Source organism: Pseudescherichia vulneris NBRC 102420, assembly GCF_000759795.1.
Taxonomy (GTDB): domain Bacteria; phylum Pseudomonadota; class Gammaproteobacteria; order Enterobacterales; family Enterobacteriaceae; genus Pseudescherichia; species Pseudescherichia vulneris.
In genome coordinates this window covers 171792-212765 of record NZ_BBMZ01000010.1, presented here as the reverse complement: position 1 = coordinate 212765, position 40974 = coordinate 171792, and the positions used below count along the sequence as shown (strand labels likewise).

Annotated in this window: 50 protein-coding genes and 2 pseudogenes (1 of these 52 cut by a window edge); 23 read left to right on the top strand and 29 right to left on the bottom strand. The window is 55.0% G+C overall.

Features of this window, described 5'->3' with window-relative positions; all coding sequences use genetic code 11:
* The first annotated feature begins 84 nt into the window (after positions 1-84).
* The 3 genes from EV102420_RS21870 (at position 85) to EV102420_RS10225 (ending at position 1969) form a co-directional block, all read left to right on the top strand.
* A complete protein-coding gene (locus EV102420_RS21870; RefSeq protein WP_077776517.1) occupies positions 85-1329 on the top strand; it encodes a tail fiber domain-containing protein in 1245 nt (414 codons plus the stop codon).
* A 77-nt stretch (positions 1330-1406) separates the two neighbouring features.
* On the top strand, positions 1407-1646 hold the full coding sequence (locus EV102420_RS10230; protein WP_042391457.1) for a hypothetical protein: 240 nt from the start codon (positions 1407-1409) through the stop codon (positions 1644-1646).
* Positions 1646-1969, top strand: coding sequence for a S24/S26 family peptidase (locus EV102420_RS10225; protein WP_042391456.1), 324 nt, complete (start codon positions 1646-1648; stop codon positions 1967-1969). Before EV102420_RS10230 ends, EV102420_RS10225 begins: the two co-directional genes overlap by 1 nt.
* A gap of 151 nt (positions 1970-2120) precedes the next feature.
* On the opposite strand, the gene EV102420_RS22330 is transcribed toward EV102420_RS10225, so the two are convergent.
* Entirely contained in the window at positions 2121-2453 is a 333-nt protein-coding gene (locus tag EV102420_RS22330; RefSeq protein WP_042391455.1) for a hypothetical protein, read from the bottom strand.
* 392 nt (positions 2454-2845) lie between these two features.
* Here EV102420_RS22330 and EV102420_RS10210 point away from each other — a divergent pair, with 392 nt between their 5' ends.
* The gene (locus tag EV102420_RS10210) at positions 2846-3472 is read left to right on the top strand and encodes a hypothetical protein (protein ID WP_042391454.1); all 627 of its coding nucleotides are present in this window, start codon (positions 2846-2848) and stop codon (positions 3470-3472) included.
* Between the two features lie 42 nt (positions 3473-3514).
* Here EV102420_RS10210 and ompC read toward each other — a convergent pair whose 3' ends face one another.
* Positions 3515-4660 (bottom strand): porin OmpC, encoded by a 1146-nt coding sequence (gene ompC, locus EV102420_RS10205; protein WP_042391452.1) that lies wholly within the window; start codon positions 4658-4660, stop codon positions 3515-3517.
* A 455-nt stretch (positions 4661-5115) separates the two neighbouring features.
* Here ompC and EV102420_RS10200 point away from each other — a divergent pair, with 455 nt between their 5' ends.
* Positions 5116-5613 (top strand): very short patch repair endonuclease, encoded by a 498-nt coding sequence (locus EV102420_RS10200; protein ID WP_042391451.1) that lies wholly within the window; start codon positions 5116-5118, stop codon positions 5611-5613.
* On the opposite strand, the gene yedA is transcribed toward EV102420_RS10200, so the two are convergent.
* Positions 5588-6499: a drug/metabolite exporter YedA gene (gene yedA, locus EV102420_RS10195; RefSeq protein ID WP_042391450.1), complete on the bottom strand. Its 912-nt coding sequence runs from the start codon at positions 6497-6499 to the stop codon at positions 5588-5590. The genes EV102420_RS10200 and yedA overlap by 26 nt on opposite strands.
* 169 nt (positions 6500-6668) lie before the next feature.
* Here yedA and EV102420_RS10190 point away from each other — a divergent pair, with 169 nt between their 5' ends.
* Both EV102420_RS10190 and dgcQ read left to right on the top strand, forming a co-directional pair.
* Positions 6669-7589: a DUF808 domain-containing protein gene (locus EV102420_RS10190; protein ID WP_106403917.1), complete on the top strand. Its 921-nt coding sequence runs from the start codon at positions 6669-6671 to the stop codon at positions 7587-7589.
* 95 nt (positions 7590-7684) lie between these two features.
* Entirely contained in the window at positions 7685-9394 is a 1710-nt protein-coding gene (gene dgcQ, locus EV102420_RS10185; RefSeq protein WP_255211673.1) for a cellulose biosynthesis regulator diguanylate cyclase DgcQ, read from the top strand.
* On the opposite strand, the gene EV102420_RS10180 is transcribed toward dgcQ, so the two are convergent.
* Both EV102420_RS10180 and EV102420_RS10175 read right to left on the bottom strand, forming a co-directional pair.
* Complete coding sequence (locus EV102420_RS10180; protein WP_042391446.1) at positions 9373-10188, bottom strand: mannosyl-3-phosphoglycerate phosphatase-related protein; 816 nt, start codon at positions 10186-10188, stop codon at positions 9373-9375. The genes dgcQ and EV102420_RS10180 overlap by 22 nt on opposite strands.
* Positions 10189-10482: 294 nt before the next feature.
* Positions 10483-10665 (bottom strand): hypothetical protein, encoded by a 183-nt coding sequence (locus EV102420_RS10175; protein ID WP_042391445.1) that lies wholly within the window; start codon positions 10663-10665, stop codon positions 10483-10485.
* 124 nt (positions 10666-10789) lie between these two features.
* Here EV102420_RS10175 and dsrB point away from each other — a divergent pair, with 124 nt between their 5' ends.
* Entirely contained in the window at positions 10790-10978 is a 189-nt protein-coding gene (gene dsrB / locus EV102420_RS10170; protein WP_042391444.1) for a protein DsrB, read from the top strand.
* Between the two features lie 48 nt (positions 10979-11026).
* Here the strand turns inward: dsrB and rcsA are convergent, their stop codons facing one another.
* The 14 genes from rcsA to fliF form a co-directional block, all read right to left on the bottom strand.
* The gene (gene rcsA / locus EV102420_RS10165) at positions 11027-11650 is read right to left on the bottom strand and encodes a transcriptional regulator RcsA (protein ID WP_042391443.1); all 624 of its coding nucleotides are present in this window, start codon (positions 11648-11650) and stop codon (positions 11027-11029) included.
* A 283-nt stretch (positions 11651-11933) separates the two neighbouring features.
* On the bottom strand, positions 11934-12728 hold the full coding sequence (fliR, locus tag EV102420_RS10160; RefSeq protein ID WP_042391442.1) for a flagellar biosynthetic protein FliR: 795 nt from the start codon (positions 12726-12728) through the stop codon (positions 11934-11936).
* A gap of 9 nt (positions 12729-12737) precedes the next feature.
* Positions 12738-13007: a flagellar biosynthesis protein FliQ gene (gene fliQ / locus EV102420_RS10155; RefSeq protein WP_042391441.1), complete on the bottom strand. Its 270-nt coding sequence runs from the start codon at positions 13005-13007 to the stop codon at positions 12738-12740.
* Between the two features lie 11 nt (positions 13008-13018).
* Positions 13019-13756: a flagellar type III secretion system pore protein FliP gene (gene fliP / locus EV102420_RS10150; RefSeq protein ID WP_042391440.1), complete on the bottom strand. Its 738-nt coding sequence runs from the start codon at positions 13754-13756 to the stop codon at positions 13019-13021.
* Positions 13756-14130, bottom strand: a complete 375-nt coding sequence (gene fliO / locus EV102420_RS10145; protein WP_042391439.1) for a flagellar biosynthetic protein FliO — start codon at positions 14128-14130, stop codon at positions 13756-13758. Before fliO ends, fliP begins: the two co-directional genes overlap by 1 nt.
* A 2-nt stretch (positions 14131-14132) precedes the next feature.
* Positions 14133-14549, bottom strand: a complete 417-nt coding sequence (fliN, locus tag EV102420_RS10140; protein ID WP_042391438.1) for a flagellar motor switch protein FliN — start codon at positions 14547-14549, stop codon at positions 14133-14135.
* Positions 14546-15550, bottom strand: a complete 1005-nt coding sequence (gene fliM / locus EV102420_RS10135) for a flagellar motor switch protein FliM (protein WP_042391437.1) — start codon at positions 15548-15550, stop codon at positions 14546-14548. Before fliM ends, fliN begins: the two co-directional genes overlap by 4 nt.
* Before the next feature lie 4 nt (positions 15551-15554).
* Positions 15555-16022, bottom strand: a complete 468-nt coding sequence (gene fliL, locus EV102420_RS10130; protein ID WP_042391436.1) for a flagellar basal body-associated protein FliL — start codon at positions 16020-16022, stop codon at positions 15555-15557.
* A 105-nt stretch (positions 16023-16127) separates the two neighbouring features.
* Positions 16128-17417 (bottom strand): flagellar hook length control protein FliK, encoded by a 1290-nt coding sequence (gene fliK, locus EV102420_RS10125; protein WP_042391435.1) that lies wholly within the window; start codon positions 17415-17417, stop codon positions 16128-16130.
* Positions 17414-17857, bottom strand: coding sequence for a flagellar export protein FliJ (gene fliJ, locus EV102420_RS10120; protein WP_042391434.1), 444 nt, complete (start codon positions 17855-17857; stop codon positions 17414-17416). The genes fliK and fliJ overlap by 4 nt, the downstream gene beginning before the upstream one ends.
* 24 nt (positions 17858-17881) lie before the next feature.
* Entirely contained in the window at positions 17882-19252 is a 1371-nt protein-coding gene (fliI, locus tag EV102420_RS10115; RefSeq protein ID WP_042391469.1) for a flagellar protein export ATPase FliI, read from the bottom strand.
* Positions 19252-19968: a flagellar assembly protein FliH gene (fliH, locus tag EV102420_RS10110; protein WP_042391433.1), complete on the bottom strand. Its 717-nt coding sequence runs from the start codon at positions 19966-19968 to the stop codon at positions 19252-19254. Before fliH ends, fliI begins: the two co-directional genes overlap by 1 nt.
* Complete coding sequence (gene fliG / locus EV102420_RS10105; protein WP_042391432.1) at positions 19961-20956, bottom strand: flagellar motor switch protein FliG; 996 nt, start codon at positions 20954-20956, stop codon at positions 19961-19963. Before fliG ends, fliH begins: the two co-directional genes overlap by 8 nt.
* Positions 20949-22637, bottom strand: coding sequence for a flagellar basal-body MS-ring/collar protein FliF (fliF, locus tag EV102420_RS10100; protein ID WP_042391430.1), 1689 nt, complete (start codon positions 22635-22637; stop codon positions 20949-20951). The genes fliG and fliF overlap by 8 nt, the downstream gene beginning before the upstream one ends.
* A gap of 225 nt (positions 22638-22862) precedes the next feature.
* Here fliF and fliE point away from each other — a divergent pair, with 225 nt between their 5' ends.
* Positions 22863-23177, top strand: a complete 315-nt coding sequence (gene fliE, locus EV102420_RS10095; protein WP_106403916.1) for a flagellar hook-basal body complex protein FliE — start codon at positions 22863-22865, stop codon at positions 23175-23177.
* A gap of 91 nt (positions 23178-23268) precedes the next feature.
* The gene (gene lysM / locus EV102420_RS10090; RefSeq protein WP_042391428.1) at positions 23269-23727 is read left to right on the top strand and encodes a peptidoglycan-binding protein LysM; all 459 of its coding nucleotides are present in this window, start codon (positions 23269-23271) and stop codon (positions 23725-23727) included.
* 90 nt (positions 23728-23817) lie between these two features.
* On the opposite strand, the gene yedF is transcribed toward lysM, so the two are convergent.
* Positions 23818-24054, bottom strand: a complete 237-nt coding sequence (gene yedF / locus EV102420_RS10085) for a sulfurtransferase-like selenium metabolism protein YedF (RefSeq protein WP_042391468.1) — start codon at positions 24052-24054, stop codon at positions 23818-23820.
* 2 nt (positions 24055-24056) lie between these two features.
* Positions 24057-25262 (bottom strand): selenium metabolism membrane protein YedE/FdhT, encoded by a 1206-nt coding sequence (gene yedE / locus EV102420_RS10080; protein WP_042391427.1) that lies wholly within the window; start codon positions 25260-25262, stop codon positions 24057-24059.
* Positions 25263-25451: 189 nt separating this feature from the next.
* Between yedE and yedD the strand changes: the two genes are divergently transcribed.
* Positions 25452-25865 carry a lipoprotein YedD gene (gene yedD, locus EV102420_RS10075; protein WP_042391426.1) on the top strand — a complete coding sequence of 138 codons (414 nt, stop codon included), beginning with the start codon at positions 25452-25454 and terminating at the stop codon, positions 25863-25865.
* Between the two features lie 41 nt (positions 25866-25906).
* Here yedD and amyA read toward each other — a convergent pair whose 3' ends face one another.
* The 4 genes from amyA to fliD form a co-directional block, all read right to left on the bottom strand.
* A complete protein-coding gene (amyA, locus tag EV102420_RS10070; RefSeq protein ID WP_042391425.1) occupies positions 25907-27394 on the bottom strand; it encodes an alpha-amylase in 1488 nt (495 codons plus the stop codon).
* A 101-nt stretch (positions 27395-27495) separates the two neighbouring features.
* The gene (fliT, locus tag EV102420_RS10065; protein WP_042391424.1) at positions 27496-27855 is read right to left on the bottom strand and encodes a flagella biosynthesis regulatory protein FliT; all 360 of its coding nucleotides are present in this window, start codon (positions 27853-27855) and stop codon (positions 27496-27498) included.
* Complete coding sequence (fliS, locus tag EV102420_RS10060) at positions 27855-28265, bottom strand: flagellar export chaperone FliS (protein ID WP_042391423.1); 411 nt, start codon at positions 28263-28265, stop codon at positions 27855-27857. Before fliS ends, fliT begins: the two co-directional genes overlap by 1 nt.
* Positions 28266-28288: 23 nt before the next feature.
* Positions 28289-29701 carry a flagellar filament capping protein FliD gene (gene fliD, locus EV102420_RS10055; protein ID WP_042391422.1) on the bottom strand — a complete coding sequence of 471 codons (1413 nt, stop codon included), beginning with the start codon at positions 29699-29701 and terminating at the stop codon, positions 28289-28291.
* A 240-nt stretch (positions 29702-29941) separates the two neighbouring features.
* Between fliD and EV102420_RS10050 the strand changes: the two genes are divergently transcribed.
* Positions 29942-30928, top strand: a complete 987-nt coding sequence (locus EV102420_RS10050) for a flagellin N-terminal helical domain-containing protein (protein WP_042391421.1) — start codon at positions 29942-29944, stop codon at positions 30926-30928.
* 41 nt (positions 30929-30969) lie between these two features.
* Here EV102420_RS10050 and EV102420_RS21860 read toward each other — a convergent pair.
* Positions 30970-31658: pseudogene (locus EV102420_RS21860) on the bottom strand (transposase domain-containing protein); the annotation flags it as partial.
* A gap of 215 nt (positions 31659-31873) precedes the next feature.
* Between EV102420_RS21860 and EV102420_RS10040 the strand changes: the two are divergent.
* Both EV102420_RS10040 and EV102420_RS21330 read left to right on the top strand, forming a co-directional pair.
* Positions 31874-32323: a hypothetical protein gene (locus EV102420_RS10040; RefSeq protein WP_042391419.1), complete on the top strand. Its 450-nt coding sequence runs from the start codon at positions 31874-31876 to the stop codon at positions 32321-32323.
* Positions 32324-32605: 282 nt separating this feature from the next.
* On the top strand, positions 32606-32869 hold the full coding sequence (locus EV102420_RS21330) for a hypothetical protein (RefSeq protein ID WP_072015231.1): 264 nt from the start codon (positions 32606-32608) through the stop codon (positions 32867-32869).
* Positions 32870-33150: 281 nt separating this feature from the next.
* Here EV102420_RS21330 and EV102420_RS10035 read toward each other — a convergent pair.
* Positions 33151-33647: pseudogene (locus EV102420_RS10035) on the bottom strand (transposase); the annotation flags it as partial.
* 205 nt (positions 33648-33852) lie between these two features.
* Between EV102420_RS10035 and EV102420_RS10030 the strand changes: the two are divergent.
* The 7 genes from EV102420_RS10030 to sdiA all read left to right on the top strand — a co-directional run bounded on the left by EV102420_RS10030 (position 33853) and on the right by sdiA (position 39557).
* Positions 33853-34572 carry an RNA polymerase sigma factor FliA gene (locus EV102420_RS10030; protein ID WP_042391418.1) on the top strand — a complete coding sequence of 240 codons (720 nt, stop codon included), beginning with the start codon at positions 33853-33855 and terminating at the stop codon, positions 34570-34572.
* A gap of 58 nt (positions 34573-34630) precedes the next feature.
* A complete protein-coding gene (gene fliZ / locus EV102420_RS10025; RefSeq protein ID WP_042391417.1) occupies positions 34631-35182 on the top strand; it encodes a flagella biosynthesis regulatory protein FliZ in 552 nt (183 codons plus the stop codon).
* Positions 35183-35272: 90 nt separating this feature from the next.
* Entirely contained in the window at positions 35273-36073 is an 801-nt protein-coding gene (gene tcyJ / locus EV102420_RS10020) for a cystine ABC transporter substrate-binding protein (RefSeq protein WP_042391416.1), read from the top strand.
* Between the two features lie 107 nt (positions 36074-36180).
* The gene (dcyD, locus tag EV102420_RS10015; protein ID WP_042391415.1) at positions 36181-37167 is read left to right on the top strand and encodes a D-cysteine desulfhydrase; all 987 of its coding nucleotides are present in this window, start codon (positions 36181-36183) and stop codon (positions 37165-37167) included.
* Positions 37168-37188: 21 nt separating this feature from the next.
* Positions 37189-37857, top strand: coding sequence for a cystine ABC transporter permease (gene tcyL, locus EV102420_RS10010; protein WP_042391414.1), 669 nt, complete (start codon positions 37189-37191; stop codon positions 37855-37857).
* Positions 37854-38606, top strand: coding sequence for an L-cystine ABC transporter ATP-binding protein TcyN (gene tcyN, locus EV102420_RS10005; RefSeq protein WP_042391413.1), 753 nt, complete (start codon positions 37854-37856; stop codon positions 38604-38606). Before tcyL ends, tcyN begins: the two co-directional genes overlap by 4 nt.
* Before the next feature lie 228 nt (positions 38607-38834).
* Positions 38835-39557, top strand: coding sequence for a quorum-sensing transcriptional regulator SdiA (gene sdiA, locus EV102420_RS10000; RefSeq protein ID WP_042391412.1), 723 nt, complete (start codon positions 38835-38837; stop codon positions 39555-39557).
* 62 nt (positions 39558-39619) lie between these two features.
* Here the strand turns inward: sdiA and EV102420_RS09995 are convergent, their stop codons facing one another.
* Together EV102420_RS09995 and EV102420_RS22970 are read right to left on the bottom strand one after the other, a co-directional pair.
* Entirely contained in the window at positions 39620-39844 is a 225-nt protein-coding gene (locus EV102420_RS09995) for a DUF2594 family protein (protein WP_042391411.1), read from the bottom strand.
* Positions 39831-39911, bottom strand: a complete 81-nt coding sequence (locus EV102420_RS22970; protein ID WP_441842645.1) for a hypothetical protein — start codon at positions 39909-39911, stop codon at positions 39831-39833. Before EV102420_RS22970 ends, EV102420_RS09995 begins: the two co-directional genes overlap by 14 nt.
* Before the next feature lie 387 nt (positions 39912-40298).
* Between EV102420_RS22970 and uvrY the strand changes: the two genes are divergently transcribed.
* Both uvrY and uvrC read left to right on the top strand, forming a co-directional pair.
* Positions 40299-40955, top strand: coding sequence for a UvrY/SirA/GacA family response regulator transcription factor (gene uvrY, locus EV102420_RS09990; protein WP_042391410.1), 657 nt, complete (start codon positions 40299-40301; stop codon positions 40953-40955).
* A protein-coding gene (uvrC, locus tag EV102420_RS09985) for an excinuclease ABC subunit UvrC (RefSeq protein ID WP_042391409.1) crosses the window boundary here: on the top strand, positions 40952-40974 show its start. The gene runs 1810 nt beyond the window's last position; 23 of the gene's 1833 nt are visible here — the first part of the coding sequence; the start codon lies at positions 40952-40954; its stop codon lies off the right edge, out of view. Before uvrY ends, uvrC begins: the two co-directional genes overlap by 4 nt.

The window sequence follows — 40974 nt, the reverse complement described above, 5'->3', positions numbered from 1 at the left end:
CTCGGGCTGGTTTAGCCCGCCTGAAAAATCACTCATTCCACATCAGACCCGCCGCGAGCGGGTTTTTTATTGCCCGGAGACAACATGATTTACACCACTGGCACGATCACCGGTAGCGGCAACACGCTCAACGGTACCGGAACTAATTTCGCAGCAGCGGGCAGCCTGATCCGCAATGGCTGCACTGTCATTGTCCTGACCAGCCCGGCGCAGGTATTTCAGATCACGGCGGTCAACAGCGCCACGCAACTGGCGGTGACGCCTGCTGTAAATCCGGCAATCCCGGCGGGGACCCGCTATGCGATTCTGCTCAGTGACAGCAAAAGCCTCGATGGCTTCGCTCTCGACCTCGCTGAGACGTTTGGCATGTATCAGGCATACATGAGCGGGTTCGGCGATGTTATGACCGGTTCCGGGAACGTGACGATAACTATCAACGGTGTGGCTGTCACCGTGCCTGCGCAAAAATCTCTTGTTCAGAAGGGGGCTAATGGGGCAGCGCCTGTTGAATCCGGTGGTACAGGATCGACAACGGCTGCTGGCGCTCGCGGTAATCTGGGTATCAGCGACAAACAGCTCAACTCTGTAGATGGTAAAACAGGTGGCACTATTTCATCTCCAATCTCTATTACCGGAGGTGTTTCAATAGTCACTCAGGCGAGTAGCTACGGCGACTGGAATTTTATCTACCCATCCACTTTAAAAAAGATGGCTTATGCCTTCTGCGAGAACTACGGTGATTTGGTTTTTGTTACAACGCAGGCAACATTAACAGGGACCGAGAAATATTTCGCAATGCGGAACAATGGCAACTTTACCACTCAAGGCAATATTAGTTGCGTGTCGCTGACCCAGACGTCCGACGCCGATAAAAAAGACGAGATCACAACGATAAATGATGCCCGCGATAAAATCAGGCTGTTGCGTGGCGTGACTTATATCCTCAAAGATACAGGGATGCCGTCTGCAGGTGTGATCGCACAGGAACTGATGGACGTGCTGCCGGAGGCTATAGGGTCTGTATTTGATGATTATGACCAGTATGAGTCTGTCGAGGAACCGTACGAGGTTGAGACGTTGGACGAAAACGGGGAGCTGATCACCGTCACCGAAACGCGCGTGGTTACCCGCCTGAAACGGGCGCGTGATGACAGCAAGCGCAGCTATACCGTGGACTACGCTGCGGTCACCGGCCTGGTGCTGCAAACAGCAGTCGAGCTCGATCAGGCTGTAGCCGCCCTGGAGAAAAACCAGCGCAATATGGCGGCGTTTCTGCAAGCCCACGGGTATAACCCTGAAACCGACTACACCGTTACTGAAGAAAATTAATAGGCCGTACCGTCTTGATCTGGCCTCTCCCTGAAACTACTGTTCATATATACAGTATTTAACAGGGAGGGCATAGAGTGGCTAAATATTCAGACATCGGTACCGCATTCAGGGCGGCTACCAAGCGGGAACCTAGCGGCAGGCTGGTGGTGACCAGCGTTGATTTTGTGCGTGAGCTCGAGGCGGTGAATCACCACTGGTCGTTAGGCCGGGCGAACCGGTGGATAGCCCAGTACCAGACGTATTTTCGGGACTACACCCCGCATGAGGGCGAGGACCGGCGCTTCTTCATGATCGGCATGGGGAGGATCATGTAATGGGCTTCCCGTCGCCAGCACAAGACTACGTACAGCGTCCGCTGTGCCTGAACGAGTTATTCAACGTAAACGGCAATACTCTGCTGATTGAAACGTCGAGCGGCTGGGCCGTGATCGATAAGGCGAAGCGGCCAGCTCAAGGCATAGTGCTGCTGGTGAGCGTCGACGGCTATAACCAGTTCGCCAGGTGGATGGGCGACGCATTGATAACCGAGGACGGCGAAGCGATTGAGGGTGAGGCCCTGGACGGCGTGACTGTAATCGGGCCGGTGACAGCGCTGATCAATGCAGTGGAGCGGGGTGACGACTGCCCGGTACTGTAAGGTAATTTGACGGGGGTTTTACCCCCATTTTACCCCAACAGTACCCCAGCCAGATTACAGGCATAAAAAAACCAGCCGTAAGAGGCTGGTTCTTCTGGGATTTTTTGGTCGGCACGAGAGGATTTGAACCTCCGACCCCCGACACCCCATGTCAGGCATTATGATTTGGCATATATCTGCAGAGGCTATCGTATAAGCCAACCATCAGTTCAGAGGCTCGGTTGAGCTCTAGCTCACCCAACCTGTTTACTGACGCTGATACACGGCCTTCATAGGCTTCTGGCTCAGTGCCAGTAAGAAGAGACACCAGTTCTTCATAATCTTCCCAAAGAGGTTCTGGGATGTCATTCTCTTTTTTAAGAAGTGAAATACCATACAGATAAGCGTCAGAAATTCTCTGAGGGAAGGGACCATCAGAAGCCAGCGTTAAAATACTGGAATGGAACTTTTCCCAAGCATATTTGTACTTCATAAAATTGTCCATTTAGTCGCCTTTCGGGTGAGAAAAACTATCGGCTGCACACTGTAACCTGATGAATTTTAAGAGGTCAAATCATGTGCTTTTTTCTCATTTTTTACGGTAAGTTGATGTAATTTAATGAGTGAAGAACGGTCTCGAAAACCGGAGTAGGGGCAACTCTACCGGGGGTTCAAATCCCCCTCTCTCCGCCACTATTCAAGCACTTACCCGTACCGCTTTCAACGACGTTCATCACAACTCACTGCTTACATGTCTCTCAAAGGTAGTTCTCTTCTATTCGTAGCGTGAATCATCATTATCCTAATTTAGCTGCCCTAATTGGCACACATCGCAAAGCAGCAGCTAACATACCCAGATAAAATAGACGGCTAATATTTTTCCAGGTAATAATAATCATGAAACTGGACGCACAGCTGCCGTTTGTTACAGCACTGCTCTTTATTTTATCCGTTCTCTTTCCCTTCTTTCCAGAGATCCCGCTACCCGTTAGCGAAGCGAGGCTGGTTAATTGGATTGAGAATGGGCAGGCCTTATGGCTGCTTTTTGGCGCACTGTTCACCCTTTTCTGGATCAAGCCCTGGACGCTGACGCCCGGTCAGAAAGCCTTCTGGCTGTGGTCCGTTGCCTGGTGGGTAGTACTGTTAGGGCGCAGTACCAGCTGGGGCAGGGTCTACTTCCCGGACGAGCCAAGAGTGATTTTCCGTATTATCTCGGTCGTTCTGATTGCGGCACTGGTGCTGCCGGTGATCGTTTCCGCTACGCTGCGTAAAGAGATCGCGCTGCGTTTTCGCCAGGAAACGTTCCCCCTGTGGACCGTGTTGCTGGTGGTGATAACCTTTTTGCTTTCCGATGCCGTAGAGCACCATCGCCTGCTGGGCTCGCTGGTTTTGCATGATGCTCACGATCAGGATCTGCTTGAGGAACTGTATGAAATTCCCTTTATGCTGGGGCTATTTATTATTGCCTTTGGCATGATGCAGCGTGATAAAGTGGTCGGTATGCGATTGTCCACCGCGCACTAATAAAAAGCCCGCAGCGAGCGGGCTTTGTTTTTTAAAAAGGTTTTAGAACTGATAAACCAGACCCAGCGCGACAATATCGTCGGTAGCGATGCCGGCATCTTTGTAGAACTGATCGTCGTCATCCAGCAGGTTGATTTTATAATCTACATAGGTAGACATGTTTTTATTGAAGTAGTAGGTTGCGCCTACGTCAGCATATTTCACCAAATCTTCATCGGTATTAGAACCGTTGTAGTTCAGATCCTTGCCTTTAGACATCAGGAAAGAAACAGCCGGACGCAGGCCAAAGTCGAACTGGTACTGCGCGGTAACTTCAAAGTTCTGCGTTTTATTGGCAATACCGCCAAGATCGCCGTCATCGGTGCTGCCGTACGGTGTCATATTGCGGGTTTCAGAATACATCGCCGCCAGGTAAACGTTGTTAGCGTCATACTTCAGACCGGTGGTCCAGGCATCTGCTTTATCGCCGCCAGCATAGGTGCTGTCTGCTGCATTGCCGCGATTTGTTTGATCCGCAGTACGGTCAGATGACGCATACGCTGCACCTACGCTAAAGCCGCTGCCGATGTCATAGGTGGTGGACAGACCCCAGCCGTCACCGTTTTCATGGCGAACGTCGCGCGGGCTGCTGGTACCTTCGTTGCCGTTACCAGCATCTTCATTATTGCCCTGATACTGCACGGCAAATGCCAGACCGTCGACCAGACCAAACATATTGTCGTTGCGGTAGGTTGCTACACCGTTGGCACGGCCGGTCATAAAGTTATCAGCCTGGGTATAGCTGTCGCCACCGAACTCAGGCAGCATATCGGTCCAGGCTTCTACATCATACAGCACGCCGTAGTTACGCCCATAGTCGAATGAACCGTAGTCGCCTGCCTTCAGGCCAGCGAAGGCCAGACGCGTCCAGCTTTGGTTGCTGCTGCTTTCGGTGTTATTCGCCTGAACGTTATACTCCCACTGGCCGTATCCTACCAGCTGGTCAGTGATTTGGGTTTCGCCTTTGAAGCCCATACGGATATAGGTTTGATCGCCATCAGCGCTGCTGTTATCAGAGAAGTAGTGCAGGCCGTCAACTTTACCGTACAGATCAAGTTTGTTGCCGTTCTGGTTATAGACTTCTGCTGCATGTGCTGCGCCTGCGGCTAATAATGCCGGGACAATAATTGCCAATACTTTTCTTTTCATTATCCATGTCCTATAAATTATAGTTTATGTAAATGGTTGTGAAATACCCGAGTTACAGTCCTGATACTAGCGATTAAGTTCATTTATTTTTAAAAGAATGATGTAAGCAAATGGTATTATTTATTGCTAAACGTTTCATTTCCATTTGTTATTTATGGGGTGAATGAATATGCTCTCTTTTATTTGTGCTGGTGATGTTTGTCATATTTTTATTGAATGTTTGATGAGGTTTTATTTATTTGGAAAATGACTAATAAAAAAGCAAAAAAAAGCTCAGCGAGAGTCAGCTGAGCAAAATGGTGTCGAGAAGAGTGAGGGTAGTACTTAAACTACATCTTGGATTAATAACGACGAGAATAATCTCATAGCACCTTAAAAAAATCAGTCCACTATTGTTCTCGATGCTAAAATTATTAACCTATTATGAGCCAGGCAGACAGCAATGAGGGAAGAGCATGGCAGACGTGCATGATAAAGCCACGCGCAGCAAAAATATGCGCGCCATCGGCACGCGTGATACGGCCATTGAGAAACGGCTTGCTGCGCTGCTTACTGAGTGCGGGCTGGCGTTTCGCGTTCAGGATGCGGCGCTGCCCGGCACGCCGGACTTTGTCGTCGATGACTACCGCTGCGTTATCTTTACCCACGGCTGCTTCTGGCACCATCATGACTGCTATCTGTTTAAGGTCCCGGCCACGCGTACTGAATTCTGGCTGGAGAAGATTGGTAAAAACGTCGAACGCGACCGGCGCGACTGCGCCCAGCTGCTGACCGAGGGCTGGCGAGTATTGATTGTCTGGGAGTGTGCGATACGCGGGCGGGCGAAGCTGAGCGATGCGGATCTTAGCGAGCGGCTTGAAGAGTGGATCTGCGGCGGCGGGGCGGCCGCGCAGATCGACACCCGGGGCATTCAGACCTGCGGCTTGGCTACTTCTCCGCCCCGCACGGCGTAACCGTTGGACGGGCAGGCAGCAGGTACTTACCCAGCGTGACCAGCACCACCGCCAGAATGATAATCCCCAACGCCAGCCACTCAATAGGGGAGAGGCTTTCACCGGCAAACCCTGTCCCCAGCAGCACGGCCACCACCGGATTAACGTAGGCGTAGCTGGTGGCAACCGCAGGCGAAGTATTGCGGATCAGGAACATATAGGCGTTGATGGCAATAATCGAACCAAAAATCGCCAGATAGCTTACGGCCAGCAGCCCAGACGCCGTTGGCATCGCCGTGAGCCGCTCGCCGGTCAGCCCAGAGGCGGCCAGCAGCACCACGCCTGCGGTAAGCATCTCAATCGCCCCGGCCATCATGCCGTTGGGCAGCTCGATGCGCGAACCCAGAACAGAGCCGAAAGCCCAGCTCAGGGATCCGATGAGGATCATGCCTGCTCCCCACGGATTACCGCTCAGGTTACCGCCGCTGTTAAGCAGCACAATGCCCGACAGGCCGATGGCAATGCCAAACCACTCTAGCTTGCGCGTAGCGATGCCGAAAAAGTGGCTAAAGCAGAGGGTAAAGAGCGGAACGGTCGCCACGACCACGGCGGCAATCCCGGATGGAACGTTTTGATGCTCGGCCAGCGTCACCATGCCGTTACCCACCGCCAGCAGCAGAACCCCAATCAACGCCGCGTTAAGCAGTGGGCGCAGGGAGGGCAAACGGTGGCCGGTAATGAGCAAAAAGGCGATCAGCAGGAGACCGGCAGAGAAAAAGCGTACCCCGGCCATCATTAACGGCGGCCAGCTCTCGACGCCGATGCGGATCGCAAAGTAGGTGGAACCCCAAATAATGTAGAGCGCAAAAAGCGCACCAATAAGCGGTAAAAGCTGCCTGAAACGCATACTCCCTCACGACAAAATTGAAATGACGCATAGAGTAAACGCCAAAACAATCAGACTGGCGAGCAATTAATTGTGTTTGTAATGTTAAAGATTTGTTGACGTTAAGGATAAATTTACGCAATGGGCTTTTATGCTCCATAATCTTCCTATTATCAGCAGTTAGAGAAGGATGTTTATTTTGGCAGGAAGTAGTTTATTAACCTTACTGGACGATATTGCCACGTTGCTCGACGACATTTCATTGATGGGCAAGCTGGCGGCTAAAAAGACCGCAGGGGTGCTGGGGGACGATCTGTCGCTCAACGCCCAGCAGGTTTCCGGCGTGCGGGCCAACCGCGAACTGCCGGTGGTCTGGAGCGTGGCCAAAGGCTCGTTGCTAAACAAGGTGATCCTGGTCCCGCTGGCGCTGTTGATCAGCGCCTTTATTCCCTGGGCCATTACGCCGCTGCTGATGGTCGGCGGGGCGTTTCTCTGCTTTGAGGGCGTGGAGAAGGTGCTGCATAGCCTGCATGCCCGCAAGCATAAAGAGGATCCCCAGCAGGCGCAGGAGCGGTTGAACGCCATTGCGAAACAGGATCCCAAGCAGTATGAGCGAGATAAAGTGAAAGGGGCGATCCGCACCGACTTTATCCTGTCGGCAGAGATTGTTGCCATCACGCTGGGGATCGTGGCCGATGCGCCGCTGCTTAACCAGGTGCTGGTGCTGTCGGGTATTGCCGTGCTGGTGACGCTTGGTGTTTATGGCCTGGTAGGGATCATCGTTAAGCTGGACGATATGGGCTACTGGCTGGTGGAGCGGCCGGGTGCGCTGGCAAAAATTGTGGGTAAGGGATTACTGGTAATTGCGCCCTGGCTGATGAAAGTGCTGACCATCGTCGGTACGCTGGCGATGTTTCTGGTGGGGGGCGGCATCGTGGTTCACGGCATTGCGCCTCTGCACCATGCCATCGAGCATTTTGCCGCCGAGCAGGGCGCGGTCATCGGCGCGACGTTGCCAACGCTGGCAAACCTGGTGCTCGGATTTATTATTGGCCTGATTGTCGTCGGACTAGTGAAGGGCATCTCGCGTCTGCGCGGAGCCGCCCACTAGCTAACGGCGTTGGCCCGATATGAAGTCTGGCAGCAGCGTGCCGATAATAGGTAATGTAGTGACTGGATAACTTCAGCAAAAACCATGGAGACGTCGTGCCACCCTCTACCGCTGCCACTGGCTCGTCACGACTGAATAGCATGCGCAACTATTTCGTGCCTGCTCGCGTCGTTAATCTCTGCTTTGTGATTGTGCTGGTCAGCTCAACGTTGCTGACCTGGCGCGAGGTAGTGGTGCTGGAGGATGCCTACGTCGCCAGCCAGCGTAATACCCTCGACAAGGTCTCCAGCGCGCTCGATCGGCAGATGGAGATCGGGGTTAACGCATTGCTGTTCTTCCGTAATGCGATGCGGGCAGCGGTGGAGACGCCGCTGACCTCGGACGTGCTCAAGAACGTGCAGGTTGAGTTTGCTCAGCAGCGTCAGCAGCCTTTCTGGCGTATCAGCGTCGATCAGCGGCGCACGCTGCCGATTACCGGCGTTTCTGATGACTTCGTTGCGGGCCATCCTCTGCTTAGCCGTGACGATCCACAGATGCATAATGAGATGACCGCCGCGCTGGAGGTGGGCTACATCATGCGTCTTGCCACAGCGCTACCGGCGATGCCGAAGCACGCATGGTATGTCTCACGCGCGGGCTTTTTCCTCTCTTCACAACCCTCAGTCGCGTCGGCAGAGAGCGTTACGCGTTATGAGAGCCTGCTGGCAGAGCCCTGGTTTACCGGGCAGTCTCACCATGCTAACCGTTTTCGCGGCGTACGCTGGTTTACCTCGGCGCACCACACGGACACGCAGGCGTCGATAGTGACGGTGAGCGTGCCGCTGGACGATGCCCAGCGCTGGTTGGGCGTGCTGGCGATTGACTACGCCTTCTCGTCGGTAAAGACGCTGCTGGAGGAGGCGCTCAGGGATGAAGAGCAGGGGGAGTATCAGCTCTACAATAGTCAACTTGAGCGGGTCGTCACCTCGCTGCCTGCGGGCGTGCAGCCACGGGCGTTTACCCCGGCACAGCGTCAGGCGCTGATGCAGGCCATAGCCCAAAGCAATAGCGGCAGCCTGCGACTTGGCCTATCCTTTGTCGTCTGGCAGAAACTCGACCGCTTTGATGGGCTGCTGCTGCGCATCCATACCCTACGCGAAGGCTTGCAGGGCGATTTTGGCACCATCAGCATTGCCCTGGCGCTGCTGTGGCTGCTGTTTACCGCGATGCTGCTCAGCTCCTGGATCGTCATTCGCCGCATGGTAAATAATATGTATGCCATGCAGCACTCGTTACAGTGGCAGGCGTGGCACGATCCCCTGACGCGGCTGCTCAACCGCGGCGCACTGTTTGAACGGGCAAAAGCGCTGGCGGAGCTGTGTCAGCAGCAGCACAGGCCGTTCTCGGTGATCCAGCTCGATCTCGATCACTTCAAAAACGTTAACGACCACTATGGTCACCAGGCGGGAGATTTAGTCCTGACCCAGGCCGCACGGCTAATTGGGGGCTGTATACAGGGAGAAGATCTGGCCGGGCGCGTCGGTGGGGAGGAGTTCTGCATCGTTCTGCCGGGAAGCACGCTGCTCCAGGCGCAGCGCATTGCAGAGCGAATACGCGAGCGTATCAGCCGCAAAGAGATCCTTGTCCACAATAGCCAGACGGTGCGCATTAGCGCCTCGCTGGGCGTTAGCAGCGCCGAGCCGAGCGAGAGCTATGCCTTTGAATATCTGCAGATGGTGGCAGACAGACGGCTCTATCTGGCCAAGTGGGCTGGGCGCAACCGCGTCTGCGCGGTTGACCCCATTCAGGATGCGCCGAACACGTGATCCAGCCCCTCATGCCAGCCTGCGGGGCCAGTCTGAGTGGTGCGATAGACCCGGGAGGGATCATCATCGCGTAGCGTCACGCCATCGCGGTTAAACCCCTTCACCACAATGGCAAAATCGACGTTGTCCAGCATAGGCGCATCGTTTGGGCCATCGCCAAGGCCCAGGGTCGTGTACTGCTTGCCCTCATGCTGACAGTACTGGCGCGTCAGCCAATTCACCGCCTGATCCTTACCGTCGCGCTGGTCAATAACGTGCCAATAGCGTGCCCCCTGGACAAGGCGCAGGCCAAAGCGATTCAGGTCAGCGTCAAATTTTGCCATCCGCTCGTCGCTGTCGCGCCAGATCAGCGTCTCCGAGGCTTCATGCAGCCGGGCCAGGCTCGCCTGAGCGGGCGTATAACCGGTTAGCTCAACCAGGGCAGCCACCTCAAGATCGCTAAAGGTAGTGAATTTATATCCTTCATTTTCCCGCAGCGGCGTCAAAACGGTCGTAATCTGATCGTGAGTCGTGCCGTTAAGCAGTCGGGAAGCGTTGTTATGCGCTTCCCAGCGCGTATCAAGCTGGATCACCGCGCCATTCTCCGCGATAAACGGTTGCCCTTGTAACCCTACCATTTTCTGAATCGCTACAATTTCCGCGGCCGTCATGCTGCTGCACAGGATAACGGGTATCTCATGCTGACGCAGACGAGTTAACCACGCCTCGGCTGGCTGCCATTCATGGGTATGACTATCAAGCAACGTACCGTCGATATCGGTAAATACCAGCAGTGTGTCGTTAAGGCCGGGCATGGTCTGCTCCTTTGCTAGCGCAACGGGATGGTAAGAAAAATCTCAAATTAATAAACATGCACTATAAATACCTGATTTCAATAGCCCGCTAAAGGCGATTCCGTCTGGCTTCTCATACATTAGTCGCAAAACAGTTATACAAAATAATAATTAGGTTGATGAATATTATCTTGTACCGCAAATAATTTGCCTATACATTCATATCCGCATCAGATTTCCTGGTGTAACGAATTTTCAAGTGCTTCTTGCAAACGCAAGCTTTATCCCGGTCTCCCCAGACCGGGATTTTTTCTTTTAGCGATCCAGCTCCGCCGCGCTGCCGTCATGAATATCTAGCTCCCAGGCGTTGGCGACCGACTGCTCTTCACCATTGTGCACGCGATCGACGGGGCGCTTCTCGGGGCCGCTGGGATCGATAGCAGCCAACAGCGCGTCAACTTCAGCATTGTTTAACGTTTTCTCATGGCGGGTTTTCATCGTCGTGACTCCACAGGCCGTTTCCCTAAGTATAGACGGTTGAGAAAAGCAGCAATCATGATGCCAGGGCTGTCAGACCGCGAGTTTTGTTCTACACTGGCAAAAATGTGACAGGAGGAAAATAATGAAGGTAAACGATCGGGTTACAGTTAAAACGGACGGGGGACCGCGACGTCCGGGTGTTGTGCTCGCCATTGAAGAGTTTAATGAAGGCACGATGTATCTGGTTTCGCTTGATGATTACCCGCTCGGCATCTGGTTCTTTAATGAAAAAGGGCATCCGGACGGGGTATTTGTCGAGATGCAGGCGTAACGCTATCACTACCCTCATGCCCTGGAGGGTAAGTGCCTGCTTGCCCTCTCAACGCATATTGACGAAGATGCCGCTGGTGACATAATCCGTCAGACGTACCACGTGGTAGATAACCTGCTTATTATGCGTTTTTATTTTTCTTTTAATATTACCCTTATGTGATGATACCGTTTTGGCTTTAATATTCATCTGGTCGGAGATTTGAATCGTTCCCTGGCCGGACATCCACATCCGCAGCATACTGGATTCAGTACGGCTTAACGATAGTGTAGGAAGATTAATCCCTTTCTGACCCTTCGCTTCTTTATTTAGGTAATCGGCGAGGAACTCATCCAGCGACTCAGGCTTAATCGATTTAGAACTAATTAATAAGTTTTTGCGCACCAGCAGGTATTCATCAAAATGGATATTTGCTATCGCCATAAACACAATAAACAACGTCTTGGGATGCTGATTAATGATTTGCTTTATATGCTGACTCTGTTCGAGATCGTGGATGAAGCAGTCTTCATTAATAAACACCACGGCGGGCCGCCAGGCCTCACATGCTGAGCCGAGCTCGCTGACGCTGGATACGTCTTTGATATCTCGTTTTTTCACTCCGCGACTTGCCAGATAACCGGTTAATCCCAACCGGGTATAGCTGCATAAATCCATAATAATCGTTGACATGGCATACCCTCACTCAATGCGTAACGATAATTCACCACCTGCCTGAGCTACTCATAACAGTAAAAGGATGAAAATATTCTGAAAACCTATGAGCAGGACAGGACTTTCAGGCGAACACACTATCCCGTAAAGTTAGGTATAATTTGCCAGGAAACATCTTAAAGTAAAGTAAACTTTCGGAACTGTGATAATCATAAAAACAAATAAACCGCGTCACGTATATCCTGGCGGGTATTAATGAAAATCCTTTTTAGGATTATCCTCAATAAAGACCGTTCAAAATCTAGGGGCTGGCGGCCTGCGGTAATTCGCTGATGATATCCGCCAGCAGATTAAAAATCTCGCTGAACAGATGCTCACAGAAAGGGGCAATAAGCGGCATCAGGGCCGCCATCAGGACAATGCCGACGCCCAGGGTGATGGGAAAACCTACCGAGAAGATAGAGAGCTGGGGAGCCATACGGTTCAACAGCCCCAGGGAGAGGTTCAGCGTCAGCAGCAGGGTGATGACCGGCAGCGCCAGCATCAGGCCGTTGATAAAAATCAGTCCGCCCGCACGGGTGAGGGCCAGGAACGCGTTACTGTTCACCGGCTCGCCGCCGATGGGCAGGGTATGGAAGGTATCCACCAGCATCGAAATCAGCCACAGGTGACCGTTAAAGGTCAGGAACAGCAGCAGGGCCAGCATATCCATAAAGCGCGCCAGCACGGGCATATTCAGGTTGCTGCCGGGATCGAAGAAGGTGGCAAAGGAGAGGCCCATCTGTAGCCCAATTAGCTCTCCGGCGGTGCGTATGGCGGCAAAGGCGAACTGCATGGTAAAACCCAGCGCGATGCCAATCAGGATCTGCTGTAGCGCCAGCCACAGCGAGTCACCGGAAAAGATCGGCACGTTGGTGGCGGGCAGGGAAGGCGCAATGACGAGGGTAATCACAAACCCCAGTCCCAGCTTAACGCGTTTGGGCACGCTACGCTCGCTGAGGATCGGCGCGGTGGAGATCAGCGCCAGCACGCGCAGCAGCGGCCAAAAGTAGAGGCTCAGCCAGTGGAGCCACTGATCGCTGGTTACCGACACCATAAGGGTTACTTATCCAATAATATAGGGAATGTTGCTGAACAGGGTGCGCATATAGTCCAGCAGCAGGTTAAGCATCCACGGGCCGGCAACGATAATAGCAACGAAAACGGCGATAATTTTCGGGATAAACGACAGCGTCATCTCGTTAATCTGCGTGGCGGCCTGAAGGATACTGATCACCAGGCCGGTGACCAGCGCCACCAGCAGCAGGGGCGCGGCAACCATCAACGCGATTTTCATCGCGTCCGTACCCATCATCATCACTGATTCTGGCGTCATTTCCGCACTCCTTAACTGTAAAAGCTCTGCGCCAGCGAGCCGACCAGCAGCTGCCAGCCGTCTACTAGCACGAACAGCATCAGCTTAAACGGCAGGGCGATGGTGGCGGGCGGAACCATCATCATCCCTAGCGCCATCAGCACGCTGGCGATCACCAGGTCGATGATGAGGAACGGAATAAAAATGGTAAAGCCAATCTGAAACGCGGTCTTGAGCTCGCTGGTGACGTAGGCCGGGAGCAGAATGCGCATCGGCACCGCTTCCGGACCGGGCAGCGGACCGCTGTTGGCCAGGCGAGCAAACAGTGCTAAATCGGCTTCCCGCGTCTGGCGCATCATAAACTCTCTCAGCGGCTGTGCGCCTTTCTCCAGCGCCACGTCGATGGAGATCTTGCTTTCGCTGAACGGCTGATAGGCCTCGGTATAAATCTTATCGATCACCGGCGACATAATAAAAAAGGTCAGGAACAGGGCGAGGCCGAGCAGCACCTGGTTAGGCGGCGCGGAGGGCGTGCCCAGCGCGTTACGCAGCAGGCCAAAAACGATGATGATGCGGGTGAAGCTGGTCATCATCAGCAGAATAGCGGGCAGGAAGGTCAGGGAGGTGATAAACACCAGGGTCTGCACCGGCAGGGACCAGCTCTGGCCGCCGTTAGCCAGCGGTTGGCTGACTAATCCGGGAAGTTGAGCAAAGGCGCTGGGCGCAACCAGCACCAGGCCAGCCAGCGCAAGGGATAACAAACGGCGCATCAGGATCTCCCGGAACGCTTGATCAAATTCTTTAACACGGCCTGAAAATCCGGGGTGTTCTCTTTCGGGGCCTCGCTCGCGGACGGTGCCGGAGGAAGCGTGTGCAGCAGGCTGATTTGTGACGGTGTCACGCCCAGCACCAGTCGTGCATCGTCGACGTCAACGATAATTACCCGCTCACGCGGGCCAACGGTCGTGCTGGCGCTGACCTTCAGGCCACGGGCGCTGGCGGTTTTACCGCCAAAGCCCATCCGCTTCGCCAGCCAGGCTGCCGCGAGGATCAGGGCAATAATGCCCAGCAGCGCGCCGCTCACCTGCACCAGCGGTGAACCGTGAACGGCAGAGGGCTGCACAACGGTAGCCTGGGTTTTCATGCTTAGCGGCTCAGACGACGCATACGCTCGGACGGCGTGATGATATCGGTAATACGTACGCCGTATTTGTCGGCGACAACCACAACTTCACCCTGGGCAATCAGATAGCCGTTGATCAGGATATCCAGCGGCTCACCGGCGAGGCCGTCCAGCGCCACCACCGATCCTTGGGTCAGGCGCAGCAGCTCTTTAATGGTCATGCGGGTACGACCAAGCTCCACGGTCAGCTTGACCGGGATATCCATAATCAGATCGATATCCTGTAAGGTGCCGCTCACGTCACCGCCGCCAAACTGCTGAAACACCGAGTCGGTGGTGCTTTTGCTGCTGGTTGTGGTTTTTTGTTCGTTCAACGCGTCAGCCCACAGATCGTCCATTGCCATACTGTTCTCATCGGACGGATTGTTCATATCACTCATTTGGGCTGTTCCTCATTCAGCGAATTCAAAATCGGGTTGATCAAGTGTTCAACGCGCAGGGCATACTGGCCGTTGATGGTGCCGTACTGGCTGGTAAGCACCGGGACACCATCTACGTGGGCGATGATGCGATCGGGTTTGTCGATCGGCAGCACGTCACCGGGTTGCAGCTTCAGGATCTGCGACAGGCGCAGCGGGACATCGCCGAAATTGGCAATCAGCTCCAGCTCGGAGTGCTGCACCTGACGAACCAGGTTATCGCGCCAGTTTTGATCCTCGTTGCGGGAGTTCTCCAGCGGCGGGTTAACCAGCGTCTCGCGCAGCGGCTCAATCATGCTGAAGGGCAGACAGATATTAAACTCGCCGGTCAGGTTACCAATCTCCACGTGGAAAGGGGTATTGACGACGATATCGTTCGGCGAGGTCGTGATGTTAGTAAACTTCACCTGCATCTCCGAACGCACATACTCAACGTCCAGGGGATGGATCGCTTTCCATGCGTCGCTGTAGCCTTCCAGCGCCAGCTTCAGCATGCGGTTGATCACCCGCTGCTCGGTATGGGTAAACTCACGTCCCTCAACCTTAGTCGGGAAACGGCCATCGCCGCCGAACAGGTTATCCACGGCAATGAACACCAGGCTTGGCGAGAAGACAAACAGCCCGGTGCCGCGCAGCGGCTTCAGGTGGATCAGGTTAAGGTTGGTCGGCACCGGCAGGTTACGGGCAAACTCATGGTAGGGCTGAATGCGGATCGCCCCCACGGTGATATCCGGGCTGCGGCGCAGCAGGTTGAACAGCCCCATGCGGAACTGGCGCGCGAAACGTTCATTAATGATCTCCAGCGCCTGCAGGCGTTCACGCACCACGCGGCGCTGGGTATTGGGATCGTAAGGACGAATATCACTCTCGCCGCCTTTACCGGGCTGCGGAGCATCGCTCTGTTCGCTGTCGCCGTTCAGCAGCGCATCAATTTCGGCCTGTGAAAGAATGCTATCGCCCATGTCTTTACCGCAAAATGAAAGCTGTATAGAGAACGTCAGTCACTTCCTGCTTTGGCTGGCCAGGGACTAACGGCGGAGAGAGCGTCTCTTTGATGGCGGCGACCAGCTGGCGCTTGCCTTCGTCGGTTGCCAGCTGCGTGGCATCCTGACGGGAGAAGAGCAGCAGCAGGCGGCTACGCACCTCCGGCAGATACTCGCTCAGGCGTGCACGCGTGCCTTCGTCTTTCAGGCGCAGGGTAATGCCAATGTAGAAGACGCGATCGGCTTCGCCCAGGTTAACGGTAAAGGTATCCAGTGCGAAAAAGACCGGTGCGGGCGGCGGCGGTGCTTCGGCTTTCACCTCTTCACCTGGCTGCTGGTGCATGCGCCAGTAGCTATAGCCGGCGGTGGCGCACGCGGCGAGCGTGATCAACACCAACAGCGGGATCCAGATTGAGCGTTTCTTCTTCTTGGTAATGGCGGCGTCAGTCATCTGTTACGTGCTTCCTGTTTCGGTACTGCTTATAGACTGATTATCCCGTGTCCTGCGTCCGTCAAAGGGCGGAAAAGACGGGGATAATCATGCTACCTTTTGCGTTTAGGCAAAGATGTCTACCGCGCCGTTGCCGCGAGCACGCGATTGCAGGCTCGCCGGAACGGTCAATGCATCTTCTTCGTCAGCGGCAAACGTGCCGCCGTGGCCCGAGCGAGAGGCCTGTTGTTGCTGGGAGGAGGAGTGCTGCTGTCCAGCGGAGCTTTCGCTGCTGATGCTGCTCTGGCCAAGCTGAATGCCGTTTTCCGCCAGCTGGGTACGCAGCACTGGCAGCGCGGCTTCCAGCGCGGCACGCACGTGGCTGTGCTGGGACACCATCTGCAGCTGAGCCTGGTTGTCGTCAATCTTCAGGCTAATCTGCACCTGACCTAAATCTTCCGGATGCAGGCGTAGCTCGGCGCTCTGCTGGCCCTGCCTGGTAAACAGGGTGATATTCTGGCTGATGGTCTGCTGCCATTCGCTGCTGCCCAACGGGGCGCTGATCACCGGCGCGGCAACCGGGGCGCTGGCCTGCGCTGGCGCGGCGGTGGTCACCGCTGGGGCGACGCTGACGCTGGTGTTGACTGCCTGCACGGCGGTCTCCGGGGCGTTTTTCAGCGGCGCGGCGGCGGTCAGCTGGCTGGTTTGCGCGTTGCCGTCAACGGCAGCGGCAAAACGCTCGCCGTCGGCGTCATCTTTCGTCGCCGGGCTTAACGTTGGCTCACGGGTGAGAGAGGCGAGATCCGCGCCACGGCCAGCGGCAGTGGTCACCGGCGTGGAGGTGGCAGCAGCATCGCTCTTCGGCACGGCGGGCGTTGCCGTTTGCTGATGCGGCAGCATGGCCAGCAGGGCGCTCAGCCCGGCCAGCTCCTCGTCACTGAGATCGCTGTGGGTGTCGTCATCTGTGTCTGCGGTGGTCGCGGTTGGCTGTACCTGTGAAGCAGTCGCTGTCGATGTCATACCTTTAAGGCCGCCGGTCAGGCTGGCTAAAATACTTTGCGCTTCGCTCTGCAGCGGCACGCTGGCTTGGGCTGCGTCGTCGGTGACGTCTCCCTTAACGGCAGTTGCAGCCGCAGCGCCTGCAGGCGTACGGGCGAGCAGGGCGGCAAGCTGGACCGCCGGAGAGCGGGTATCGGTCTCATCCGCGCCGCCTTTCAGCAGGCTCTGCTGTAGCGTCGCGCCTGCCGTGCGCAGATCGTTAAGCGTCAAGGGTACGTCCTCACCTGACGCCTGGGTGCCGGAAAGCGCGCCCGACAGCAGGGCAAGAAAGTCTTCTGCGCCCGTCGCCGTTTTACCTGTTTGCAGGCCGCTGGTGGTATCGGCATCGGTAACAAGCAGTTTTGGCAAAGTGATCACTCTGGTTTCCTCATTGAAGCGCGCTGGGCGAACTCATCCATTTTTTTCTGATCGAGGCGGTTCTCTGCCAGCAGGGCGGCGCTGGTCTGCCGATCCTGTAGGGTTTGCCACGCCTGCAAACGTTGTTTCTTCTCTCGCCAGGCGTTCAACGCCTGTTCGACTTTCGTGGTCCACTGCATCAGCTGCTGGCGGTGCTGATCGATGGCTTTTTCCAGCGTGGAGATAAACTGCTGGTAGTTCTGCCAGCGCTGGCTGCCAATGCCCTGGGTCATATCCGTGTTGAGGTTATTGCGGTACTCGTTCTGATAATCCATCAGCATCTTGAGCTGCTCTTCCGCCTGCTGACATCCCCGGCGCATCTCGCCGAGGCGTATTGCTGCGTCATCCACCGCTTTTTCAGCCAGATCCTTTAGCGTCGTTAATGCGCTAGTCTGCGTCACGATCGTCGCCCTCCCACTCTTCTGTTACACCGTCGGGAAAATAAGCTCTAAGCCCTGGATGGACTCTTCCCATCCGGCGCGTTCAAAAATGCCCTGCTGGAGATAGGCTTCCAGCTGCGGCCACAGGGCGATGGCTTTATCCAGCATCGGATCGCTGCCCCGGGCGTAGGCGCCCACGCTCACCAGATCGCGGTTGCGCTGGAAGCTGGAGAGCAGCTGTTTAAAATGTCTGACTCTGGCGTAGTGTTGCTCGCTGATTAACGCGGTCATGGCTCGGCTAATAGAGGCTTCAATATCGATAGCGGGATAGTGACCCGCCTCGGCCAGCCGCCGCGACAGCACGATGTGGCCGTCAAGAATGGCGCGAGCTGAGTCGGCGATAGGATCCTGCTGGTCATCCCCTTCGGTCAGCACGGTATAGAAGGCGGTAACGGAACCGCCGCCGTGGATGCCGTTACCGGCGCGCTCCACCAGAGCGGGCAGTTTGGCAAACACCGACGGCGGGTAGCCTTTGGTTGCCGGGGGCTCACCGATCGCCAGGGCGATCTCACGCTGCGCCATGGCGTAGCGGGTCAGGGAGTCCATAATCAGCAGCACGTGCTGGCCGCGATCGCGGAAATCTTCCGCGATGCGCGTGGCGTAGGCCGCACCCTGCATACGCAGCAGCGGCGAGACGTCCGCCGGGGCGGCGATCACCACCGACCGGGCGCGGCCCTCGGCGCCCAGAATGTTTTCGATAAAATCTTTTACTTCACGGCCACGCTCGCCAATCAGCCCAACCACGATCACGTCAGCCTGGGTGTAGCGCGCCATCATGCCCAGCAGCACGCTCTTACCGACGCCGGAACCGGCAAACAGGCCCATACGCTGGCCGCGACCAACGGTTAACAGGGCGTTGATCGCCCGCACGCCGGTATCAAGCACGTGTTCAATGGGGGTACGCTGCAGGGGGTTGAACGGCTGGGTGATCAGCGCCCCGGTTTCGGTGGTGTCGGGAGAGGGGAGGCCGTCCAGCGGTTTGCCCGCGCCGTCCAGCACCCGACCCAGCAGCGCGGGACCTAAGGGCAGCTGTTTTCCGCTGTGCAAACCGTCGCCGCTGGCGCTGCGGGCGTAGACGCGCGCGCCAGGCAGAATGCCTTCCACCTCTTCCAGCGGCATCAGGAAGAGGCGCTGGCCGTTAAAGCCCACCACTTCACTCTCGACTTCCCGGATATCGCCATTCTCCTGGCGTTCAATAACGCAGGTGGCCCCCAGCGGCAGCTGCAGGCCGGTCGCCTCCAGTACCAGACCGGTGGCGCGGGTCAGCCGCCCGTAGCGGCGTACCGCGGGCAGCTGCGCCATTTTGCTCTCAAAGTTGTCCAGCGTGGTCAGCCAGCGGGTCAGGCGCGCAGTCATCAGATCGCTCCCGGTGCGGCCAGGCGGCACAGTTCCTGCCAGCGGGTGGCGACGCTGGCATCCAGATCGCCCTCGTCGGCAGAGACTTTACAGCCGCCGGGATGAAGGGTCGGATCGCCCCGCAGACGCCAGCCGTGCAGGCTCAGCGTCGCGCCCAGCATCTCCTCCACGCGCTGCAGATCGTCCGGGTGGACGCGCAGCTGCGGCTTGCCGTTAAACAGCGGCTCCTGCTGAAGCAGCTGCTGGATCTGTTTGATCAGCGCGGTGTTATCCACGCTCGGCGTCTGGCCGATCACCTGGCGCGCCGCCTCCAGCGCCATCTGCATCAGGCGGGAGGCGATCACGCTGTCCAGCGCATCAAGCGTGTACTGGAACTCGCTCACCAGCTGCTGCATCCGGGCATGGATCGGTGCCTGCTGCTGCTGAGCCTGGGCCAGCCCCTGCTCCAGGCCCTGGGCCAGACCTTCCTGGTAACCTTTGCTATGGCCGTTCTGCCGACCTTCGGCGAGACCGGCGCTGTATCCCTGCTCGTGGGCCTGGATCTGCAGCTGCGCCAGCTGCTGCTGTTGCTTCTGCTCGTCGGTTAAAACGACCTCTTCGCTCTCCTGCGGGGCGTCGTCGCTGTCGCTATCGTGCGCCACCGCCGGAACGAATTCGCTTACCGGCATCGCCAGATCTTCCGGCGTCCAGATTTTCCACGGCAGCTCGTTAGACATAGGTATCCTCGCCGCTGCCAATTACCATCTCGCCGGTTTCTGCCAGACGACGAACGATAAGCAGGATCGCTTTCTGTTCGTTCTCCACCTGGGAGAGACGCACCGGACCACGGTTGGCAAGGTCGTCGCGCAGAATGTCTGCCGCACGCTGGGACATGTTGCGCAGGAACTTCTCGCGCAGCGGCTGTTCGGAGCCTTTGAGCGCGATAAGCAGGGATTCGGAATCCACTTCCTGCAGCAGACGCTGGATGCTGCGATCGTCCACCTCGGAGAGGTTTTCGAACAGGAACATCTCGTCGATAATTTTCTGTGCCAGCTCGCCGTCGAATTCGCGCACCGCGGTAATAACCGCCTCTTCCTGCTGGGTCTTCATCAGGTTGATGATCTCGGCTGCCGTTCTTACGCCGCCCATTTTGCTGCGCTTGAGGTTCTGGCCGTCGAGCAGGCTGTTCAGCACCTCGGTCAGCTCTGCCAGCGCGGCTGGCTGCACGCCGCCGAAGGTGGCGATACGCAGCATGACGTCATGACGCAGACGCTCATCGAAGAGGGCGAGAATATCCGCCGCCTGGCCGCGCTTAAGGTGCACAAGGATGGTGGCGATAATCTGCGGATGCTCGTCGCGGATAAGATCGGCTGCGGTCTGCGGCTCCATAAAGTTGAGGGTCTCGATACCGCTGGAGGTATCGCGGGTCTCAAGAATATCTTCCAGCAGGCTGGCGGCGCGCTCTTCGCCGAGCGCTTTCACCAGCACCGAACGCAGGTAGTCGTTGGCGTTGATATTGAGCGCGGCGAACTGCTCGGCTTCCTGCTCGAACTCTTGCAGAACGTCGGTCAGCTGCTTGTTGGAGATCTGGCGCACGCCTGCCATGGCGGTACTGAGGTGCTGAACCTCACGCTGGGAGAGGTGCTTGAACACCTCCGCCGCACGGTCTTCGCCAATGGTCATCAGCAGGATGACGCTCTTTTCGGTTCCGGTAAGGTTACTCATGCTCTTCACCACTCATCCACTGGCGGATGACCAGCGCAACAACGCGCGGATCGTTATCTGACATTTCGCGAATACGCTGGCTCATCACCTCGGCGCTCAGGCGCTGGTTAGCCCGGCGCTGCTGGGTCTGCTCGTCTTTGCTGAGGCGAACCTCCACGGCTTCCTCTTCCGGCATCTGGCGAGTCTGTGCATTCTCAAGCAGCGCTTTGCGCTCCTCTTCGCGACGCACCAGCTGCGGACGAACGGCTTTGCGCCACAGGATCCAGGCAACAATCAGCACCAGCAGCCAGCGACCGGCGGTCATCAGCTGATCGATAAAGGCCTGCTGTTGCCAGAACGGCAGCTCGCCTGCGCTCTCATCGGTGGCGTTGAACTGGGAGTTCACCACGTTGAGGGTATCGCCGCGCTGCTGGGAGAAGCCCATCGCTTCGCGGGTCAGGTCTTCAATCTGCTTCAACTGGTCGGCGGTCAACGGCAGCGGTTTGCCATCGGTCAGGGTGCGATAGTTCACCACCACGGCCACGGAGAGACGCTGCACGTCGCCGACGTTCATTTTGGTGTGGCGAATGGTGCGGTCGACTTCGTAGTTGGTGGTTTCGTTGCGCTGCGTATTACGCGGACCGGCGCTGTTTGCCGTGCTGGTCGAGGTGGTCTGCTGCGCATTCTGGTTCTGCTGGCCGTTCTGCGGTGTATTCGCCGTAATCGGCGCGTTGTTAGCTGGTGCAGGTTGGTTAGAGAGTGCACCCGGCACGCCGCCCGGATAGGGGCCGCCCACCTGCTCGCTTTCGTTCAGCTGACGGGAGCGCATCACGGCTTCGGACGGGTTGCCGTTCGGATGATACTGCTCTTCGGTCTGCTCTTTATTATCAAAGTCGATCTGGGCGTTAACCTGGGCATGAACGTTGCCATTGCCGACGATAGGGGAGAGGATCGCCTCGATACGGCGCTGCACGCGGCCTTCAACGTCAGCGGCATACTTCAGCTGGGCGTCGTTAAGATCGCGACCGCTGGTGTTGGACTGGGTCAGCAGGCGACCGCTCTGGTCGACCAGGGTAACGTTACCCGGCGGCAGGCCCGCAACGGCGCTGGAGACTAAATGAACCACGGCGCTGATCTGGCCTTCGTCCATGGCGCGACCCGGTGCGAGGTTCACGGTAACGGAGGCCGAGGGGGATTTCTGTTCGCGCACGAACAGCGACGGTTTAGGCATCGCCAGGTGGACACGGGCTGACTTCACCGGCCCGAGGGTTTCGATGGTACGGGCCAGTTCGCCCTCCAGCGCACGCTGGTAGTTGACCTGCTCGCTGAACTGGCTGATACCAAACTTCTCCTGGTCCAGCAGCTCAAAGCCTACCGCGCCGCCTTTCGGCAGCCCAAGCTGGGCGAGGCGCAGGCGCAGCTCGTGCACCTTGTCCGCTGGCACTTCAATCGCGCCACCGGTGTCAGAGAAGCGGTAGGGGATGTTCATCTGCGTCAGCTGGGTCACTATCGCGCCGCCGTCCTGATCGGAGACGTTGCTATAAAGGACGCGGTAGTCCGGCTGCTTCGCCCACAGCACCATCGCAACGATGATGGCGATGGCGGCTGCACCGGCGACAAGCAGTGGAATTCTGGGGTTCGCGCGTAGGCGGTTCATCCATTCGAGAGATTTATTCTGTGATGCGGTTGCTGTCGCACTCATTGCACACCTCGTAACTCAGGGTGGACGGCATTATTCGTGTAATGAAGCAAAACGGACTCCCGGGTCGGCAAACACGACAAAAGTTCCATGTTGATGGCCCAGCCATTATTTGATGATTTGCGATTTTCTATGGGTCAAATAACCTGGTTTTTTGTCGCTATTTACCGCCTTCATCTTATTGACAAACTGGTAACCTCGTCGCCAGTCAAATCATGTAGGGGTTAAATCATGTCTATCCAGGGGATTGAAGGCGTCATCAGCCAGCTGCAGGCCACGGCCGGCGTGGCGAAAAACCAGAGCGTTGGCGCTGAGTCCACCGTTAGCTTCGCGGGCCAGCTGCACGCCGCGCTGGATCGCATCAGCGATACGCAGAACGCCGCGCGTACGCAGGCTGAGAAATTCACGCTGGGTGAGCCGGGTGTTGCCCTGAACGACGTGATGACCGATCTGCAAAAATCATCCGTGTCGTTGCAGATGGGGATCCAGGTACGTAACAAGCTGGTGTCGGCGTACCAGGACGTGATGGCGATGCAGGTGTAGTCAGAACTTCCTTAAAACACGCTTACGTCAGCCGCTTCCCCTGACCTCTGCTACACTTTCAGAGTCTTAACTTAACGGTAAGGAGCTGAAAATGGGTCTTTTCAATTTTGTAAAAGAAGCAGGCGAAAAGCTGTGGGACGCCGTCTCAGGGCATGACGACAAGGAAGAGCAGGCGAAAAAGGTGCAAGAGCATCTGAGCAAAACCGGGATCCCGGATGCCGATAAGGTGAACGTGCAGGTCGCCGACGGTCAGGCTACCGTTACGGGCGAAGGCCTGAGCCAGGAAGCGAAAGAGAAGATTCTGGTGGCGGTAGGTAACATCTCCGGTATTGCCAGCGTTGCTGACAACGTTAAGGCCACTGCCGCGACGGATACTGCTGCGAAAGAGAGCCAGTTCTATACGGTGAAATCCGGTGACACGCTGAGCGCCATCTCTAAACAGGTTTACGGTGACGCTAACCAGTACAATAAGATTTTTGAAGCGAACAAACCGATGCTGAAAAGCCCGGAAAAAATCTATCCGGGCCAGGTGCTGCGTATTCCGCAGTAATCTGCAAGCGCCGTAGGCCGGGCAAGGCGTTAGCCTTCGCCCGGCATTACTGCATTTGCCGGGTGGCGCTATGCTTATCCGGCAAACTCTCTACTTCTGAATTAAATAACGAATGGTCGGTCCATCCTGCTGGATATCCAGCACGGTATAGCCGTGATTGCGAGCGTCCAGCGGAATGTTATTAATGGATTGCGGGCAGTCGCTCACCACCTCCAGAATCTCACCCTTTTTTAACTGCGGCATCGCCTCCAGCGTGGCGACGGCAGGGTAGGGGCAGGGCTCGCCCACCATATCCAGGCGGTAATCGGGTATTATTGTTTTGCTCATATTCATACCGCTTCCTTAACCGCCAGCGTGGCGGCGCGCTTAAAGAAATGTTTCTCCCAGGCCACGACGAGCACCAGGGCGGCTAGCAGCAGGCCGTAGGTGACCAGCAAACCCCCGAGTGGCCCGAAGGTGTTCAGCAGATTGACCTTATCCCAGCGGGTGGCCAGCGACGGAGCCAGATCGTCCCAGAAATAGGCCAGCAGCGTCGAGCCAATAACATTTCCGAGTCCCACCCACCAGTAGTGCACCTGGCCTTCAACGGCACGGTACATCCAGCCGGTTTCACACCCACCCGCCAGCACAATGCCGAAGCCGAAGAGCAAACCGCCTATTACGGCGTTGGGGCCAGCCCACATGATTTTGGCCTCAACGCCCAGCTGAACGTAGCTGAAAATCCCGATGGCGCTCACCGCCATCCCGAGGATAATGGCCTTTGCCATATGGGTGCGGCCGGTGATCCACATATCACGGAAGGCAGAGGTGAAGCAGATCTGCGCCCGCTCAATCAGCAGTCCAAAGCCGACGCCGAACAGCATGGCGAGACCGAGCTTAGGCTGATTCATTGCCGTGAGTAGCGCCCATCCCAGCATGCCGACAAACACCAGCATGCCGAGGCGAAAGCGACGGCGCGCCCGGTCAGGCTGCTGCGTCAGCGGCGAGGCGGCGGAGACCTTCTGCATTTTTACCGGAATGCGGAAAAACGGCAGCAGGGTAACGCGCGCGCCAAACCAGCTGCCTACCGCCGTGGCCAGGGCAAAGAACCAGGCGTGAAGGGAAAACTGAGGAATGCCGGTGAAAAACGCCGCCAGGTTACAGCCCATCGCCAGACGTGCGCCGAATCCGGCAATGATGCCGCCGACAATGGCCTGAAAAATACGGATACGACTGCGGGGCATACGCAGTTTGACGTTATTCGCCCACAGCGCGGCAGCGAAACAGCCGCCAAACATGCCGATAATCATCATGCCGTCGATGCGGGTCAGCGGGGTGCCTTCCAGATGGATCAGCTTGTAGTAACCCCAGGTTTCCGCATGGATGCCCATCAGCTGCAAAAGCTGACCGCCCCAGCGGGTAAATTCCCCGGTAACGGCCCAGAAGGTGCCGGTAATGCCAAAATAGTAGGTGGAGAGAATGCCGGCGGCGATAACGGCGGGCAGGGGTGCCCAAAAGGTAATCAGCCAGCGCTGTTTGAAGTGTTGCCAGGACATGGTAATAGCCTCTGAACTCAGAAGGTTTATGTAATAAAGCGGAACCGCGATCCTACACGCACACACGCATTTGCCCAGCGGTAAATGGCATTTATACGGTGCAGATCAAGTAAAGTGCTGAAGGTAATTGCTGGCAGCCGTGGCGCTTTAATGCCAGAATATTTTTTTTCTTCGCGCGCAGGACATTGGATGAAAAAAGTAGCGATTTTAAGCGCATTGCTGGCGTTGACCGGATGTGCACAGATTGATAACTATAACGAGGTCGTTAAACACCCGGCACCCGCGGAGCTGGTAGGGTACTGGCAATCTGCCGGGCCGCAGAGCAAGCTGGTCAGCCCGGAAGCGATTGCCAGCCTGGTGGTGACCCCCGCTGGGGATACGCTGGACTGTCGCCAGTGGCAGCGCGTGATAGCGCTTCCTGGCAAGCTGACGCTACGCGGGGACGATTTCTATAACGTGACGCAAAAGGTCGAGGTGTACTCGGTAGAGCGTGATGGTGCCCTGCTGGAGTATGCGGGCATGATGCTAAAACGGGTCGATCGCCCAACCGCCGAGTGCGCTGAGGTATTGGCGAAAAGCCCGCTGCCTACGCCGCTGCCGTAAAGCAATAACGCTGAGTGAGGCCTCTCACTCAGCGCATCCGGTTACAGCACGTCCTCCAGAACCCACACGCTGACGCTGCCGCCGTTGCAGGTAAAGGTACCCGTGCCGTTTTCGTCAGTGCTGACCGTCTCCTCGCGGTTGCCGAGGTAGTCGCGCCACATCTTATTGCCGTAGTTTTCCCCTAGCTCCAGCGTCTTTTCCCCGTCGTTACCGTTGGAAAGCACCACGACGCAGCCGGGATCCTCTTCGGTTCCGCTCCGGCTAAAGGCGATGCAGTTCGGGTGATCGAACCACAGGGTCTGTACGCCGTGGGCAAAGCGCTGACGGGCCAGGATCAGCTTGTCGAGATGTTCGACGATCGGCATATCGATGTGGTAGGTTTCGCCATCGCCGCCGGTATCGTCATAGCTTGCGCCATACAGATCCGGATAGAACACCGATGGCACACCGTTTTCCCGCAGCAGGATCAGAGCGTAGGCCAGCGGTTTAAACCAGGATTCCACTGGTGCTTCCAGCGCCTGCAACAGCTGAGTGTCGTGGTTAGTGACCAGGGTGACGGCATGGAAGGGATCGGCTTCCACCAGCGTGCCGGTGAAAATCTGGCTCATGTCGTAGTCACGGCCCTGCAACGATGCCTGATGGAAATTCATCTGCAGCGGGGCGTCGAACAGCATCGTATTGCCATCGACCTGATCGATATACTGCTGCAAGCGTCCGACTTCATGGGCCCAGTATTCGGCGACGATAAACAGCGGTTTCGGGGCCACCTCCTGCACGTGGTCGATCCACTCCTTATAGAACCAGGCCGGGATATGCTTCACGGCATCAAGGCGGAAGCCGTCGCACTGGGTCTGCTCCATCACCCAGCGGGCCCAGTATTTGATCTCCTCCGTCACCGCCCGGTTGCGGAAGTCGATATTGGAGCCCATCAAATAGTCAAAGTTACCCAGCTCTCCGTCGACCTGATCGTTCCAGCCATCGCCGGTATAATCGTTGACGATCTTAAAGATGCCTTCTTCGTCGGGATTTTCGATATGATCGACGCCGCTAAAGCACTTGTGGTCCCAGATAAACTTCGAATATTTACCCTCACGGGCGGGGAAGGTGTAACGTGTCCAGGCCTCGCAGGCGATCTCCTCATCGTCAATCTGGGTGCGGTCGTGTTCGTTTACCCGATTAACACAGATCGACTCTTTTTCATCGGCTCCCATCTTATGGTTGACCACGACGTCGAGCAGCACGGCAATGCCGTTCTCTTTCAGCGCACCGATAGCCGCCAGCAGCTGGGCTTTATCGCCATATTTAGTCGCAACGGTCCCTTTTTGATCGAACTCGCCCAGGTCGAAGAGATCGTAGGTGTCATATCCGACCGAGTATCCTCCCGTGGCCGCTTTATAAGCGGGGGGCAGCCAGACCATGTTAATGCCAATATCATTAAAACCAGCTGCACGCTCGGCCACTTCCGGCCAGAGCTTACCGCCATCCGGATAATACCAGTGAAAGCATTGCAATAAGGTGGGGTTTTTCATCGACCAAGCTCCAGAGTAAGGAACTTGAAGTATGGATGATATTTAGAAAACGAAGCGGGTAAGAACGTTAAAATAGTTTACCCGCCTGAAGGCAGCAGCGTTCACAGCTCGCTTGGGAAAAGAATATTACCAGAGAGACGTCCATAGGTTGAGTTCAGGTTCTGTTGGCGGGACGTTTGCCCCACTAAGGTGCGTAGTTCTTCCATGCGCTGGTGCAGCAGCGTTTTAAGCTCAACTTTGTTCTCGAGGATCTGTTTTAACAGCGGGCGGAGCCGCCCCTGAATAGCAGGGGCAGTATCTGCGGTATCCTGCAGCTGGGTCAGCTTTTCTACGGCGGTGATATAGCTCACCTCATGCTGGATAAGCTCATCCCAGCGCCCCTCTTTAGCAAGGCTTAGCATCATGTTGCTGGTCAGCAGCAGTTGCTGATAGTGTTGGAGCAACCCGAAATCGGCATCCATTAGTAGGTGTCCCGCGCATTTTGATTATTAGGGCCGATCTCTTTCCAGGCATCGGCAATATTGGTCAGCAGTGTAGTGACTTCATCAATGGCGGCGAGGTCATTGTGCAGATTGGCCTGAAGAAGACGCTCAATCATAAAGTCATAGAGGTGTTCTAGATTTTCTGCGAGGCCGCCTTCAACTTCATGATTGAGTCCTGCACGTAAGCCATTGGTAATGATATTGATTGCTTTTGACAGGGCCTGGCCTTTACCGGGAATGTCTCCCTGATCGATCAGGATGGCCGCTTTTTTCATGGCGCTTAACGCGCCATCAAAAAGTAGGACCACCAGCTGATGTGGGCTGGCACTCAGGACGGCGCTCTCAACGCTGACCTGGGCATAAGCCTGAATTCCCGATTTTGTATACATGTCAAACCTCTACTCATGGTTCATTAACTGTTTATGGCATTAAACTGCTGGGTCAAATAGCTGGCCGTGGAGTCCAAGGACGACATGAGCGTACTCAGGCTGGTGAACTGGGCCTTATAGCGCGCCATCGTCGCGGTGATCTGATCGTTTACCTGATCGTACTTCTCTGACAGCCGCTTCAGGGTTTTATTGATTCCATCCGTGGCGCTTTTCAGCGTGCCGTCGGTGCCCAGAATGTCTTTTAACTGGCTGCTAGCCTGGGTGGCAAAACCGGTGGTTTTGCCGTCGCCGGAGAGGAAAGTCAACACATCGGTCGGGGACTCGTTCAGTGCTTTAGTCAGCTTGGTATCATCGATGGTCAGCTTGCCGGTCAGATCCTGGGTGATACCCATCTGCGACAGGGTAGAGATAGTTCCGGTTCCCTGGCTGGTGGAGAGCAGGGAGCGCAGGCGCGTCTGGATATTACGCAGCGTGCCGTCGCCAAGCAGATCGCCGTTTGAGGTACTCTGGCTGTCGCTGCCCTGATCCACCGCCGTATATTTGGTCTGGTTGCTGATGGTCGTCTGCAGCGAGTTATAGGCGTCAACGTAGGCCTTTATGGCCGTCGTCATCGGCTCGTTGTCTTTGACGACCGACAGCGTCTCCGGGCTACCGACGTTGGTTTTCGTCAGCGACAGGGTTACGCCTTCTGGCGCATCGGTAATGGTGTTGCTGCTGCGGGTGATGGTGATGTTATTGATTTTAACAATGGCATCTTTCGCCTCCACCTGCTGGGTCATGGCGCTTTTGGTACTGTCGGTGGCGTCGTAGCTGATGTATTTCGCCAGCTTGCTGTCGTCAGTAGTGATGGTCATCGCGTTCGCTTCGCCGCTGTCGCGAGAGGTCAGCGCCAGGTAGTAGCTGCTATCATCCGCTTTAATAATGCTGGCGGTGACGCTGCCCTGTTTGGCATTTATCGCATCGCGAATGTCCGCAAGGCTGGTTTTATCGCTGGCCAGCGTCACCGTCATGGGATCTTTCTGACCTGGCTGGGTGATAGTGATTGTCCGCGAGCTGAGGCTGCTGTCCCCGAGAACAGACTCTTTACTGCTTGCCTTTGGGCTGAGCAGCGACTGCGAGGTAGCTAGCTGGGTGACCTCAACGGAGTAGGTTCCCGCCGTGGCGCTGTTGGCCAGCGTCGCGCTGAACGCGCTATTAGTGCTGGAGACCTTAGCCGACGCAATGGCTGAGGTATCTTTTAATGCGTCTGCCGCCTTCTGTAGCGACGTTAGCGATGTCTGCACCACGCCCCAGGCGGTCAGTTTTGCTTTATATGATGTCTGCTGTTGCGTAATAGGCGTTAACCGAGTCTGCTCAGAAGACTCCAGCCCATCATATAGCGTACTCAGCGATGAACTCATGCTGGTGCCGGCACCAAGCGAACTTACTGTTGCCATAATAACATCCCTCAATTTAAGACAATCACTGGATGTACTATCGGCAGCGACAGCGAAAAGATTAGAGCCTTTTACAAAAAACAATGGCGAAATAAAGCGGGGAAAAACCAGGCACTTTGCGCTTTTAAAAAAGCGAATATTTTTTCTAAAGGTTATCCGAGGGCGGTCGATAATCACATCAACGGCGAGAAAGCCGTAGGCAGATGCCTGACTCAGACAACTTTTTAAAGGAATTCAATCATGGCTGTTATCAATACTAACACCCTGTCTCTGACGACTCAGAACAACCTGACTAAATCCCAGTCCTCTCTGGGCACTGCTATCGAGCGCCTCTCTTCCGGTCTGCGTATCAACAGCGCGAAAGATGATGCTGCTGGTCAGGCGATCGCTAACCGCTTCACCTCCAACATCAACGGCCTGAACGTTGCTGCCCGTAACGCCAACGATGGTATCTCCCTGGCACAGACCGCTGAAGGCGCGCTGTCTGAGATCAACAACAACCTGCAGCGTGTCCGTGACCTGACCGTGCAGGCGCAGAACAGCTCTAACTCTGCTTCCGACATCGACTCCATTCAGTCTGAAGTTAACCAGCGTCTGGCTGAAATCAATCGTGTCACCAAAGAAACTGATTTCAACGGTATCAAAATCCTTGACAACACCACCAGCCAAGACTTCTCCTTCCAAGTCGGCTCTCGTGATGGTGAAAAAATTGCTATCACCATGGACTCCAGCGCTGGTTGGAACCTAAACGCAAAAGATGCTGTAGAAGCTGGTGATCTGGCTAAGGTTAATGGCGAAGAGCGTAAAGTCGCTGCTGAAGGTTTTGACGTTCGTGCTGCGGTGACCGCCGGAACTGAAGGCACGCCTGCTGTACCGGGCAATCCGGATCCTGATGGCGATCCAGATACTGATGACGCAGTTGAAGCCGTAGATGCAGTTGCAGGTACGCCGGCCAGTGGTCCATTGTCTACTATCGATGCAGCCATCAAAGCGGTTGACTCCCAGCGCAGCTCCCTGGGTGCGTCCCAGAACCGTTTCGAATCTACCATTACTAACCTGAACAACACCGTGAGCAACCTGACCGCTGCCCGCAGCCGTATTCAGGACTCCGACTACGCGACCGAAGTGTCCAACATGTCCCGCGCGCAGATCCTGCAGCAGGCAGGCTCTTCCGTACTGGCTCAGGCCAACCAGGTTCCGCAGACCATGCTGTCCCTGCTGCGTTAATTCGCACCGCTTGCCTAAACCCCGCTCCGGCGTAACACCGTTCACTTAAGATGTTTTGAGTGAATGGGATACTGGGTTTTTTAGTATTCGAACGGTCCTCTTTTTGGGCCGTTTTCTCTTTTCCGGCAGGATAAATTGCTTTACATTCTACCGCATTTTCTTCAGCTTCACCGGGATCGTCCCCTGTTTACCCAGTGAACACCAGATGAGTTCACCCTAGATCAGTCTCATCGTCATCACGAAGCTTATCCGCAGCGGCGGCACCTTTGCTTCCCGTGCTATCTGACTCATCTCCATTCAGACCAGATTATTGGCCGTCAACAGGCCCCATATTTCCTGGTAAATCCCGCTCACTTTCTGGCTGCACAATAGCGTGACCGTACTCAGCCGGGACTGTTTCAGCTCTCCATAACCGCTTCCTATGCTCTACCGCTCCTGATCAACATAATGCAGCGATTCTGCCGAATACTGCTCCGGCCCGTTCAGAGAGCTGATTAAACCTTTGAGCGAGAGTCTCACCTTTCTGCTAATTCAGAACGAGGTCGAGTTTTGTCACAACGTCCGTGATGGAGCGATCGCGGTTCAGGGCAATGCCCACAATCAGCAAGACCACGAGCTCAGCGTGGAGTTTACGTTTATAGATACTAACTTTATTCTTGGGATCAAGAACCTGAGAAATCCACTCAAGGGGAATGGCTCGCTGAAAACAGAAAAGTGAAGAGGGTTCAGCCTAGGTCTATGTTTCGTCTAATCATCGGCTTGTTCAACCGATAATTTTGCTTAACCGATCGGTGTTAGCCTACGACGGTTTTTTATTCCTTACAGTTACCGCATCTGATACACCTCTTCTTTATCACCAAAGTTAGTAGGATTTTCCTTAGGTCATTGATTTGTTGTGTTACATATTGTAATGATTGATGGGCCTTAAATAACAACCACATAACTATGAAAACCTTAAAAGTGATTAGCAGCTTTTTGCTGCTGCTTTCTGCACACAGCAACGCAGCCTGGCAAGAGCGTGAGCTCAACACCTGGTATGAGAAAGACCGGGTTTTATATGACATTACGCAAACTGTCGACGACAATCCTGTAATGATAAGTATTGCTCAGGCTGGCTATAAAACAGCCAACCTTACTGTTTCGTATATGTCTAACGGAGGATGCTCAAACAATAACCCCCCGCTAAGAATAAACAACACCATAGTACCCGCTGCTTATAAGTGTGTGCCGGTGGGGAAGAATAAAATTGAACATTACATTGTCGATGACGCTGATAAGGTCAATGCTCTGGTCAGGCACCTGAAGTCAGACTTTACGGCAGTCATCCAGGGGGACATAAAAATCTGGGCAGCTAATATCAAGTCGCCCAAGTACGGAATGGCTCCGAAGTTTTGACGAGCTGGTGAACGTAAACCGCCTGCGTGAACTTACCCCATAATGTTGGGCGGTTTTTTTGGTAGCAAAATTAGCAGCTCTATGTCATTACAAGGCAGTGATAACCCGGGCAGGTTTCGCGAAAAGTGGGATAAGCAGACTGATAGTGAATAGCAGACATTACACAGCAACGTCTCCACGGCGCTTGATGATGAAAATGCGAGGCCCTATCATTATTAAGGTCTAGGAATAACCTTAGGATAATGATATTAAATATCTATAAAAACATGTGGGGATCTGGTCTTGAAAATTTTAGGGTTAGATGAGCAAAGAACACTTCGCGGTAGTGGAGTGTTGAAATTCTTTGAGCTTGAGCGCGTTCCAAATAGTGACTGGGTTGAAATATTTGAAAGCCTGTTAACTCAAGGAAATGAGAAAACATGGGTGGAGGGGTATTGCCTTGTCACCAATTGCCCATCAAGTGAAGTGCCAGCTCGCCTTAAGCTGATTGAGGAAAAATGTAATGAGGCTAATGAGCTTTTAAAGAAACGACTTCCTTCTCTGTAGTTCATCAACTTCAAAGCCGCCTTCAGGCTAATACCGATCGGTTAAGCAAAATGTTCGGTCGAACAATTCGATGGTTAGACGATAATAGCCTCATCAATGATGGGGAGCCTATCAGTGAGTCTGTGTCACTGCCCAGTTGTTAAAGGTGGTCGCTCAGGCTAATAAAACGACTTATTGACAGCCGCCAGTTCTAGATCGGCATGCTCCATTTTTTCGACGCATCTCCACTAGCCAGATAAATTATCTTCCGCACCGAGCCATCCGTGGGGAACACCTTGCCAGTCCATGTAAACAATGCGATACAGCGTATTAAGTTGTCGGTTTTGCACTCTGTAACCTGCTCTTTACGGCGTCAGTGAATTTAGATATCAGCGTGGACGATACGACGGCATTGTACATCTCTTTGAAGGTGGCGACTACTTCGCGGGTGGTCATGCCTTTGGCGTAAGGGGGATAAGATGTGACTGTCCGTCTACGTAATACGCGTCTGGTTATTCTTAACTAACACAGGGTGAAAGGTATTTTCACGATCACGCGGTGTATTCAGCTCGATCTCGCGGTCATCGTACAGCAGCGTTTTTGACGAGTAGCCATTGCGGGTATTAGAGCCTATTTTAGGCGCATTTTTTTCATGCCCTAGCTGGTCGATCAGCTCAGCATTGAGCGCTGTTTCGACGGTCAACGTCATCAGTATACAGGAAAACTGGTTAAGATCAGCTTCGGTTTTAATACCTTTAGCCAGTTTAGTTGGCAGTGCTTTGAGTTTCTTTTCGTCCATAATTTGCCTGTCTCCGTTGTTGGAGTAGACATATCAAAAACAGGCAGATACACAATTTCAATTACAGTCTCCCGGAGCGGTTTTTTTATGCCTGTTGACCTATAACCCCAAATAACCCCCCATTTCACCCACTATTCATCCGATTAAAACCCCTCCAGAATCGGATAATCATGCCGATAACTCATTTAACGCAGGGCTGTTTATCGTGAATACACTCTATACCGCTGACGGTGTAATGGATAAACACTCGCTGTGGCAACGTTATGTACCGCTAGTGCGTCACGAAGCATTGCGCCTGCAGGTGCGCTTGCCGGCGAGTGTGGAACTGGACGATCTGCTACAGGCGGGCGGTATCGGGTTATTGAATGCAGTTGACCGATACGACGCTCTGCAAGGAACGGCATTTACCACTTACGCAGTGCAGCGTATTCGTGGGGCCATGCTGGACGAGTTGCGCAGCCGCGATTGGGTGCCACGCAGCGTCCGGCGTAACGCCCGCGAAGTGGCGCAGGCAATGGGGCAGCTGGAGCAGGAGTTAGGCCGTAACGCAACGGAAACCGAAGTTGCGCAGCGGCTCGATATTTCTGTTGAAGAGTATCGTCAGATGTTGCTCGACACCAACAATAGCCAACTCTTCTCTTATGACGAGTGGCGGGAAGAGCATGGCGATAGCATTGAACTGGTGACTGACGATCACCAGCGAGAGAACCCGTTACATCAGCTGCTGGAGAGCAATCTCCGCCATCGCGTGATGGAGGCCATTGAAGCCTTGCCGGAGCGTGAGCAGCTGGTATTGACGCTCTACTACCAGGAAGAGCTGAATCTCAAAGAGATCGGCGCGGTGCTGGACGTGGGAGAGTCACGGGTAAGCCAGCTCCATAGCCAGGCCATTAAACGCTTACGTACCAAACTGGGTAAGTTATAGGCAGCAATGAGTGCTGCCTGAACGATGTCGCACAACGTATTGACAACCAGGAGTTATCATGACGGTGCTACAAGTAAAAAGACGGCCATTAAGCCGCTACCTTAAAGACTTTAAACACAGCCAAACGCATTGCGCCCATTGCCATAAACTGCTCGACCGCATCACGCTGGTGCGTCGGGGCGAAATCGTTAACAAAATTGCTATCTCGCGCCTCGACACGCTGCTGGACGATGCGGGCTGGGAGCAGGAGCAGAAAGAGTGGGTTGCCCTGTGCCGCTTCTGCGGCGATCTGCATTGCAAAGAGCAGAGCGACTTTTTTGATATTATTGGCTTTAAACAGTATCTGTTTGAGCAAACCGAAATGAGCCACGGCACGGTACGTGAGTATGTCGTACGCCTGCGCCGCCTTGGTAATCACCTTACCGCCCACCGCATTACCCTCGACCAGCTTGAAGACGGTTTTCTGGATGAAGTTCTTGAGCCGTGGCTGCCCACGACCAGCACCAATAACTACCGGATCGCCCTGCGCAAGTATGCGCAATTCAAAGCCCAGGCGCACTTTATGGCCAGTCAGAAAATCGCTTCCGGCGCAACTTCTGATATATATTAAAAGTGAATAATATGTAGCGTACAGGTGGTTGTACCTTGTGGGTCAGCCCCTTACACTGCGTAGCAACCAATTATTATATTCGGGGTAACTATGAAATTAGCACTTTTGGGTCGTCAGGCGCTGATGGGTGTAATGGCTGTTGCGCTGATGGCAGGCGTGAGCGCGAAATCCTTCGCCGACGAAGGCCTGCTGAAAAAAGTCAAAGATCGCGGTACGCTGCTGGTAGGGCTGGAAGGCACCTATCCGCCGTTCAGCTATCAGGGCGATGACGGCAAGCTCACCGGCTTTGAAGTTGAATTCGCTGAAGAGCTGGCCAAACACCTCGGCGTTAAAGCCTCGCTGAAGCCGACCAAGTGGGACGGGATGCTGGCCTCGCTGGACTCCAAGCGCATCGACGTGGTGATCAACCAGGTGACGATCTCCGACGAGCGTAAGAAAAAATATGACTTCTCTACCCCGTACACCGTCTCTGGTATCCAGGCGCTGGTGAAGAAGGGCAATGAGAGCGGGATCAAAACCGCGGCCGATCTGAAAGATAAAAAGGTCGGCGTGGGTCTGGGAACCAACTATGAAGAGTGGCTGCGCAAGAACGTCCAGGGCGTGGATATTCGTACCTATGATGATGACCCGACCAAATATCAGGATCTGCGCGTAGGCCGTATCGACGCTATTCTGGTGGATCGTCTGGCGGCGCTGGATCTGGTGAAAAAGACCAAGGATACGCTGGCGGTAGCGGGCGAGCCGTTCTCCCGTCAGGAAGCGGGCGTGGCGCTGCGTAAAGACAACCAGGACCTGCTGAAGGCGGTTGACGATGCGATTGCCGCTATGCAGAAAGACGGTACCCTGAAGGCGCTGTCAGAAAAATGGTTCGGTGCTGACGTAACCAAGTAACGTTCACCGGCGGTAAAAAGGCGCTTATTGAAGCGCCTTTTTTATTTCTGTCGCTAAAGGTACATAATTAACATCACGCACGTCTTAAATCGGCCACCGGAGGCCCTATGTCCTTGCAAAACCTGACCCGCTTTCCGCGCCTCGAATTTATTGGCGCACCGACGCCGCTGGAGTACCTGCCGCGCTTCTCTGACTATCTGGGCCGTGAAATCTACATCAAACGCGACGACGTGACGCCGATGGCATTGGGCGGCAACAAGCTGCGCAAGCTGGAGTTCCTCGCCGCCGATGCGCTGCGGGAGGGGGCGGACACGCTGATCACCGCCGGGGCAATCCAGTCCAATCACGTCCGCCAGACCGCCGCCGTGGCGGCGAAGCTTGGCCTGCACTGCGTGGCGCTGCTGGAGAATCCTATCGGCACGCGGGCAGAGAACTATCTCACTAACGGTAACCGGCTGCTGCTGGATCTTTTCAATGCCCAGATTGAGATGTGCGACGCCCTGACCGATCCGGTGGCGCAGCTGGCTGAGCTGGCAACGCGTATTGAAGCCCAAGGTTTCCGTCCCTATGTCATTCCGGTTGGCGGCTCGAACGCGCTGGGCGCACTGGGCTATGTAGAGAGCGCCCTGGAGATTGCCCAGCAGTGTGAAGGGGCGGTGGAGCTCTCTTCCATCGTGGTGGCTTCCGGCAGCGCCGGGACGCACGCCGGGCTGGCGGTTGGCCTTGAGCAGCTGATGCCCGAGGCGGAGCTGATTGGCGTAACCGTCTCCCGCAAGCGTGACGAGCAAAAGCCGAAAGTGGTTGCGCTTCAGCAGGCCATCGCCCGCGAGCTTGAGGTTGAGGCGAAGTCGGACATCGTGCTGTGGGATGAGTACTTTGCACCCGGCTACGGCACGCCGAACGAGGAGGGCGTGGAGGCGATCAAACTGCTGGCCCGCCTGGAGGGCATTCTGCTGGATCCGGTCTATACCGGAAAGGCGATGGCCGGGCTGATCGATGGCATTAACCAGAACCGTTTCAAGGATCAGGGGCCGAGCCTGTTTATCCATACCGGCGGCGCGCCTGCGCTCTTTGCCTACCATCCCCATGTTTAACATTCAGGCAGAAAAACCATAATGCAAGAGAGTATTCAACTGGTGATAGAGTCATTGCCGTACCTGCTGCGCGGGGCGGTATTTACGTTACAGCTCAGTATTGGCGGGATGTTCTTTGGTCTGCTGCTCGGCTTTATGCTGGCGCTGATGCGGATGTCGGCCATTGCGCCGGTACGCTGGCTGGCGCGTTTCTATATTTCCGTGTTTCGCGGCACGCCGCTGATTGCCCAGCTGTTTATGATTTACTACGGCCTGCCGCAGTTCGGCATCGAGCTGGATCCGCTTCCGGCGGCGATGATCGGCCTGTCGCTCAATACGGCGGCCTACACCTCGGAAACGCTGCGCGCCGCCATCTCCTCTATCGATAAGGGGCAGTGGGAGGCCGCGGCCAGTATCGGTATGACCCCGTGGCAGACGCTGCGCCGCGCCATTTTACCTCAGGCGGCCAGGGTAGCGCTGCCACCGCTCAGCAACAGCTTTATCAGCCTGGTGAAAGATACCTCGCTGGCGGCAACCATCCAGGTGCCGGAGCTGTTCCGTCAGGCGCAGCTGATCACCTCCCGGACGCTGGAGGTCTTTACCATGTACCTCGCCGCCTCCCTGATCTACTGGCTGATGGCCACGGTACTCTCTGCATTACAGAACTATTTTGAAAACCAGCTTAACCGTCAGGAGCGCGATCCGAAATGAGTGCGATTGAAGTGAAAAACCTGGTGAAGAAGTTTCACGGCCAGACGGTGCTGCACGGCATTGATTTAGAGGTCAATGAGGGGGAGGTGGTCGCCATCATCGGCCCCAGCGGCTCTGGCAAAACGACGCTGCTGCGCAGCATCAACCTGCTGGAGCACCCGGAGAGCGGCAGCATCCGCGTCGGCACCATCACCATCGATACGGCGCGGGCGTTAAGCCAGCAGAAGGGAGAGATCCGCCAGCTGCGGCAGCACGTTGGCTTTGTGTTCCAGAGCTTTAACCTCTTTCCCCACCGCACGGTACTGGAAAATATCATTGAGGGACCGGTGATTGTTAAGGGCGAAGCGAAAGCCGAGGCCGAGACTCGCGCCCGAGAGCTGTTGGCGAAAGTGGGCTTGAGCGGCAAGGAGACCAGCTACCCGAAACGCCTCTCCGGCGGACAGCAGCAGCGCGTCGCCATTGCCCGCGCGCTGGCAATGCGTCCGGACGTGATCCTCTTTGATGAGCCAACCTCGGCGCTGGATCCTGAGCTGGTGGGCGAAGTGCTGAGCACGATCCGTCAGCTGGCGCAGGAGAAACGAACCATGGTGATTGTTACTCATGAGATGAGCTTTGCCCGAGACGTGGCCGATCGCGCCATCTTTATGGATCAGGGCCGGATAGTGGAGCAGGGGCCAGCCAAAACGCTGTTTGCCGACCCACAGCAGCCACGAACCCGCCAGTTCCTGGAAAAATTCCTCATGCAGTAGTGCCTGGCTACGCGCCCATCGGCTTGTTACGCCGGTGGGTGCGTTAAGGCTATTGGTTTTAACAATTGGCTAACACCCCGCCATTTCTCCCGTTAATGCCGCTTCGGCTGGCATATAAGTTCAGTTTATTTCCCGCGAGTCGGATAATTTGGATCTTAAAATAAGATTTATGTGATAGTTTTATACATTCATAATAAATATATAACGAACGGGGTTTTTGCGCTCAGTATGCAGGATATTGATTTTTTTACATGGCGAAAGGAAATGCTGCGGCGGTTTAGCGAGATGACAGCAGCGGACGAGGTCTATAAAGAGTTAGAGCGCCAGACGCAGCGGCTGGAATTTGACTACTACTCGTTATGCGTGCGTCATCCGGTGCCTTTCACACGGCCAAAAACCTACCTTGAGACCTCCTATCCCGATGTCTGGAGAGCACATTACTGCGCGGAGAACTATTTTTCCGTCGATCCTGTGCTGAAGCCGGATAACTTTATCCAGGGCCATCTCCCCTGGAACGACCGCCTGTTTCAGGATGCACAGACGATGTGGGACGCGGCGCGCGATCATGGGCTGCGTAAAGGTTACACCCAGTGTCTGATGCTGCCTAACCGGGCTATGGGTTTCCTGTCGGTATCTAAAACCTCAGTCCGGGGTAAAAGCCTTAGCGCGGATGAGATTGAGCTTTCTCTCCAGTTGCTGGTGCAGCTGAGTCTGGTGACGCTCTCACGCCTGGAAGAGGAGATGGTGATGTCGCCAGAGATGAAGTTCAGCAAGCGCGAGTGTGAAATTCTCAAGTGGACGGCAGAAGGCAAGACGTCGGCGGAGATCGCCATGATCCTGTCGATTTCAGAGAACACGGTGAATTTTCACCAGAAAAACATGCAGAAGAAGTTTAACGCACCGAATAAAACGCAGATTGCCTGCTATGCAGCGGCGACCGGATTCATTTGAACCCCACCTGCGTTTCGCGTGCCGAACGTACTACCGGCTGACAGCCTGCCAGCCGGCTACTCTTACTGACGGTAAGCTTGTTTAATCTGCTTAACCGTATTGGCAAAGACGTCAGCCTGCGCCTCGTTTTCCATCTGCGCGATCTGTTTTTCCATTTTCAGGATGATACGACCGGCGTCCGCCTGACCCAGCGCCTGCAGCATCAGGGTGACCAGTGCTTTCATGCAGGCAACTTCCTGCGCCAGCTGTTGATTATTTTCCGCAGTAGAGAAGTCAGGAGTGCTCATCTATTTTCCTCGATATGTGACAGCGCCTGCGCGCGCCCGTAAATGTTAAGGCGGCGGAGTATAACACAAGCTTTTAAAAAAATAGCACTGGTTGTTTTTTGATCGCCATACAAGTCAGCGCGTAAATAGCATGTTATTACGATTTGCACTAATTTATAACGTGGGAAATATGTTTAAAAAGAGGTATAAAAGCCGTTAATTATTGTTACAAAGAAAAAAGGGCACTTTACAACGCATAAATAATAGTATTGCCCTTAACTCTCTGAAAAGTAGTATTTAAAGTATAGTTTAAAATCCAGGCGAGACGGGGTGCTTTCCGGGTTTGTACAGCTTTATTTCCAATTTTGCGAACGAAATCGTACACATCGCATTTAATCTTTTAGTTTTCGCCCAATTAACGCTAATATAGAGTGACTGTACTGTCAGTCGCGTTATCCCTTTTTGGAGATTTGCTTTGATCAACGTTCTTCTTGTTGATGACCACGAGCTTGTGCGCGCAGGGATACGACGCATTCTGGAAGATATTAAAGGCATAAAAGTTTCCGGCGAGGTCAGCTGCGGCGAAGATGCCGTAAAATGGTGCCGTGCCCATCCCGTGGATGTGGTGCTGATGGATATGAACATGCCCGGTATTGGCGGCCTGGAGGCTACGCGTAAAATTGCGCGCTCCGTGCCCGATACCAAAGTCATTATGCTCACGGTTCACACCGAGAGCCCACTGCCTGCCAAAGTGATGCAGGCGGGCGCGTCAGGCTATCTCAGCAAGGGGGCCGCCCCGAAAGAGATGGTTAACGCTATTCGCGCCGTTTATTCGGGACAGCGCTATATTGCTTCCGATATTGCCCAGCAAATGGCGCTCAGCCAAATTGAGCCAGAGAAAACTGAATCTCCCTTTGCCAGTTTGTCTGAACGCGAATTGCAGATTATGCTGATGATAACCAAAGGCCAAAAGGTGAATGAGATTTCCGAACAGTTGAATCTCAGTCCGAAGACGGTGAACAGCTACCGCTACCGTATGTTCAGTAAATTGAACATCCACGGTGACGTAGAGCTCACCCACCTGGCCATTCGTCATGGTCTGTGTAATGCGGAGACGTTAACAAGTCAGTGAGTGATGTTTTTGATTCAAA

Excerpts from the sequence above, each read along its gene's own strand:
- lysM (WP_042391428.1), top strand. The coding sequence starts at position 23,269 with ATGGGTCTTTTCAATTTTGTAAAAGAAGCAGGCGAAAAGCTGTGGGAC.
- fliD (WP_042391422.1), bottom strand. The coding sequence starts at position 29,701 with ATGGCAACAGTAAGTTCGCTTGGTGCCGGCACCAGCATGAGTTCATCG.
- dsrB (WP_042391444.1), top strand. The coding sequence starts at position 10,790 with ATGAAGGTAAACGATCGGGTTACAGTTAAAACGGACGGGGGACCGCGA.
- tcyJ (WP_042391416.1), top strand. The coding sequence starts at position 35,273 with ATGAAATTAGCACTTTTGGGTCGTCAGGCGCTGATGGGTGTAATGGCT.
- EV102420_RS10225 (WP_042391456.1), top strand. The coding sequence starts at position 1,646 with ATGGGCTTCCCGTCGCCAGCACAAGACTACGTACAGCGTCCGCTGTGC.
- rcsA (WP_042391443.1), bottom strand. The coding sequence starts at position 11,650 with ATGTCAACGATTATTATGGATTTATGCAGCTATACCCGGTTGGGATTA.
- tcyN (WP_042391413.1), top strand. The coding sequence starts at position 37,854 with ATGAGTGCGATTGAAGTGAAAAACCTGGTGAAGAAGTTTCACGGCCAG.
- tcyL (WP_042391414.1), top strand. The coding sequence starts at position 37,189 with ATGCAAGAGAGTATTCAACTGGTGATAGAGTCATTGCCGTACCTGCTG.
- fliZ (WP_042391417.1), top strand. The coding sequence starts at position 34,631 with ATGACGGTGCTACAAGTAAAAAGACGGCCATTAAGCCGCTACCTTAAA.
- amyA (WP_042391425.1), bottom strand. The coding sequence starts at position 27,394 with ATGAAAAACCCCACCTTATTGCAATGCTTTCACTGGTATTATCCGGAT.
- fliO (WP_042391439.1), bottom strand. The coding sequence starts at position 14,130 with ATGAAAACCCAGGCTACCGTTGTGCAGCCCTCTGCCGTTCACGGTTCA.
- fliR (WP_042391442.1), bottom strand. The coding sequence starts at position 12,728 with ATGGTGTCGGTAACCAGCGATCAGTGGCTCCACTGGCTGAGCCTCTAC.
- yedA (WP_042391450.1), bottom strand. The coding sequence starts at position 6,499 with ATGCGTTTCAGGCAGCTTTTACCGCTTATTGGTGCGCTTTTTGCGCTC.
- EV102420_RS21870 (WP_077776517.1), top strand. The coding sequence starts at position 85 with ATGATTTACACCACTGGCACGATCACCGGTAGCGGCAACACGCTCAAC.
- ompC (WP_042391452.1), bottom strand. The coding sequence starts at position 4,660 with ATGAAAAGAAAAGTATTGGCAATTATTGTCCCGGCATTATTAGCCGCA.
- yedE (WP_042391427.1), bottom strand. The coding sequence starts at position 25,262 with ATGTCCTGGCAACACTTCAAACAGCGCTGGCTGATTACCTTTTGGGCA.
- fliM (WP_042391437.1), bottom strand. The coding sequence starts at position 15,550 with ATGGGCGATAGCATTCTTTCACAGGCCGAAATTGATGCGCTGCTGAAC.
- fliH (WP_042391433.1), bottom strand. The coding sequence starts at position 19,968 with ATGTCTAACGAGCTGCCGTGGAAAATCTGGACGCCGGAAGATCTGGCG.
- fliP (WP_042391440.1), bottom strand. The coding sequence starts at position 13,756 with ATGCGCCGTTTGTTATCCCTTGCGCTGGCTGGCCTGGTGCTGGTTGCG.
- sdiA (WP_042391412.1), top strand. The coding sequence starts at position 38,835 with ATGCAGGATATTGATTTTTTTACATGGCGAAAGGAAATGCTGCGGCGG.
- fliN (WP_042391438.1), bottom strand. The coding sequence starts at position 14,549 with ATGAGTGATATGAACAATCCGTCCGATGAGAACAGTATGGCAATGGAC.
- fliQ (WP_042391441.1), bottom strand. The coding sequence starts at position 13,007 with ATGACGCCAGAATCAGTGATGATGATGGGTACGGACGCGATGAAAATC.
- yedD (WP_042391426.1), top strand. The coding sequence starts at position 25,452 with ATGAAAAAAGTAGCGATTTTAAGCGCATTGCTGGCGTTGACCGGATGT.
- fliI (WP_042391469.1), bottom strand. The coding sequence starts at position 19,252 with ATGACTGCGCGCCTGACCCGCTGGCTGACCACGCTGGACAACTTTGAG.
- dcyD (WP_042391415.1), top strand. The coding sequence starts at position 36,181 with ATGTCCTTGCAAAACCTGACCCGCTTTCCGCGCCTCGAATTTATTGGC.
- fliF (WP_042391430.1), bottom strand. The coding sequence starts at position 22,637 with ATGAGTGCGACAGCAACCGCATCACAGAATAAATCTCTCGAATGGATG.
- fliG (WP_042391432.1), bottom strand. The coding sequence starts at position 20,956 with ATGAGTAACCTTACCGGAACCGAAAAGAGCGTCATCCTGCTGATGACC.
- EV102420_RS10180 (WP_042391446.1), bottom strand. The coding sequence starts at position 10,188 with ATGCCCGGCCTTAACGACACACTGCTGGTATTTACCGATATCGACGGT.
- fliS (WP_042391423.1), bottom strand. The coding sequence starts at position 28,265 with ATGTATACAAAATCGGGAATTCAGGCTTATGCCCAGGTCAGCGTTGAG.
- EV102420_RS22330 (WP_042391455.1), bottom strand. The coding sequence starts at position 2,453 with ATGGACAATTTTATGAAGTACAAATATGCTTGGGAAAAGTTCCATTCC.
- EV102420_RS10040 (WP_042391419.1), top strand. The coding sequence starts at position 31,874 with ATGAAAACCTTAAAAGTGATTAGCAGCTTTTTGCTGCTGCTTTCTGCA.
- EV102420_RS10050 (WP_042391421.1), top strand. The coding sequence starts at position 29,942 with ATGGCTGTTATCAATACTAACACCCTGTCTCTGACGACTCAGAACAAC.
- EV102420_RS09995 (WP_042391411.1), bottom strand. The coding sequence starts at position 39,844 with ATGAGCACTCCTGACTTCTCTACTGCGGAAAATAATCAACAGCTGGCG.
- fliT (WP_042391424.1), bottom strand. The coding sequence starts at position 27,855 with ATGGATGCCGATTTCGGGTTGCTCCAACACTATCAGCAACTGCTGCTG.
- fliL (WP_042391436.1), bottom strand. The coding sequence starts at position 16,022 with ATGACTGACGCCGCCATTACCAAGAAGAAGAAACGCTCAATCTGGATC.
- yedF (WP_042391468.1), bottom strand. The coding sequence starts at position 24,054 with ATGAGCAAAACAATAATACCCGATTACCGCCTGGATATGGTGGGCGAG.
- EV102420_RS10190 (WP_106403917.1), top strand. The coding sequence starts at position 6,669 with ATGTTTATTTTGGCAGGAAGTAGTTTATTAACCTTACTGGACGATATT.
- EV102420_RS10210 (WP_042391454.1), top strand. The coding sequence starts at position 2,846 with ATGAAACTGGACGCACAGCTGCCGTTTGTTACAGCACTGCTCTTTATT.
- EV102420_RS10175 (WP_042391445.1), bottom strand. The coding sequence starts at position 10,665 with ATGAAAACCCGCCATGAGAAAACGTTAAACAATGCTGAAGTTGACGCG.
- EV102420_RS10200 (WP_042391451.1), top strand. The coding sequence starts at position 5,116 with ATGGCAGACGTGCATGATAAAGCCACGCGCAGCAAAAATATGCGCGCC.